General features: G+C 71.9%; 48 protein-coding genes and 2 tRNA genes (2 of these 50 running past the window's edge). 23 read left to right on the plus strand and 27 right to left on the minus strand.

Going from position 1 to position 57,341, the window contains the following annotated elements; genetic code table 11:
• Both QNO26_RS06375 and QNO26_RS06380 read left to right on the plus strand, forming a co-directional pair.
• Positions 1–979: the 3' portion of an ATP-dependent helicase gene (locus QNO26_RS06375; protein WP_257638324.1), read on the plus strand. 2,168 nt of this gene lie to the left of the window's left edge; the window shows 979 of its 3,147 coding nt (coding positions 2,169–3,147); the start codon falls outside the window, past its left edge; it ends in the stop codon at positions 977–979.
• Positions 976–4,263 (plus strand): ATP-dependent helicase, encoded by a 3,288-nt coding sequence (locus QNO26_RS06380; RefSeq protein WP_257638325.1) that lies wholly within the window; start codon positions 976–978, stop codon positions 4,261–4,263. The genes QNO26_RS06375 and QNO26_RS06380 overlap by 4 nt, the downstream gene beginning before the upstream one ends.
• Positions 4,264–4,306: 43 nt before the next feature.
• Here QNO26_RS06380 and QNO26_RS06385 read toward each other — a convergent pair whose 3' ends face one another.
• Complete coding sequence (locus QNO26_RS06385) at positions 4,307–5,587, minus strand: phosphotransferase (protein ID WP_257531282.1); 1,281 nt, start codon at positions 5,585–5,587, stop codon at positions 4,307–4,309.
• Positions 5,588–5,652: 65 nt separating this feature from the next.
• Between QNO26_RS06385 and nudC the strand changes: the two genes are divergently transcribed.
• Together nudC and QNO26_RS06395 are read left to right on the plus strand one after the other, a co-directional pair.
• Positions 5,653–6,567, plus strand: coding sequence for an NAD(+) diphosphatase (gene nudC, locus QNO26_RS06390; RefSeq protein WP_257531280.1), 915 nt, complete (start codon positions 5,653–5,655; stop codon positions 6,565–6,567).
• Positions 6,564–8,321, plus strand: coding sequence for an ATP-dependent helicase (locus QNO26_RS06395; RefSeq protein ID WP_257531278.1), 1,758 nt, complete (start codon positions 6,564–6,566; stop codon positions 8,319–8,321). Before nudC ends, QNO26_RS06395 begins: the two co-directional genes overlap by 4 nt.
• Positions 8,322–9,091: 770 nt before the next feature.
• Here the strand turns inward: QNO26_RS06395 and QNO26_RS06400 are convergent.
• Complete coding sequence (locus QNO26_RS06400) at positions 9,092–10,546, minus strand: zinc-dependent metalloprotease (protein WP_257531276.1); 1,455 nt, start codon at positions 10,544–10,546, stop codon at positions 9,092–9,094.
• Positions 10,547–10,677: 131 nt separating this feature from the next.
• Here QNO26_RS06400 and QNO26_RS06405 point away from each other — a divergent pair, with 131 nt between their 5' ends.
• Together QNO26_RS06405 and QNO26_RS06410 are read left to right on the plus strand one after the other, a co-directional pair.
• A complete protein-coding gene (locus tag QNO26_RS06405) occupies positions 10,678–11,805 on the plus strand; it encodes a YlbL family protein (RefSeq protein ID WP_257531274.1) in 1,128 nt (375 codons plus the stop codon).
• Between the two features lie 57 nt (positions 11,806–11,862).
• Entirely contained in the window at positions 11,863–14,805 is a 2,943-nt protein-coding gene (locus QNO26_RS06410; protein ID WP_257531272.1) for a UPF0182 family membrane protein, read from the plus strand.
• A gap of 75 nt (positions 14,806–14,880) precedes the next feature.
• On the opposite strand, the gene QNO26_RS06415 is transcribed toward QNO26_RS06410, so the two are convergent.
• From QNO26_RS06415 to idi, 7 genes are read right to left on the minus strand one after another with little or no spacing between them, the layout of a single operon-like run.
• Complete coding sequence (locus tag QNO26_RS06415) at positions 14,881–15,747, minus strand: prenyltransferase (protein WP_257531270.1); 867 nt, start codon at positions 15,745–15,747, stop codon at positions 14,881–14,883.
• Entirely contained in the window at positions 15,744–16,049 is a 306-nt protein-coding gene (locus QNO26_RS06420) for a lycopene cyclase domain-containing protein (RefSeq protein ID WP_257531268.1), read from the minus strand. The genes QNO26_RS06415 and QNO26_RS06420 overlap by 4 nt, the downstream gene beginning before the upstream one ends.
• Positions 16,046–16,381: a lycopene cyclase domain-containing protein gene (locus QNO26_RS06425; RefSeq protein WP_257638326.1), complete on the minus strand. Its 336-nt coding sequence runs from the start codon at positions 16,379–16,381 to the stop codon at positions 16,046–16,048. The genes QNO26_RS06420 and QNO26_RS06425 overlap by 4 nt, the downstream gene beginning before the upstream one ends.
• Complete coding sequence (gene crtI, locus QNO26_RS06430; RefSeq protein WP_257531263.1) at positions 16,381–17,940, minus strand: phytoene desaturase family protein; 1,560 nt, start codon at positions 17,938–17,940, stop codon at positions 16,381–16,383. Before crtI ends, QNO26_RS06425 begins: the two co-directional genes overlap by 1 nt.
• Positions 17,937–18,803 carry a phytoene/squalene synthase family protein gene (locus QNO26_RS06435; protein WP_257531261.1) on the minus strand — a complete coding sequence of 289 codons (867 nt, stop codon included), beginning with the start codon at positions 18,801–18,803 and terminating at the stop codon, positions 17,937–17,939. The genes crtI and QNO26_RS06435 overlap by 4 nt, the downstream gene beginning before the upstream one ends.
• Positions 18,800–19,858, minus strand: a complete 1,059-nt coding sequence (locus tag QNO26_RS06440) for a polyprenyl synthetase family protein (RefSeq protein ID WP_257531259.1) — start codon at positions 19,856–19,858, stop codon at positions 18,800–18,802. The genes QNO26_RS06435 and QNO26_RS06440 overlap by 4 nt, the downstream gene beginning before the upstream one ends.
• A complete protein-coding gene (idi, locus tag QNO26_RS06445) occupies positions 19,855–20,409 on the minus strand; it encodes an isopentenyl-diphosphate Delta-isomerase (protein ID WP_257638327.1) in 555 nt (184 codons plus the stop codon). The genes QNO26_RS06440 and idi overlap by 4 nt, the downstream gene beginning before the upstream one ends.
• 70 nt (positions 20,410–20,479) lie before the next feature.
• Here idi and QNO26_RS06450 point away from each other — a divergent pair, with 70 nt between their 5' ends.
• Positions 20,480–20,956, plus strand: coding sequence for a MarR family winged helix-turn-helix transcriptional regulator (locus QNO26_RS06450; RefSeq protein WP_257531255.1), 477 nt, complete (start codon positions 20,480–20,482; stop codon positions 20,954–20,956).
• 90 nt (positions 20,957–21,046) lie between these two features.
• Here QNO26_RS06450 and QNO26_RS06455 read toward each other — a convergent pair.
• Positions 21,047–21,120, minus strand: a tRNA-Met gene (locus tag QNO26_RS06455).
• 125 nt (positions 21,121–21,245) lie between these two features.
• Here QNO26_RS06455 and QNO26_RS06460 point away from each other — a divergent pair.
• Together QNO26_RS06460 and QNO26_RS06465 are read left to right on the plus strand one after the other, a co-directional pair.
• Positions 21,246–21,755 carry a DUF6328 family protein gene (locus QNO26_RS06460; RefSeq protein ID WP_257531253.1) on the plus strand — a complete coding sequence of 170 codons (510 nt, stop codon included), beginning with the start codon at positions 21,246–21,248 and terminating at the stop codon, positions 21,753–21,755.
• Positions 21,752–22,561 carry a carbon-nitrogen hydrolase family protein gene (locus QNO26_RS06465; protein WP_257531251.1) on the plus strand — a complete coding sequence of 270 codons (810 nt, stop codon included), beginning with the start codon at positions 21,752–21,754 and terminating at the stop codon, positions 22,559–22,561. Before QNO26_RS06460 ends, QNO26_RS06465 begins: the two co-directional genes overlap by 4 nt.
• Positions 22,562–22,574: 13 nt before the next feature.
• Here the strand turns inward: QNO26_RS06465 and QNO26_RS06470 are convergent, their stop codons facing one another.
• Complete coding sequence (locus QNO26_RS06470; protein WP_257531249.1) at positions 22,575–23,777, minus strand: pyridoxal phosphate-dependent aminotransferase; 1,203 nt, start codon at positions 23,775–23,777, stop codon at positions 22,575–22,577.
• Positions 23,778–23,874: 97 nt separating this feature from the next.
• Between QNO26_RS06470 and QNO26_RS06475 the strand changes: the two genes are divergently transcribed.
• The 3 genes from QNO26_RS06475 to QNO26_RS06485 are packed head-to-tail and all read left to right on the plus strand — an operon-like array spanning position 23,875 to position 28,103.
• A complete protein-coding gene (locus tag QNO26_RS06475) occupies positions 23,875–25,350 on the plus strand; it encodes a S1C family serine protease (RefSeq protein ID WP_257531247.1) in 1,476 nt (491 codons plus the stop codon).
• 42 nt (positions 25,351–25,392) lie between these two features.
• The gene (locus tag QNO26_RS06480; protein WP_257531245.1) at positions 25,393–26,652 is read left to right on the plus strand and encodes a CDP-glycerol glycerophosphotransferase family protein; all 1,260 of its coding nucleotides are present in this window, start codon (positions 25,393–25,395) and stop codon (positions 26,650–26,652) included.
• On the plus strand, positions 26,649–28,103 hold the full coding sequence (locus tag QNO26_RS06485; RefSeq protein WP_257531243.1) for a CDP-glycerol glycerophosphotransferase family protein: 1,455 nt from the start codon (positions 26,649–26,651) through the stop codon (positions 28,101–28,103). Before QNO26_RS06480 ends, QNO26_RS06485 begins: the two co-directional genes overlap by 4 nt.
• A gap of 23 nt (positions 28,104–28,126) precedes the next feature.
• On the opposite strand, the gene QNO26_RS06490 is transcribed toward QNO26_RS06485, so the two are convergent.
• Positions 28,127–29,227, minus strand: a complete 1,101-nt coding sequence (locus QNO26_RS06490) for a glycosyltransferase family 2 protein (protein ID WP_257638328.1) — start codon at positions 29,225–29,227, stop codon at positions 28,127–28,129.
• Between the two features lie 39 nt (positions 29,228–29,266).
• Between QNO26_RS06490 and QNO26_RS06495 the strand changes: the two genes are divergently transcribed.
• The gene (locus tag QNO26_RS06495; RefSeq protein ID WP_257531240.1) at positions 29,267–30,544 is read left to right on the plus strand and encodes a CDP-glycerol glycerophosphotransferase family protein; all 1,278 of its coding nucleotides are present in this window, start codon (positions 29,267–29,269) and stop codon (positions 30,542–30,544) included.
• A 1-nt stretch (position 30,545) separates the two neighbouring features.
• Here the strand turns inward: QNO26_RS06495 and QNO26_RS06500 are convergent, their stop codons facing one another.
• From QNO26_RS06500 to QNO26_RS06515, 4 genes are read right to left on the minus strand one after another with little or no spacing between them, the layout of a single operon-like run.
• Positions 30,546–31,928 (minus strand): maltokinase N-terminal cap-like domain-containing protein, encoded by a 1,383-nt coding sequence (locus QNO26_RS06500; protein WP_257531238.1) that lies wholly within the window; start codon positions 31,926–31,928, stop codon positions 30,546–30,548.
• Positions 31,929–31,984: 56 nt separating this feature from the next.
• The gene (locus QNO26_RS06505; RefSeq protein WP_257531236.1) at positions 31,985–32,206 is read right to left on the minus strand and encodes a hypothetical protein; all 222 of its coding nucleotides are present in this window, start codon (positions 32,204–32,206) and stop codon (positions 31,985–31,987) included.
• Between the two features lie 33 nt (positions 32,207–32,239).
• Positions 32,240–33,214 (minus strand): hypothetical protein, encoded by a 975-nt coding sequence (locus QNO26_RS06510; protein ID WP_257531234.1) that lies wholly within the window; start codon positions 33,212–33,214, stop codon positions 32,240–32,242.
• A 50-nt stretch (positions 33,215–33,264) separates the two neighbouring features.
• On the minus strand, positions 33,265–33,957 hold the full coding sequence (locus QNO26_RS06515; protein ID WP_257531232.1) for a phosphocholine cytidylyltransferase family protein: 693 nt from the start codon (positions 33,955–33,957) through the stop codon (positions 33,265–33,267).
• Positions 33,958–34,154: 197 nt separating this feature from the next.
• On the opposite strand from QNO26_RS06515, the gene QNO26_RS06520 reads away from it, so the two are divergent.
• From QNO26_RS06520 to QNO26_RS06530, 3 genes are read left to right on the plus strand one after another with little or no spacing between them, the layout of a single operon-like run.
• Complete coding sequence (locus tag QNO26_RS06520) at positions 34,155–35,498, plus strand: ABC transporter ATP-binding protein (RefSeq protein WP_308495331.1); 1,344 nt, start codon at positions 34,155–34,157, stop codon at positions 35,496–35,498.
• Positions 35,474–37,036: a hypothetical protein gene (locus QNO26_RS06525; protein ID WP_257531230.1), complete on the plus strand. Its 1,563-nt coding sequence runs from the start codon at positions 35,474–35,476 to the stop codon at positions 37,034–37,036. The genes QNO26_RS06520 and QNO26_RS06525 overlap by 25 nt, the downstream gene beginning before the upstream one ends.
• 39 nt (positions 37,037–37,075) lie before the next feature.
• Positions 37,076–37,342, plus strand: a complete 267-nt coding sequence (locus tag QNO26_RS06530; protein ID WP_257531228.1) for a DUF3039 domain-containing protein — start codon at positions 37,076–37,078, stop codon at positions 37,340–37,342.
• Between the two features lie 13 nt (positions 37,343–37,355).
• On the opposite strand, the gene QNO26_RS06535 is transcribed toward QNO26_RS06530, so the two are convergent.
• Entirely contained in the window at positions 37,356–38,690 is a 1,335-nt protein-coding gene (locus QNO26_RS06535; protein WP_257531227.1) for a nicotinate phosphoribosyltransferase, read from the minus strand.
• Positions 38,691–38,729: 39 nt separating this feature from the next.
• Here QNO26_RS06535 and murI point away from each other — a divergent pair, with 39 nt between their 5' ends.
• From murI to QNO26_RS06555, 4 genes are all read left to right on the plus strand, one after another.
• Positions 38,730–39,548, plus strand: coding sequence for a glutamate racemase (gene murI, locus QNO26_RS06540; RefSeq protein WP_257638329.1), 819 nt, complete (start codon positions 38,730–38,732; stop codon positions 39,546–39,548).
• A gap of 30 nt (positions 39,549–39,578) precedes the next feature.
• Positions 39,579–40,322, plus strand: coding sequence for a ribonuclease PH (rph, locus tag QNO26_RS06545; protein ID WP_257531223.1), 744 nt, complete (start codon positions 39,579–39,581; stop codon positions 40,320–40,322).
• On the plus strand, positions 40,319–40,945 hold the full coding sequence (rdgB, locus tag QNO26_RS06550) for an RdgB/HAM1 family non-canonical purine NTP pyrophosphatase (RefSeq protein WP_374679363.1): 627 nt from the start codon (positions 40,319–40,321) through the stop codon (positions 40,943–40,945). The genes rph and rdgB overlap by 4 nt, the downstream gene beginning before the upstream one ends.
• A 68-nt stretch (positions 40,946–41,013) precedes the next feature.
• The gene (locus QNO26_RS06555; protein WP_257531221.1) at positions 41,014–41,928 is read left to right on the plus strand and encodes a cation diffusion facilitator family transporter; all 915 of its coding nucleotides are present in this window, start codon (positions 41,014–41,016) and stop codon (positions 41,926–41,928) included.
• An 18-nt stretch (positions 41,929–41,946) separates the two neighbouring features.
• On the opposite strand, the gene ligD is transcribed toward QNO26_RS06555, so the two are convergent.
• Complete coding sequence (gene ligD, locus QNO26_RS06560) at positions 41,947–44,736, minus strand: non-homologous end-joining DNA ligase (RefSeq protein WP_257638330.1); 2,790 nt, start codon at positions 44,734–44,736, stop codon at positions 41,947–41,949.
• 60 nt (positions 44,737–44,796) lie between these two features.
• Here ligD and ku point away from each other — a divergent pair, with 60 nt between their 5' ends.
• On the plus strand, positions 44,797–45,783 hold the full coding sequence (gene ku / locus QNO26_RS06565; protein WP_257531217.1) for a non-homologous end joining protein Ku: 987 nt from the start codon (positions 44,797–44,799) through the stop codon (positions 45,781–45,783).
• On the opposite strand, the gene QNO26_RS06570 is transcribed toward ku, so the two are convergent.
• The 9 genes from QNO26_RS06570 to QNO26_RS06610 all read right to left on the minus strand — a co-directional run bounded on the left by QNO26_RS06570 (position 45,780) and on the right by QNO26_RS06610 (position 54,609).
• Positions 45,780–46,580 (minus strand): DedA family protein, encoded by an 801-nt coding sequence (locus tag QNO26_RS06570; RefSeq protein WP_374679364.1) that lies wholly within the window; start codon positions 46,578–46,580, stop codon positions 45,780–45,782. The genes ku and QNO26_RS06570 overlap by 4 nt on opposite strands.
• Before the next feature lie 59 nt (positions 46,581–46,639).
• Positions 46,640–46,721, minus strand: a tRNA-Leu gene (locus tag QNO26_RS06575).
• A 14-nt stretch (positions 46,722–46,735) separates the two neighbouring features.
• A complete protein-coding gene (locus QNO26_RS06580; protein ID WP_257531215.1) occupies positions 46,736–47,581 on the minus strand; it encodes a formate/nitrite transporter family protein in 846 nt (281 codons plus the stop codon).
• A gap of 106 nt (positions 47,582–47,687) precedes the next feature.
• Positions 47,688–48,380 (minus strand): glycosyltransferase family protein, encoded by a 693-nt coding sequence (locus QNO26_RS06585; protein WP_257638331.1) that lies wholly within the window; start codon positions 48,378–48,380, stop codon positions 47,688–47,690.
• A 79-nt stretch (positions 48,381–48,459) separates the two neighbouring features.
• Positions 48,460–49,380 carry a hypothetical protein gene (locus tag QNO26_RS06590; protein ID WP_257531211.1) on the minus strand — a complete coding sequence of 307 codons (921 nt, stop codon included), beginning with the start codon at positions 49,378–49,380 and terminating at the stop codon, positions 48,460–48,462.
• 59 nt (positions 49,381–49,439) lie between these two features.
• Positions 49,440–49,601 carry a hypothetical protein gene (locus QNO26_RS06595; RefSeq protein WP_257531209.1) on the minus strand — a complete coding sequence of 54 codons (162 nt, stop codon included), beginning with the start codon at positions 49,599–49,601 and terminating at the stop codon, positions 49,440–49,442.
• Between the two features lie 33 nt (positions 49,602–49,634).
• Positions 49,635–50,765 carry a glycosyltransferase family 2 protein gene (locus QNO26_RS06600; RefSeq protein ID WP_257531208.1) on the minus strand — a complete coding sequence of 377 codons (1,131 nt, stop codon included), beginning with the start codon at positions 50,763–50,765 and terminating at the stop codon, positions 49,635–49,637.
• A gap of 250 nt (positions 50,766–51,015) precedes the next feature.
• Positions 51,016–53,631: a helix-turn-helix transcriptional regulator gene (locus QNO26_RS06605; RefSeq protein WP_257638332.1), complete on the minus strand. Its 2,616-nt coding sequence runs from the start codon at positions 53,629–53,631 to the stop codon at positions 51,016–51,018.
• Positions 53,632–53,679: 48 nt separating this feature from the next.
• Positions 53,680–54,609 (minus strand): COX15/CtaA family protein, encoded by a 930-nt coding sequence (locus QNO26_RS06610; protein ID WP_257531204.1) that lies wholly within the window; start codon positions 54,607–54,609, stop codon positions 53,680–53,682.
• 252 nt (positions 54,610–54,861) lie between these two features.
• Here QNO26_RS06610 and sufB point away from each other — a divergent pair, with 252 nt between their 5' ends.
• Positions 54,862–56,280, plus strand: a complete 1,419-nt coding sequence (sufB, locus tag QNO26_RS06615) for a Fe-S cluster assembly protein SufB (RefSeq protein WP_257531202.1) — start codon at positions 54,862–54,864, stop codon at positions 56,278–56,280.
• Positions 56,280–57,341: the 5' portion of a Fe-S cluster assembly protein SufD gene (sufD, locus tag QNO26_RS06620; protein ID WP_257531201.1), read on the plus strand. Its footprint extends 129 nt past the window's final position; the window shows 1,062 of its 1,191 coding nt (coding positions 1–1,062); it begins with the start codon at positions 56,280–56,282; its stop codon lies beyond the right edge, outside the window. Before sufB ends, sufD begins: the two co-directional genes overlap by 1 nt.

A 57,341-nucleotide genomic window follows, 5' to 3' on the forward strand; every position in this document is an offset into this window, starting at 1 on the left:
TCCGCTCACCCTGCGTGGGCTCGTGGCGCTGCACCGTCGAGCGCTCACCGATGTCGCCGCACCGGCTGCGGCACGCGCGGCCGCCCCGGGCCAGCTGGCCCTGCTCGCCGACGCGGGCGTCGCCGGAGCCGATCCGGCACAGTGGTACGGCGTCGCCGGGCCCACCTCCACCGCGCCGCTGCGGGACCTCGAGAAGGAAGACGTGCGCGTCTCGCCGTCGCGGCTGCAGGCGCTGGAGGAGTGCCAGCTCAGCTGGGTCATCGGCGACCTGGGAGGCGACCCGGGGGGCTCGGTCGCCGGCCTCGGAACCCTGATCCACGCCGCGCTCGAGCACGGGGCGGGTCTGGACGAAGAGGGGCTGTGGGACATCGTGGCGCAGCGCTGGGGCGAACTCGAGTTCGACGCCGTGTGGCGCGCGCGCGCCGAGCAGACCCGCGCCCGCGACCTCGTCCGCCGGCTCCACCGCTACCTGCGCGACGCCGAGCGCGACGGGGTGCGTCTGGTCAGCGCGGAACCGCACTTCGAGGTGCCGATCGCGCTTCCCGATGCCGCAGAGCACGGCGCCCTGCTCAGCGGCTACATCGACCGCGTCGAGATCGGCCCCGACGGTCAGGTGGTCATCGTCGATCTCAAGACAGGCAAGACCGAGCCGCAGACCGACAAGGCCGTCGCCGACAACCCGCAGCTGGCGGCCTATCAGCTGGCGTTCGAGACCGGAGCCGTGCCCGCGCCGGAAGGCGCCCGCCCCGGCGGCGCCAAGCTTCTCGTGCTGCGCCCGTCCGCGGCATCCAAGGACTACGTGACACCCCGGCAGCTGCCGTTCGACGACGAATCCCGTGCCGCGTTCGTCTCCCGCGTCGTCGCCGCCGTCGAGGTCATGCGCGGCGACGCGTTCGTCGCCCCCTACGAGGAGCACTGCCGTGATGAGCATTCCTACGGCCTGTGCCGCATCCACACGATCGGAGCGGTGAGCTCGTGAGCACCGTCATCCCCGCCCACGTCATCGCCGCAGCGCTCGGGCAGTTCCCGCCGACGCCCGAGCAGGCCGCCGTCATCGAATCATCGCTGCAGCCCGGCCTCGTCGTCGCCGGGGCCGGCAGCGGCAAGACCGAGACGATGGCCGGACGCGTCGTGTGGCTCGTGGCCAACGGGCTCGTCCGGCGCGACCAGGTGCTCGGCCTCACCTTCACGCGCAAAGCGGCGGGCGAACTCGCCGAGCGCATCCAGCGCCGGCTGCAGCGCCTCGCCGAGTTCGAGCGGCGTGGTCTCGTGCCCCACCTGCCGCGGCTGCACGCGGAGGGCCGGCTCGACGTCTTCGCCGCCGCGACGACGGACGCCGAGCGCCGGGCCGCCCTGGCGGCACTGACGGCGCACACCGGCGCCGTCGCCCCCGGCGGTGACGACGAATCGCTCCTCCTGCGGCCCACCGTCGCGACCTACAACAGCTTCGCCGACGCCATCGTGCGCGAGCACGCCGTGCGCATCGGGCGCGACGGCGAGGCGGCCGTGCTCAGCGACTCCGCCGCCTGGCTGCTGATGCGGCGGGTCGTGCTCTCCTCCGACGATCCGCGGCTCGAGGAGCGCGGCGAATCGGTGCGCACCCTCATCGATGCGGCGCTGCGCATCGCCCGCGACAGCGTCGACAACCTCGTTCCGCTGCCCGACCTCGCCGCGTTCCCCGCCCGCTTCGCCGACGTGCTGGAGCGGCCATCGGAGAATCGTCGCACCGTCGTGTACGCCGATGTGGCGCGGGCGGCCGACAAAGTGGACGCGCTGTCGCTGCTGGCGGACCTCGCCGCCGAGTACGGGCGGCAGAAGGCGCGGCTGGGCGTCATCGACTTCTCCGACCAGGTCGCCGGCGCACTCGAAGTGGTCGGCAGCCACCCGGCCGTCGCCGACGAGCTGCGCGACCGTTACCGGGTGGTGCTGCTGGACGAGTACCAGGACACCTCGGTCGTGCAGACCGACCTGCTGGCGACGCTCTTCCGCGGCACCGGGGTGATGGCGGTGGGCGACCCCCACCAGTCGATCTACGGCTGGCGCGGCGCCAGCGCCGGCAACCTGGGGGACTTCGCGCGGGCGTTCGCCGACGGCGGCGCCAGCGGACGGTTCGCGCTGCGCACGAGCTGGCGCAACAGCCGGCAGGTGCTCACGGCCGCGAACGCCGTGCTCGAACCGCTGTCGGCGGGCGCCCCCGTGCCGGTGGACGAGCTGCTCGCCCGCCCCGGAGCCCCGGACGGCGACGTGCGGATCGCGTTCGAGGACGACCTGGATGCCGAGACCGATCGCGTGGCGGCGTGGTTCGAGGACGTCCGTCGTCAGCGCGCCCGGGCGGGCAGGCCGACGACCGGGGCGATCCTCTTCCGCAGCAAGAAGCACATGGTGCGCTTCGCCGACGCCCTCGGTCGCCGCGGCATCCCTCACCGCATCCTGGGACTCGGCGGCCTGCTGTCGACGCCGGAGGTCGTGGACGTCGTCTCCGCGCTGCGGGTCATCGCTGATCCGACGGCCGGTTCCTCGCTCATCCGGCTGCTGTCGGGTCCCCGGTGGGCGATCGGCCTGGCGGACCTCCGCGCCCTGGCGCAACTGGCGCGCCGCATCGTGCGGCACGACCACGCGCTGCAGCCGCTGGACCCCGATGTCGCCGAGCGGCTGCGCGGTTCGGCGGGCGAGGACCAGGGTTCGCTCATCGACGCCCTCGACTTCGTGCTGCGCCACCCCGCCGACCACGGCTGGCTGGCGGGATTCACCCCCGCCGCCCGCGAGCGGCTGCGGGAGGCGGGCGCGGTCTTCGCCGGCCTGCGCCGGGCGGCGCGACTGCCCATCCCCGAACTCGTGCGGCTGATCGAGCTGGAGCTGCGGCTGGACGTGGAGCTCGCGGCGAACGAGGCCCGGGGCCCTGCCCGCATCGCGAACGAGCAGCTGCGCGCGTTCGTGGACGAGCTGCACGGCTTCCTCGCCGCCGACGAGACCGGGTCGCTCTCGAGCCTGCTGGCATGGCTCGACCACGCCGAGAAGCTCGACGAGTTCGCTCCGCGCACCGAGCCGCCCGAGGACGACGTGGTGCAGCTGCTCACCATCCACGGCTCGAAGGGGCTCGAGTGGGATGCCGTCGCCGTGGTGCGCCTGGTCACCGACGAGCTGCCCACCGCGGCGAAGGACACCAAGGGGTGGCTCGGCTTCGGCGTGCTGCCCTACGAGTTCCGCGGCGACGCGCCGTGGCTGCCGCGCCTGCAGTGGTCGAGGCAGGACGCGCCCACCCAGCAGGCGCTCAAGGCATCACTCGAGCAGTTCGTCGCCGATCAACGCGCCCGCCAGCTCGAGGAGGACAGGCGCTTGGCCTACGTCGCCGTGACGCGCGCCCGCGATCACCTGCTGCTGTCCGGGTCGAGCTGGTCGGGGACGCGCAGCGCCCGGGAACCCAGCGTGTTCCTGCGGGAGATGGCCGAGGCCCTGCACCTCGAGCCGCCGGCGCCGGAGGCCGGCGAGAACCCCTACCTCGGCGAGCGGCGGCTGCTGAGCTGGCCGATCGACCCGCTGGGTGCTCGGCGCCCCGCCGTGCAGGCCGCTGCGACGGCGGTCGCGCGGGCGAGGAAAGCCGAGCCGGTCGAGCCGCAGCCCGAGCTGGAACTGCTGCTGGCCGAGCGGGCGGCACGCGCCGCCGACCGGGTGCGCTCCGCGCCGACGCGCATTCCGGCGTCGCGCTACAAGGACTTCATCGCCGATTTCGCCGGCACCGTCGCCGCCATCGCGCGGCCGCTGCCCGAGCGTCCCTACCGCCAGACCCGGCTGGGCACCCTCTTCCACGCGTGGGTCGAGCACCGGTCCGGGCTGGTGGGTGCGGGCTCCTCCGCCGACGACGCCCTGTGGGAGCTCGACGACGAGGCGGCCGACGGGGGCGTGGGGCTGTCGGCTGACGACGCCGAGGCGATGGCCGCGCTGAAGGACGCCTTCGCGGCCACGGAGTGGGCGCCCCTGCGGCCCATCGCCGTGGAAACCGAGATCGACTTCACCATGCCCGGCCCCGATGGGCGCGAGCACGTCATCATCTGCAAGCTCGACGCCGTCTACCGGCGCGCCGATCGCATCGAGATCGTCGACTGGAAGACCGGGCGTCCGCCGCGCAACGACGACGAGCGCCGTGAACGCATGGTGCAGCTGGAGCTGTACCGGCAGGCGTATCACGCCAAGCACGGGGTGCCGCTGGAAGACATCGACGTGGCGCTGGTGTACGTCGCCGACGGCGTGGTGCTGCGCGGCTGACCCGGGGCACGGCCGGGACCGCGGGAGCGCCGGAGCGCGGGAGCTACTCGGCGGCGCGCCAGCGGCGCAGCGCGTTGCGCGCGGACTCGTCCCGCTCCTGCTCGTGCGCCGAGCCGGGATCCTCGGAAGGCAGCGCATCGTCCATGCCGTGGTCCGTGCCCGCCGAGCGCGGCGCCGGGGAACCGGCGTCATCGTCGGAGAACAGTGAGAGTTCGAGGGGCTGGGTGACCTGCGCGGCCGGGTCGCCGTCGTCGGCGGCGGTGTCCTGCGCGAACATCGACAGCGTCGAGGGGTCGTAGGCATCGGTCTGCATCGAGGTGTCGACGATCTCGCCGGTCGCGTCGGACATGCGGCCGACGCTCGCGAGGGCGTCGTCGACGTCGACGGCGTCGGTGGACACCAGGGGCGTCTCGCCGACCCCCTCGGCCAGCGACTCCAGCAGCGCGACGGCGTCGGCCACCACGCTCTCGCTGCCCGCGGCGTGGCCGTGAACGAGCCACTTGGCGAACTCCAGCTCGGCGTGGAGCCGGGCGCGGTCGCGCAGGCGGGCATCCGGTGCCCGGTGCGCGCGCGTCAGGTAGCCGCCGTAGACGTCCTCCGCTGCGGTGGGAGCGCTCGCGAGCCACTTCAGGTCGGCGGCGGGGTCTCCGACGCTGAGGCCGTGCCAGTCGAGCAGGCCGGTCACGGTGGGGATGTCGTCGACGTCTTCGAGGAGGAACGCCGTGGGCTCGACGCCGCCGAGGGTGACGGCGGCCTCGAAGCGCCAGAGCGCGTCTGCCGCCAGCGCCGTGCTCCACCGGCGCAGCAGGGCGAAGGGCAGCAGCCCGGTCGCCTCGGCGCGGTCCAGCATCCGCTCGGCTTCGTCGCGCACCTGAGCCGGCGTGCGCGAGGGCAGTCCGGCGTCGCGGACGACCGACGTCGGCAGCGCGTGCACATCGGCGATCGCCGCTCCGAGCGACTCGGCCACACCGCGCCCGGGCGGCACGTGGGCGGCCTCGACCCGGTAGCCCGGCAGCAGGTCGCACACCACGACACGGGATGCGCCCAGGCCAGCCTCGCCCAGCACCTCGGGGGCTCGGAAGGGCAGCACGCCGCGGACGCCGGCGGACAGGGCCCGCAGCACACGCACCTGCGCGGCCAGTTCGTCGGCGGCGTCGGCGGAGGTGGGGACGCGCACGACGACGCGGCGACCGTCATCGAGGTCCGCGACCGCCGCGTCGAAGCGGCCGGCGGCGCCTTCGGTCAACTCACCCACTCCGACGACGACCGCCCGGGGGAGGGCCGACGTGACCGACGCGGCTAGAGTGAAGGGTGAGCGTGCCATGCCCACCAGGGTAGGTTGCGCGCGCTCCGATCACCCCCGCGCCACGCCCGCAAGGAAGGTCCTGGATGACGGTGCCCGACAGCCCGCAGCCCCTGTGGCCGCTTGCCTCCGGGCTCGACCGCGCCGCGGAGGAACGCGCCGACGAGGGACTCATCGACCGTCTGCGCGCCGATGCCGGCACCCGTGTCCTGGTGCTGCACGGCGACCGCGTGCCGCTGGCATCCGACGCCGCCATCGCCTGGGTGACGCCCGCTCAGCCGGAGGGCCCGGCGGTGCACTGGGCGTTCCTCGGACGCGACGCCGATGGTGCGGCGCTGCTGCTGGCCGCCGTCGCCGCAGACGCCCCCGTGCCCCACCGGTGGGAGCGCTGGGGTGCGCTGCGGACCGTCGGGGGCGATCTCGCCGGGGTCGACGCGCCCGCGTTCGCGACGGGGCTGAGCCTGGGGCGGTGGCTCGTCGACGCGCCGTTCTGTCCCGCGTGCGGGTCGGCCACTCGCGTGCACTCCTCGGGCTGGGCGCGCACGTGCACCGGCTGCGGGCGTCAGCACTTCCCGCGCACCGATCCCGCCGTCATCGTCGCCGTCAGCAGCCCCGACCGGAAGCGCCTGCTGCTGGGGTCGAACGCGCTGTGGGCGCAGCAGAACCGGTACTCCACGTTCGCGGGCTTCGTCGAGGCGGGCGAGTCGCTGGAGTCGGCGGTGGCCCGCGAGGTGCACGAGGAGGCGGGCGTGCGGCTGTCGCAGGTGCGGTACGGGGGGTCCCAGGCCTGGCCGTATCCGCGCTCCCTCATGCTGGGCTTCCACGCCGTCGCCGACGACGAGCATGCCGCGCGGGCCGACGGCGAGGAGATCGTCGCGGTGCGCTGGTTCGACCGCGCCGAGATCGGTGCGGCCCTGGGCGGTGGGGGAGAGGTCCTTCTCCCCGGCCCTGCGTCCATCGCCCGTCGCCTGATCACCCAGTGGCACGCGGAGGCACGGTGAGCATCGATCCCCTCGCCGGGCTCGACGAGACGCAGTTGACCGCGGCGACCGCGCTGCGCGGGCCGGTGTGCGTTCTTGCCGGTGCGGGCACCGGCAAGACCCGCGTCATCACGCACCGCATCGCCCACGGTGTCGACACCGGGGCGTACTCGCCCGGTCGGGTCATGGCCGTGACGTTCACGACCAAGGCAGCGGGCGAACTGCGCGGACGGCTGCGGGCGCTCGGGGTGCCCGGCGTCTCCGCCCGCACGTTCCACGCCGCCGCCCTGGCACAGCTGAACTTCTTCTGGCCGCAGCTGGCCGGCGGCAGCGCCCCGTCGATCGTCAACGGCAAAGTGCGCATGCTCGCGCATGCCTCCGACGCGCTGGGCTTCGATCCCGGACCGGCCGCCCTCCGTGACGTCGCCGCCGAGATCGAGTGGCGGAAGGTCACGATGCGCAGCATCGAGGAGTACGCCCTCGCCCGCCCGCGGGGAGTGGCCGGACTCGACGTGTCCCAGGTGGTCGATCTGCAGCGCTCCTACGAGAAGCTGAAGGACGAGCGCCACCAGCTGGACTTCGAGGACGTGCTGCTGGCCTGCGCGGGCATGATCGAGACCGAGCCGCACGTGGCGGCCGCCGTGCGCGAACAGTACCGCCACTTCACGGTGGACGAGTTCCAGGACGTCTCTCCGGTGCAGTATCGCCTGCTCGAACTGTGGCTCGGCGAGCGGCGCGACCTGTGCGTCGTCGGCGATGCCAGCCAGACCGTGTACTCCTTCGCCGGCGCCGATCCGCAGTACCTGCTGGGCTTCGCCGAGCGGCATCCCGACGCCCGGGTGGTGCGGCTCGAGCGCAACTACCGGTCGGATGCCGCGGTCCTCGCCGTGGCCAACGACCTCATGCGGGACCGTCCCGGCGCCCTCTCGCTCGTCGCCGCCTCGGGGGAGGAGCCGGGACCCACCCCGACGGTGACGAGCTATCCCGACGACGCGGCCGAAGCCGCGGGCGTCGCCCGTGCCGTGGCGGCCCAGATCGCCGCCGGCACCGATCCGGACGACATCGCCGTGCTGTACCGCGCGAACGCACAGTCCGCGTCGATCCTCGCCGCCCTGGCCGAGCGGCAGATCGCGGCGACGGTGCTCGGCGGCAAGCGGTTCTTCGATCTGCCCGAAGTGCGTCAGGCGATCCTCGAGCTGCGCGGCGCGACGGTCGCGCCGCTGGACACCGCCTTCCTGCCGACGGTGCGCGACATCCTGCGTCGGGCCGGGCTCACCGACGAGCCTCCGCCGGCCGGCGGTGCGGTGCGCGACTCGTGGGAGGCGCGGGCGGCGATCCTGCGGCTGGCCGAGGAGGCGCCGGCAGGAACCACGCTGCGCACCTTCACCGACGACCTCATCGCCCGCGCGAAGGATCAGCACGAGCCGTCGCTGCGCACGGTCACGCTGGCCACCCTGCACGCTGCGAAGGGCCTGGAGTGGAAGCACGTGCACCTGATCGGCATGGCCGAGGGGCTGCTGCCGATCTCCTACGCCACGACGCTCGAGACCATCGACGAGGAGCGGCGCCTCGCCTATGTCGGAATCACGCGCGCCGCGCAGACCCTCTCGCTGTCGTGGGCGCGGGGAACGGGACAACGGGAGCGAGCGGTGTCGCGCTTCGTGCGGGAGATCGGCACAGGCAGTCTGCGTGCGGCAGATGCGCGTGCCACGTCGGGCGGGCGTGGCGGGCGTGGATCGTCGCCGACCGGCTCGCGCGGCCCGGTCTCGCGCTGACGAGCCGGCGGGCGATGACCGCCGCGTCGTAGAGGATGCTCCGGGGTGTCGCCGGGACGGGCAGCGCCAGGGCCTGGGCGGCGACGGCGGGCCAGGCCGGATCGGTGTCACGCCGGTGCGCGTGGAGGCAAGACAGGCAGGCGGTGCGGCCGGGGTGGACGACGGGCCCGACGTGCACCCGGTCGGAGCCGAGCAGCAGCGGCAGGTGCGCGATGTCGTCCCGCATGAACCGCGTCACGCGCCGGGGGTCGAGGAGGTAGGCCCCGACGGCCACAACCGGCGGTCCCGCATCGACCGCACGTGCGGGCAGCTCCCACCACGGGGCGAGCTCGGCCGCGGCGCCCGTCTCGGCGAAGGCGTCGACGATGGCGTCGGCGAGGTCGCCCGGGAAGTCGTGGGGCAGCTCCACCCGCACCGCCGGCGGTGGCGGCTCGTCGCGCCCGCCCAGCACCGGTTCGAGCGCCCGGCGCAGCCGCAGCGCGGCGCTCCGGTCCGCACCGAAGGCACGCGCGCACGCGTCGTACGCCGCAGTCGGGATGCCGCCGGCGAGGACGGCGATCATCCGCTCCTCCCACGGGGCGAGGTCGTCGAGCACGACGACGGCGTCGACGCCGAACTGCAGGCTGGTCTCGCTGCGCCAGAGCGGGGGATGCCGGGGGTCCAGTCGGAGCATGAGCCGATTGTGCGTCGCTGACCGCGCCCGCCGGGGCGGCTGTCCACAGCGTCCCCACCCCGCCGGGTGCGCGCCCCGCTGGGGAGGAGGCGCTGGGTCAGACCGGGCGGGGCCCGGCGGCGTCACCGTCGGGGTCGTCCTCGGCCGCCCCGTCCGTGTCGCCCGCTCCGTCCTCGGTTCCGCCATCCGCCGGTGCCCCGGCGCCGCCGCCTGCGGCATCCGCCTGAGCATCGTTCAGCAGCGCTTCGAGTGCTTCGTCCATCGCGTCGCGTTCGGGTTCGTCGCCCCGGGCGTGCGCCTGCATGCGGGCGACGAGCGCTGCGGGGTCGTCGATGTCGGCGGCGCCGGGCATGAGGTCGGGGTAGTCCCACAGCGAGTCGCGGCCGGCGATGCCCACGGCGTCGGTCACGGAGCGCCACATCGCGGCGGCTTCGCGCAGGCGCCGCGGTCGCACCTCCAGCCCCACGAGCGATCCGAGCGCCTGCTCGGCAGGCCCGCCCACGGCGCGACGGCGACGCACGACCTCGGCGATGCGGTAGGCCTCGGGCAGACGCGCCGTGGCGTCGTCGGTGACGACGTCGACCCAGCCCTCGATGAGCGCCAGAAGGGTCTCCAAGCGACCGAGCGCGGCGGTCTGCGCCTCGGTGCGCTGGGGGAGGAGGGCGCCGCTTTCGAGAGCCTGACGCAGCTCCTCGGGCTGCGAGGGGTCGAAGCGCGCCGCGAGGTCCTCCAGCGCCGAGGTGTCCACACGGATGCCGCGGGCGAACTCGGTCACCTGGGTGATGACGTGCAGGCGCAGCCATTTGGCGTGGCGGAACAGGCGCGCGTGGGCGAGCTCACGGGTCGCGAGGTAGAGGGCCAGCTGGTCGTCGGCGATGCCGAGGTCGCGGCCGAAGTCGGCGAAATTCTGCGGCAGGATCGCCGCCTCGCCGGCGGGCATGACCGGAAGGCCCACATCGCCGCCGCTGACCACCTCGGTCGACAGTCGCCCCACGACGGCGCCCAGCTGAGCGGCGAAGAGCGACCCGCCGACGGTGCGCATCAGCTTGCCTGCGCCCTGCACGACCGCGCGCATCTCCTCGGGCACCTGCTCGTCCAGTGCGTCCGTGAGCGCATCGGCGATGCTCAGCGCCACCGGTTCGGCAAGCTCCTGCCACACCGGCAGGGTCGCCTCCACCCAGCCACCGCGCGTGAGGGTGCGGGCGGGGGCGGAGAGCTCGGAGATGGTGGTGGCCTCGCTCAGCCAGAGCGTCGCCAGGGTGAATGCCTCACCCAGGTCGGCGCGCTCGGTGTTGCTGATGCCCAGGCCGCCCTGGTTGGCGATGTGCAGCGCCTGACGTTTGGCCATGTCCCAGGGAATCCCGTCCGCGGGCGCCTGCGCGAACATGCCGCGCAGGTTCTGCATGACCGTCGCCATCATGGCGGGGTCGATGCCCATTCCCGACAGTCTCGCGAGCTGATCGGGATCCAGCGCCCCCGGCTGCCCGCCGAACAGCTGACGCATCAGTTCCTGGAACTCGTCCTCGGGGGAGCGGTCTTCGCCGTCGGCCATGTCGGGCGCCTTTCAGCAGGTGGGGGATGTCCCGTTCTACGCTAGTGGCACGCTCCCCTCGCACCACCCGGCAGGTTTTCGCCGGTCGCGAACGACCGGTCGCGAACGACCCGGCACAGGAAGGCCTGCCAGTGGCCCTTTTCGATGAGAACGTCACGATCGTCCCCGCCCCGCGGCGGCGGCCCTCCCGGGGGACCATCGCCGGCATCTGGGCCCTGGTGGTCGCACTCGTGGTGCTGCTCGTGCTCACCTTCCTGCCGACGGCGTATGTGATCCAGCAGCCCGGCCCCGTGTACGACACCCTCGGCACCGCGCGCACCGCCGACGGCACCGACGTGCCGCTGATCTCGGTGGAGGGCGCCGAGACCTACCCGACGGCCGGCACGCTGGATCTGCTGACGGTGCAGGTCGAGGGCAACCGCGAGCGTCCGCCGTCGTGGTTCGAACTCGCACTGGCCTGGTTCGATCGCACGCGCGCCGTCGTCCCCATCGATGAGGTGTTCCCGCGGGGCCAGACCAGCGAGGAGCGCAGCGAGGAGAGTTCGGCGATGATGGTCGACTCGCAGCAGGAGGCCACCGCCGCGGCGCTGGGCGAGCTGGGGTACGACGTCGGCGCCGAGCTGACGGTGCATTCCCTCACCGATGACTCCGCGGCACGGGATCTGCTGGAGGAGGGCGACGTGATCGTGGCGGTCGACGGCCGCGACGTCGCCGATGCCGCGGCCGTCCGGGCCGTCGTCGCCGAGGCCGCCGGTGCGCCGGTCACCCTCACCGTGCGCCGCGACGGCGAGACCCGCGACGTGTCGGTCACGCCGACCGAGCAGGAGGTGGACGGCGAGACGCTGTGGCTGCTGGGCGTGACGCTCATGCAGTCGTACGACTTCCCGATCGACGTCACCATCCAGCTCGACAACGTCGGCGGGCCGAGCGCGGGCATGATGTTCGCCCTCGGCATCATCGACCTGCTCACGCCGGGCGAACTCAACGGCGGCGCCGACGTGGCGGGAACGGGCACCATCGTCGGCACGGGCGAGGTGGGACCCATCGGCGGCATCCGTCAGAAGCTCTGGGGCGCGCAGGATGCCGGAGCGGAGATCTTCCTCGCGCCGACGGCGAACTGCGGCGAGGTCGTCGGCCATGTCCCCGACGGGCTGCAGGTGTTCGCGGTCGAGACGCTCGACGACGCGCTCGAGGTGCTCGAGACGGTGCGGGACGAGGGCGACCTGGCGGCCCTACCCACCTGTGAACCTGCCCGCTGATCGTTTCTCGGCGTCTGCTCGGCATCCCGGCGGAACGGAGCCGCCTAGGATTGAGGGGTGACCACGACCTCAGCGCCGAACCAGGCCACGCCCAGCACCTCCCGCAGAGCCATCACGATCACCCTCGCGATCATCGCGCTGCTGGTGATCGCGTTCTTCGCGTTCTCCAACCTGTACGCCGACTGGCTCTGGTACGAGCAGCTCGGCTTCGACAGCGTGCTGGTGACGCAGTGGACCGCGCGGGTGACCATGTTCGCCATCGGCTTCTTCGCCATGGCGGTGCCGGTGTGGATCGCCATCCAGCTCGCCTATCGCCTGCGACCGGTGTACGCGCGTCTCAGCTCGCAGCTGGACCGCTACCAGGAGGTCGTGGAGCCCCTGCGCCGCCTGGCGATGTGGGGCATCCCGGTCTTCTTCGGCTTCTTCGCCGGCTTCGCCGCGTCGTCGCAGTGGGAGACCACGTGGCTGTGGCTCAACGGCGTGGCCACCGATGTGGCCGACCCCGAGTTCGGCCTCGACACCGGCTTCTACCTGTTCGCGATGCCGTTCTACACCGCCGTGCTCGGCTTCGTCTCGGCCGTGCTGCTGATCTGCCTGCTGGTCACCGCCGTCGTGTCCTACCTCTACGGGTCGGTGCGCGTGGGTCAGCGCGAGCTGCGCATCTCGAAGTCCGCCCGCATCCAGCTGGCTGTGCTCGCCGGTCTCTACCTGCTCGTGCAGGCCGCGAGCCTGTGGCTCGACCGCTACCGCAGCCTCGTGCAGGACAGCGACCGCATCACCGGCGCCAGCTACATCGACGTCAACGCGATCATCCCCGGACAGGCGATCCTCGCCGTCATCGCCGCCCTGGTCGCGGTGCTCTTCTTCGTCACCGCGATCATCGGCCGCTGGCGCTACCCCCTCATCGCGACCGCGCTGCTGATCGTGTCGTCGCTCGTGGTGGGTGTGGCCTACCCGTGGTTCGTCTTCAACGTGCAGGTGCGACCCAACCAGCAGACGCTGGAGATGCCGTTCTTCGAGCGCAACCTGGAGGCGACCAAGTCCGCCTACGGCATCGACACGCTCGAGCGCACCGACTTCGAGGCGGTCACCGACGTCGAGCCCGGCCAGCTGCGCGAGGACGCCGAGACCACGGCATCCATCCGCATCATGGACCCGGCGATCATCAACCCCACGGTGCGTCAGATCGAGCAGTACCGGTCGTACTACCAGTTCACCGACCCGCTCGACGTCGACCGCTACGACATCGACGGCCAGTCGCAGGACACCGTCGTGTCGGTGCGCGAGCTCAACCTCGCCCAGCTCGGCAACGCGGCATCGTGGTACAACACGACCCTCGTGTACACCCACGGGTACGGTCTCGTGGCCGCCAAGGGCAACGAGCGCACCGCCGACGGCAACCCGGTGTTCATCGAGCGAGGCATCCCCGTCACCGGCGAGCTCTCCGCCATCGGCGACGGCTTCGAGCCGCGGGTGTACTTCGGCGAATACTCGCCGATGTACTCGATCGTCGGCGCCCCTGCCGACCGTTCCCCCATCGAGCTGGACTACCCCAGCGGCGAGGACGGCGCGAACGAGACGAAGACGACCTTCGAGGGCGACGGCGGCCCGAGCATCGGCAACATGTTCAACCGCCTCATCTACGCGCTGAAGTTCCAGGCGACCGACATCCTCTTCTCCGACGCCATCAACGACGACTCGCAGATCCTCTACGACCGCGACCCGCTGAGCCGGGTGCAGAAGGCCGCGCCCTACCTGGAGCTCGACAACGACCCGTACCCGAGCGTCGTCGACGGGCGCATCGTGTGGATCGTCGACGGCTACACGCTGAGCGCGAACTACCCGTACTCCAGCACGGTGAGCCTGAGCGACGCGATCTCGGATTCGACCAACCCCACTCCGACGGTGGCGCTGGACAACATCAACTACATCCGCAACTCGGTCAAGGCCACGGTGGACGCCTACGACGGCTCGGTCACGCTGTACGCCTGGGACACCGAGGACCCGCTGCTGCAGGCGTGGCAGAACGTCTATCCGTCGACGCTCGAGCCCATCTCGGAGATGTCGGGCGAGCTGATGAGCCACGTGCGCTACCCGACCGACCTGTTCAAGGTGCAGCGGGCCATGCTCGGCAACTACCACGTCGAGGACGCGCAGTCGCTGTACCAGCGCGACAACGCGTGGAAGACGCCGAACGACCCGCAGGAGGACACGCAGCTGCAGCCGCCGTACTACCTGACGATGCAGATGCCCGGCCAGGAGAACCCGGCGTACTCCATGTTCACCACCTTCATCCCGGGCGGTGAGGACACGCGCAACGTGCTCATGGGCTACCTCGCGGTCGATTCCGACGCCGGCGCCGAAGACGGCGTGAAAGCCGAGGACTACGGCAAGCTGCGCATGCTCATCGTCGATGCCGAGACGCCCGTGCCCGGTCCCGGACAGGTGCAGAACACCTTCAACGCCGACCCCGGCGTGTCGTCGTTCGTGAACATCCTGCAGCAGGGTCAGTCGCAGGTGCTCAACGGCAACCTGCTGACGCTCCCGGTCGGCGGCGGCCTGCTCTACGTGCAGCCGGTGTTCGTGCAGTCCTCCGGGGCCACGAAGCTGCCGACCCTGCAGAAGGTGCTGGTCGGCTTCGGCGACGAGGTCGCCTTCGAGGACACGCTGCAGGATGCGCTGGACGTGCTGTTCGGCGGCGACTCCGGGGCCGTGACCGGTGACGAGGGCGTGACGCCCACCGATCCGATCGATCCGGACGCGCCGGTGGATCCGAACGCGCCGGTCATCCCCGTCGACGAGTACGAGGGCGCCCTTGAGGCCGCCCGCCAGGCGATGGTCGACCGCCAGACGGCGCTGCAGGCCGGCGACCTGGCCGGGTTCGCCGAGGCGGACGAGCGGCTCACCGCCGCTGTCGAGACGCTGCTCGAGCTGAGCGAGCAGGGGACCAACGGCACCACCGGCGGGACGGGCGACGAGGGCTCGACCGACGGGGAGTGACCCCGCGCTCCGCTGAGGCGTGAACCGAACGAAGGCCCCCGGGACACCCGGGGGCCTTCGTCGTGGGCGTACGGCTCAGGGGTGCAGGACCACCCACCAGATCAGCAGCATCGTGACGCCGAAGCCGGCGAACTGGTTGAGCCACAGGAAGCGGCGCCAGCCGCGCGTGGCCTCCGCTGCGGTGTCGTCGGTGATCGAGCGGTGGGGCCAGAGCGTGGCGAGATACGGCAGCACCAGCAGGGCGGCGAGCGGTCCCGGCCATGCGGTGAACAGCATGACGATGCCGGCGGCCGCATAGCAGGCCAGCGCGAAGCGCACCGTCCACCGGGCGCCGCGGGCGGTCGCGATCGACGAGATGCCCGCTTCGCGGTCGGCGACGACGTCCTGCACGGCGCCGAAGGCGTGGGAGGCGATGCCCCAGAGCCCGAAGGCCACGATGACGAGCACCAGCTGCCACGTCCACGCGGCATCCGCCAGCACGAGCGCGTAGACGGCCGGGGAGAAGAAGTGGATCGAGCTGGTGATCGAGTCGGCGAAGGGGCGTTCCTTCAGCCGCAGCGGCGGGGCGCTGTAGAAGACGACGAAGAACAGGCTCGCCGCCAGCACCGCCCAGGATGCGGGGGAGCCGACCACGACGAGGTACACCACGAACGGCAGGCATGACAGCCCGGCCGCCCACAGCGTCGGGGCGTGCAGGCTGCGGTCGAGCACGGCGCCGTGCGCGCCTCCCTTGCGGGGGTTGCGCAGGTCGGACTCGTAGTCGAAGACGTCGTTGATGCCGTACATCGCCAGGTTGTACGGCACGAGGAAGAACAGGGTCCCCACGATGAGCACCGTGTCGATCTCGCGGGTGGTCAGCAGGTACGCCGCCGCGAACGGGAACGCGGTGTTGATCCAGCTCACCGGGCGCGACGAGACCAGCAGCTGCGTCGCGGCGTTCATGCGCGGCTCCGCGGGGTGAGCAGCGTCCACACCGCGGGGACGAGGAACGCCGCGCAGAGCGGGTAGGAGAAGTCTTCGATGGGCGCGAGGCCGATGCGGATGCCGCTGATGTTGTGCTCCGGGTAGGTGAAGAGGTCCACGGCGATCATGATGTTGTCGAAGACGGCCGTGAGGATCAACAGCACCACCGCAGCGACGGCCGACGCCGCCATGCGACGCCCGAAGTCGGGCCGGGTGGCACTGGCGAGGGTGGTGATCAGGGTGACCAGTGCGAACGGGACGATGATGAGGGCGTAGGTCACGCGGTCTCCTCCTGCGACCGCCGCGGCCCTTGCAGGCGCTGTGCGCCGCGGAAGCAGACCAGCGCCAGGTACGACAGGAAGGCCAGGAACACCGGCTCCTCCAGCGGCAGGTGCGGCGCGAGATCGATTCCGAGCAGCAGCGGGCTGTCGCCCTTGACGAACACCCCCTGGACGATGGCGACGGCGTCCCACGCGAGGAAGAACGCCGCCCCGATCGCGACCGCTGCCGCGGTGCGCCCCGGCGCGTGCCACCAGGCGAGGCGGAAGCGCGCATCGAGCGCGGCGATCCCGGCGGCGGACAGCAGGATCGCCAGCAGGTACAGCCCCGGCATCACGCCCCCGTGGTCGCCGGGACGGGAAGGGGGCCGGCGGTGCGGTCGCCGCGCAGGCGCTTGAGGACGAGCTCGGCGGAGATGAGACACATCGGCAGGCCGATTCCGGGCAGCGCGGACGTGCCCGCGTAGTAGAGGCCGTCCACCTTCTTCGAGGCGTTTCCCGGCCGGAACATGGCGCTCTGGAACAGCGTGTGCGCCAAACCCAGAGAGTTGCCGCGCCACGCGTTGAGGTCGGCAGCGAAGTCGCCCGGTGCGACGGTGCGGCGCACCCGGATGCGCTCGGCGAGGTCGGGGATGCCGGTCCATTGCGCGATCTGGGCGATAGCCGTATCGGCTGCGCGCTCGATGAGGGCGTCGCCGTCGCCGTCGATCCCGCCGCGGCCGAGGCTCGGGTCGGCCGGGATCGGCACCAGCACGAAGAGGTTCTCGCTGCCCTCGGGCGCGACCGACGGGTCGGTCGCGCTGGGGCGGCACACGTACAGCGACGCCGGCTCCGGGATGCGGGTGTCGCGGCCGAAGATGACCGAGAAGTTCTCCCGCCAGTCGCGGGCGAACAGCAGGGTGTGGTGCGCGAGCTGCGGCAGCTCGCCCTCGACGCCCAGCATCAGCAGCAGCGCGCCGGGGCTCGGGATGCGCGAGCGCCACCACTTCTCCGGGCGCTCCCGCTGGTGCTCCGGGAGCAGCGCGGTCTCGGTGTGGTGCAGGTCGGCGGTGGAGACCACCACGTCGGCGTCGATGCGGGTGCCGTCGGCGAGGTCCACGCCGGTCGCGTCGCGACCTGCGGTGCGGATGCCGGTGACCGGCGTGCCGGTGCGCACCTCCACGCCGCGGGCGCGGGCGAGCCGCTCGATCGCGGCGATCACGGTGGTGAAGCCGCCCTGCGGGTAGAGCACCCCCTCGTCGAGGTCGAGGTGGCTCATCAGGTGGTACAGGCTCGGCACGCCGTACGGCGAGCCGCCGAGGAAGACCGCGGGGTACCCGAGCACCTGGCGCAGCAGCGGGTCCTGGAATCGGCTTTCCACCAGCGTGGACAGTCGCCGTGCGAGCAGCGGGGCCAGCTGCGGCAGACGTTTGAGCAGCTCGGGGTCGCGCAGTCCCGCGGTGGTCTCGTAGGTGTCGTAGAGGAAGCGGGTGACGGCCAGGTCGTAGGCGTCGCCGGCGGAGTCGAGGTACTGCGTGAGACGCGCACCGGCGCCCGGCTCGCGCTGCTCGAACAGCGCGACCGCTTCGGCCCGCCCCGAGACGATGTCGAGCGGGTCCGCGGCTGTGCCCGGCTCCGGCTGGCCGTATACGCGGTACGCGGGGGTCAACGGCACGAGGTCGAGCTCCGCCGCCGCGCTCGTGCCGAGCAGGGCGAAGAAGTGGTCGAAGACCTCGGGCATGAGGTACCAGCTCGGGCCGGTGTCGAACCGGAACCCGTCGCGCTCCCACGATCCGGCGCGGCCGCCCAGCTCGTCTCTGCCCTCGACGAGCGTGACGTCGTGCCCTTCTTCGGCCAGCAGCGCGGCCGTGGCCAGTCCCGCGATTCCGCCGCCGATCACGACCGTGCGCGTCATGTGCGCGCTCCCTTCGGGCCGAAGCCCAGCATTGCCCTCGCTGCGAGCGTAGCCTTCACCGGGTCGGGCACCCGCACGCGGGTGTCGGTTCCCTCGCCGCCGGCGGCGCGCAGACGCGCCGCCAGGCTCGCGAAGAGATCGTGGGCCGCCGTCACGGCGCGGCGGCTGTCGGCGGGGAGCAGCGGCACGACCGCCGCCGCAGCGGCGAGGTCGGCGTCGATGCGGTCGAGCACCTCGGCGCGGGTCGCGCCGCCCGCGCGCACGCCGAGGTAGTCACGTCCCAGTGCCCCGGAATCGTGCGAGAGGTCGCGCAGGAAATTGACGTCTTGGAAGGCCGCTCCGAGTCGTCGCGCGCCGTCGACCAGCGCGGGGGAGGGCGTGGTGGGAGCCGGCGCGCCGGCGTTGACGAACACCTGCAGGCACATCAGTCCCACGACTTCGGCGGAGCCGTACACGTAGGCGTCGTGGCTGGAGGCATCGTGCGCGGCGACGTCGAGGTCGGTGCGCATCGATGCGAAGAACGGCCGCACCAGGTCGGCGCCGATGCCGGTCTCGCGCGCGGTGCGGCAGAACGCGTGCACGATGAGGTTCGCCGAGAACCCTCTGGTGAGGGCGGTCAGCGTCTCGGCCTCGAGTTCGTCGAGCACCCGGCGCAGCGTCTCGGGTGCGAGCCCCGCCTCGGCCCCCGGGCCGTCGACGATCTCGTCGGCCACCCGCACCAGCGCGTACACATTGCGGACGTGCCCGCGCACCCGCGCGCCGAGCAGTCGCGTCGCGAGCGAGAACGACGTCGAGTAGGCCGAGATGATGGTGGCGGCGGCGTCGCGCGCCGCCCTGTCGTAGAGGTCCAGACCCGTACTCACGGGATGCGTGCTCCGATCGCGTCGCAGAGTTGCGCCAGCAGCAGCGTCGCAGGCGACGGCAGTGCATCGTCGGCGGCGGCGACCCTGGCTTCGGCGAGCGTACCCTGCACGAGCTCGACCAGGCGGGTGCGCGCGCCGCTGGCATCCAGCGCGCGCTGCGCGTCGCGCACCGCGACGGGGCCGGTCCACGCCAGCGCGATCGCATCGTCGACCTGTGTCCAGGCCGCGCTCTCCCGGGCGAGGGAGACCAGCGGCGTCCGCTTCGCGGCACGGAGGTCCGCGCCCTCCGCCCGTCCGGCCTGCGCGGCGGGGGAGAAAGCCCCGATGAGGTCGTCGACGAGCTGGAACGCGAGGCCCGCCAGAGCGCCGGATCGGCCGAGCGCGGCGTCGGTGGCAGCCGGTGCGCCGGCCAGCGCCGCGCCCGCTCGCAGCGGAGCGGCGAAGGAGTACACGGCGGTCTTGTCGTGCGTCGTCACCAGCAGCTCCGCGGTGTCGGGGCAGTCCTGCCGCACTGCGTTCGACACGTCCGAGAGCTCACCCGCCGCCGAGACGAGAACAGCGTCGTCGAGCAGGTCGAGCAGGGCGGCGCGCGCGGCGGAGGGCAGCTCGGCGAGGGCGATCATGCGGGTCGCCTCGTGCAGCAGCACGTCTCCGGCGAGGATGCCTGCCGTCTCTCCCAGCAGGTTCGCTCCCGTGTCCGGCACGCCCTGCGCTCGGGCGCGGGCGGCGAACTCCCCGGCGACGTTGGGCTCCCCCCGACGCTCGGTGTCGCGATCGATCACATCGTCGTGGACGACGAACGCGGTGTGGAGCAGCTCGAACGCGGCGGCGACCTGGAACACCGGGTCGCCGGGCGCCTCACCGCCGCAGGCGCGGTAGGCGGCCACGACCAGTGCGGGGCGGAATCTCTTGCCGCCGGCTGCTGCGCGGCGCATCGCCCCGGCGAGGGGGCGCATGTCGCCCGTGAGGGACTCGAGCCGACTGTCGAGGCGATCGAACGCGGCGTCGATGGCGCCGTCGATGCAGGCGCGGTCCTGCGCCGAGAGGGGGATCACGGCGCACCGCGTCCGGAGTGCGTCAGCGCATCGAACACCCGCATCTGCTCGGCCTGCAGCACCAGCCACGGGCTGAACGCCCACGGCGTGGCCGTCAGCGCCTTGGCGAGGTCTGCCGGGTCGACCCAGCGGGCTTCCGCCACCTCCCGCGGGTTGAGCACCGGCTCGCCGCTCGCGCGTGCGGTGTAGACGGGGCAGATCTCGTGCTCGACGATGCCCGACGCGTCGACGGCGCGGTAGCGGAACAACGGCAGGGTGACCTCGATGTCGGTCAGATGCAGGCCGACTTCGTAGTCGGCACGGCGCCGCACGGCGGCGAGCAGCGTCTCGGCGGGTCGGGGATGACCGCAGAAGGAGTTGCTCCACACGCCGGGCCATGTCTTCTTGTCCAGGGCGCGACGGGTGACGAGCACTTGGCCCTCGTCGTTGAGCACGTGGCAGGAGAAAGCGAGATGCAGGGCGGTGTCGGTGCCGTGCACGCTCGCCTTCGGGGCGGTGCCGATCTCGCGTCCGTCGTCGTCGAGGAGGACGACCAGCTCTTCATCATTCATTAGCACTCCTGGTTGCTAGTTTATCTAGCGATCTGGCACGATGATACCGATGGTGAGCGGGGGTGTCCACATGACTTCGGAGCACCGGCAGTCCACAGGACACGACCGGGCTGTGCGATCAGCGCTGCAGGCGGTGCGGTCGTTCAGCGACTCCGTCGACCGCATGCACAGCGGCATGAAGGACGAGATGGAGATGAACGCCACGGATGTGGCGGCGCTGCGCATGCTCATCATGCGCGAGCAGCGGGGAGTCTCGGTGAGCCCGCACGACGTCTCCCGCCACCTGCGGATCTCCACCGCGTCGACGACGAAGCTCCTCGACCGTTTGAGCGAATCCGGCCACATCGTGCGCCGCCGGCATCCGTCGGATCGCCGCGCCCTCATCGTCGCGCTGACCGACCGCACCCGCCAGGACTTCCATCACCACTTCGGCCGTCGGCTGCAGGACATGCGCGCGGTGGCCGACCACTACACCGACGAGCAGCTGGCGACGGTGACGCGCTTCCTCGAGGACATGGGGAAGGTGCTCGACCCCGACCAGCAGTGATCGATCGCGGATGCCGTGGTGGGACCGGTGGCGCAACCGCTCCGGGAAACAGAAGAAGGCCCCCGCGTTGCGGGGGCCTTCTTCATCTTGTTGCGGGGGCAGGATTTGAACCTACGACCTCTGGGTTATGAGCCCAGCGAGCTACCGAACTGCTCCACCCCGCGGCACGAGATATAGCCTAACACGCTCTCGGAGTGCTCGATGACACCGGCCGGCAACGGCGTCCGCTCGACGCCCCCGCTCGACGCCCCCGCTTGCCGCTCCGCGGCGGCGTCGCCAGGATGATCGCATGTCCGACACCCCGATGGACGCGCGGCCGACCGCGCCCGACGGCCGCGATGAGTCACCCGCCGAGCGCGCGGACCGCAACTGGAGCGAAGTGCTGCAGGAGCTGCGCGTGCTGCAGACAGGAACACAGATCCTCACGGGGTTCCTGCTGGCTCTCGCCTTCCAGCCCGCGTTCGGCGACCTCGACACCGGGCAGCGCAGCTTCTACCTCGTGCTCATCGCGCTGTCGGCGCTGAGCGCGATCGTCGCCCTGGCGCCCGTGGCGCTGCACAGGTTCCTCTTCCGGCAGCGCGCGAAGGGCACCGTGGTCGCCTACGGGCACCTTGCGCTGCTGACCTCTCTGCTGACGGTGTCGCTCCTGCTGGTGGGCGTGGTCACCTTCGTCTTCGACGTCGTGCTCGGTCAGGCGGCATCATGGATCGTGGGCCTCGCGCTGGGCGGGGTGATCGTGATGCTGTGGATCGTGGTGCCACTGGTGGTGCGGGTGCGCAGGGAAGGACGGAGTCGATGAGCGAGGTGTCGATCGGCGTCGCCGTCGCGCAGTTCGGACCGACTGCCGATCCCGCAGCGAACCTCGCCCAGATCGATCGGCTCGCCGCCCGTGCGCGTGAGCGCGGGGCCGGGCTCGTGCTGTTCCCGGAGTACTCGTCGTACTTCGTCGACCCCTTCGACGATTCGCTGGCCGCTCACGCCGAGGAGGTGGACGGTGCGTTCACCTCGGCGCTGAGCGCCATCGCCGCGCGGCACGGCCTCACGGTGGCGGCAGGCATGCTCGAGAAGGCCGACGGCGGGCGACGCGTGCACAACACCGTCGTCGCGGTGGATGCCGATGGGGTGCGCGCGCGGTACCGCAAGCTGCACCTGTACGACGCGTTCGGCCAGCGGGAGTCGGATTGGGTGGCGCCGGGGGAGCAGGGCGAACCGCAGACGTTCACCGTCGACGGCATGCGCTTCGCCCTCATGACCTGTTACGACCTGCGGTTCCCCGAAGTGGCGCGCCTGCTGGTGGATGCCGGCGCCGACGCCATCCTGGTGGCGGCGGAGTGGGTGCGCGGCCCGCTCAAAGAGCACCACTGGCGCACGCTGCTGACAGCCCGCGCCATCGAGAACACCGTGTTCGTCGCCGCCGCCGACCACCCGCCGCCCCTCGGTGTCGGTCACTCGATCGTCATCGACCCGCAGGGCGTGCAGATCGCCGGTGTCGGCACGGGCACCGATGTCGCGGTGGCGCACGTGGAGCAGGCGATGGTCGCCCGGGTGCGCAGGGTCAACCCGGCGCTGGCGCTGCGGCGCTTCCGGGTCGTCCCTCGGGACTGACGGTCGGGCCGAGTCAGCGCGCCAGCGCCGCCAGGCGGGCGACGGCGTCGTCGAGCACTTCGGTGCGCTTGCAGGCGGCGAAGCGCACGAGCGTGGCGTAGTCGGCCCGGTGCCCGGGCGTCACGAAGGCGGTGAGCGGAATGGCGACGACGCCCGCGCGCTCGGGCAGCTCCCGGCAGAACGTCGCCGCGTCCGCGGCACCCAGCGGCGCGGCATCCGCCACCGTGAAGTAGGAGCCGTGCGGCGTCGAGACGGCGAAGCCCGCGGTCCGAAGCCCGGCGCCGAGCAGATCCCGCTTCGCCCGCATCGTCGCCGCGGCTCCGGCGAAGAAGGCGTCGGGCAGCCGCAGCCCCGTCGCGATCGCGGGCTGGAAGGGTGCGCCGTTGACGTAGGTGAGGAACTGCTTGACGGCCAGCACGGCGTCGACGAGGTCGGCGGGACCGGAGATCCAACCGATCTTCCACCCCGTGGTGGCGAAGGTCTTCCCTGCCGACGAGATCGTGAGGGTGCGCTCCCACGCACCGGGAAGCGTCGCGATCGGGACGTGGACGGCATCGAAGACCAGGTGCTCGTAGACCTCGTCGGTGAGGATGAGGGCGTCATGACGCTCGGCCAGGCGCACCACCTCGTCCAGCGTGTCGCGGCCGAACACCGCCCCGGTGGGGTTGTGCGGATCGTTGACGAGGATGACCCGGGTGCGGTCGGTGACGGCGCGGCGGAGGTCCTCGGGGTCGGGCTGGAAGTCGGGCCAGCGCAGCGGCACCGTCACCAGCTTCGCTCCGGCCAGAGCCACGCACGCGGCGTAGCTGTCGTAGAAGGGCTCGAAGACGACCACCTCGTCGTCGGGTCCGTCGATGAGGGCCAGCAGCGCCGCGGCGAGCGCCTCGGTGGCGCCGGCGGTGACGAGCACGTCGCGCTCGGCGTCCAGCCGCAGGCCGTAGAAACGCTGCTGGTGCTCGGCGATCGCTTCGCGCAGCTCCGGCGTGCCGCGACCCGGCGGGTACTGGTTCACGCCCTGGGCGATGGCCTCGCGGGCGGCGTCCAGCACCTCGGCGGGGCCGTCTTCGTCCGGGAACCCCTGACCGAGGTTCACGGCGCCGGTATGGGTTGCCAGCGCGCTCATCTCGGCGAAGATGGTGGGAACGGCCGTGCCGTCGTCGGTCAGAAGTCCCGCGCCTCGCGCGGCACGGCGCCAGGCACCGGGAATCTCTCGCACCCCGCACACGCTACACGCATAGGGTCATCCCAACCGGGGCATACCCTACACACAGCAACGGACGCCATCCTTGTTCTGCACGTCAGAAGGAGTTCCCATGAGCGACACCCAGGGCATCCGCCCCGACGAGACCCCCGCCGGCAGCCAGCCGGCCTCCCCGCTTCCCCCCGTTCCCACCCAGCCCGCGGCACAGGCCGCGCAGCAGGCGCCGACCTATCCGGCCGACCCCGGTCGCGCCGGGCACCCCGGCAACCCCGGCGCGCCGTCCGGGTACGGCGTCCCGCCGTTCGGCCCCGCCGCCTCCGCGCAGCAGCCGTACGGCGCCGCTCCGCAGTCATCGGCCACCTACGGTGCGCCCGGTGCGCCGGCTCCGGCGTCGAACAAGACCCGCATGGGCGCCGGCTCCGTCGCCGCGCTGATGGTCGCCGCCGCCCTCGTCGGCGGCACCGCCGGGCTCGGCGGCGCCTACGCCGGCGTGAACATCTGGAACGCCTCGCAGCCCGTGACCGCCACCGGCCCCGCGTCGGTCACCGTCAACGACCCGGGCGGCGTCAACCAGACCACCGCGATCGCCGCAAAGGTGGTGCCGAGCGTCGTGACCATCTCCGCGAACTCGGACTCGTCCGGCGGCACCGGCTCGGGCGTCGTGCTGAGCGAGGACGGCTACGTCGTGACCAACACCCACGTGGTCACCCTCGACGGCGCCACCTCCGACGCCGCCCTGTCGGTCACGACCGCTGACGGCCGCGTGTACGACGCCGAGATCGTCGGGCTCGACCCGATGTACGACCTCGCCGTGATCAAGCTGCAGGATGCCTCCGGGCTCACCCCGATCGAGTTCGCCGACTCCGCCAAGCTCAACGTCGGCGACGAGGCAGTGGCCGTCGGCGCCCCGCTGGGCCTGTCGAACACCGTGACCACCGGCATCGTGAGCGCGCTGAACCGCTCCATCTCCATCGCCTCGTCGGCCGCGCCCGAGACCCCGGGCGATGGCACCGAGCAGGCGCCGGACGACCAGGAAGGCCCGTTCTACTTCGACTTCGGTCAGGGCGCGCCGCAGCAGGCGACCTCGACGATCTCGATCTCGGTGCTGCAGACGGATGCCGCCATCAACCCCGGAAACTCCGGCGGCGCGCTGGTCGACTCCGAGGGCAAGCTGATCGGCATCAACGTCGCCATCGCGACCGCCGGCTCCAGCAGCGAGTCGGGCTCGATCGGCGTCGGCTTCGCGATCCCGTCCGACATCGTCGAGCGCATCACCGACGAGATCATCGAGAACGGTGCCGCCACGCACGGCCTGCTGGGCGCCATGGTCGCCCCGGCCGCGAGCATCGAGGGCGCCACCACCACCGGCGCGTACATCGATGAGGTCACCGAAGGCGGCGCGGCCGCAGAGGCCGGCCTGCGCTCGGGAGACATCGTCACCGGGTTCGACGGCCTCCCGATCACGGACGCCACCGACCTCACCGCCCAGGTGCGCGGTGTCGCCGGCGGCAGCACGGTGGATCTCACGTACATCCGCGACGGTGAGACCCGCACCACCGAGGTCACGCTGGGCGAACTCACCGACTGAGCTGACCGGTCTTCGGACGCCACCCCGCGATAGGCTCGCGGGGTGGCGTCCTTCTCGTTCGGCGCGGGCAACGCCGGCAAGCTCGCCCGCCTCCCGGTATACGCGGCGGGGCGACTTTTCACGCTGATGATCCCTCGCACGCGCGATCGCTGGGTGTTCGGTTCCGCCGCGGGCCTCGCCGACGGGGGCTGGGCGCTCTGGCAGGAGGCCGTGGACCGCCACGGCGCCGACGCCACCTGGCTGACCGGCACGCCCGCCGAGGCCGACCAGGCGCGCGCCCTCGGCATCCGCTTCGCCCCGAAGCACTCGCTGCGCGGCTTCCTCCTCACCGCCAGAGCACGGGTCATCGTGGTCACGCACGGCTTCGGCGACGTCAACCGCTACGCCGTGGCGGGCGGGTTCGTGGTGCAGCTGTGGCATGGCATCCCGCTCAAGCGCATCGGGCTGGATTCACCCGAGACGCTGCGCAGCCGGTTCCTGCCCCGCTCGCGCGCCGTCCGGGCGGTGCTGCGCATCATGTACCGGCGGGCGGCGGCGGGGATCCGCGTGCTGCCCGCGGCATCCGAGCTCGTGCGCGGGCGTCTGGAGTCGGCCTTCGCGCTGCCCGACGGCCGCGTCGTGGTCACCGGCGAGCCCCGCGTCGACGTGCTCTCCGCGGGAACGGCCGCCGTGCGGAGGGAGAACGGCCGCCGCCTCATCGCGGCGGCGACCGGCCCGCTCGGCGCCGTCTCCCGATGCGTGCTGTATGCCCCCACGTGGCGCGATGGCGACGCGGATCCCTCCATCCCGCGGCCCGAGGAGTGGCGTCGGATCGTCGACGTCCTCGAGCAGCACGACGCCGTGCTGCTGGTGCGGCCCCACCATCTCGGCGCCGGACGCTACACGCCGCCGGCGGACTCCGACCGGGTGCGGATGATGGGGGTGGACCGGATGCCGGACGTCACACCGGCCCTTCCCGGCCTGGACGTGCTCATCACGGACTACTCCTCGCTCGCCTACGACGCCGGCCTCGTTCCGCTGCCGGTGCTCTTCCTCGCACCCGACGAAGCGGCCTACGCCGCCCGGCGCGGGTTCTACGGCACCTATGCCGACGTCGCCGGACCCGATCCCGCCGAGGGCTGGGACGCCGTGTGTCGCCAGCTGGCCGCCGTGCTGGCGGATCCGGCGGCGCGCGCCGAGCGGATCGCGCGCTCCGAGCGGCTGAGCGCGCGCGTACACGCCTACCACGACGGCGGCAACACCGCACGGGTCCACCGGGTCATCCGGGCGGCGCTGTCGTCACGATCGAAAGGACCGGCATGATCCGAGCACGCCTCTTCGCCCAGGACGGCGCGACCCTCGAGCTGAGCGGCACGGGCGCGCGCCCGCAGCGGGCCGAGCTGATCGGGCCGCGGGCGCGGGTCACCGCCCGGCTCACCGGGCGCGGAACCACCTGGCGCGCGGTCTTCGCGCTGCAGGCGGCGCGCTGGGGCGGTCCGGAGCTGCCGCTTCCGTCGGGGCTGTACGACGTGGTCGTGACGGGGCCGGACGGCGAGAGGCTGGATGCCACCGCGGCGGTGCCGCTGACCATGCTCGGCACGCTCCGCGCGGAGCTCGACGCAGCGGTGCTGCGGGTGGGGCCTCCCGTGGATCCCGCCTACGACTCCGGTGAGGGCCAGGCCGCGCTGGAGCGTCGCTACGTCACGCGGCCGGGGGACGACCTCGAGAACGCGGTGTTCTTCGAGAGCTTCTACGGCCGCAACGCCAGCTGCAATCCGCTGGCGATCGACCGGGAGCTGGCGCGGGTCGCTCCCGGGGTGACGCGGTACTGGAGCGTCGTGGACCTGTCGGTGGTGGTTCCCGAGGGGGCCGTCGCCGTCGTGGAGGGCTCGCCCCAGTGGTGGCGCGCCCGGGGTGCGTCGCGCCTGCTGGTGGTCAACGACTGGCTGCGCCGCCGGTACGTGCGCCGCCGCGGTCAGCGGGTGCTGCAGACCTGGCACGGCACGCCGCTGAAGCGCCTGGCACTGCATCGACCGGGGTTCGACCCGCGTCGTGCCGTCGCGGTCGTGCGCGAGTCCCGACGGTGGGACGTGCTGCTGGCGCAGAACCCGTATGCCGCGCGCATCATGACCAAGGCCTACGCGTTCCTCACCCGCCCGGTGTGGGTGGAGGGCTATCCGCGCAACGACATGCTCGTCACCGGCGACGGCGCCGAGACCCGGCGCACGCTGGGGATCTCGCCGGGTGAGCGGGTGCTGCTGTACGCCCCCACCTGGCGTGACGACCGGGAGCAGATGGTCGACTTCGTCGACCCGGCTCAGCTGGCCGCGGGATCCGACGCCGTCGTGCTGGTGCGCGGACATTCCCGCACCCTGCTGCCCGGGCGCGACGCGACCGGTCCGCGTGTCATCGACGTCACCGCGTTCCCCGACACCGCGCAGCTGCTGCTGGCCGCGGACGCGCTCATCACCGACTACTCGTCGGTGATGTTCGACTTCAGCGTCACGGGCAAGCCCATGTACTTCCTGGTGCCCGACCTGGAGTACTACCGCGGCGAACTGCGCGGCTTCTACTTCGACCTGGTCGCCCATGCGCCCGGCCCCGTCGTGCGCACCGCGGATGAGCTCGTGGCCGCCCTCGCCGATGAGGGGGCGACCGAGCGCCACGCCGAGGCCTACGCCGCCTGGCGAGCCCGGTTCAACCCCCGCGACGACGGTCACGCGGCGGAGCGGGTGGTCGCCCGGCTGCTGGACCAGGGGTTCATCGACCGCTGACGGGCGGAGCGCGCCGGCGTCGGTCAGGGCAGCGGGGTGTTCCGGGTGCCCAGGCGCGAGGTGTCGACGGTGTCCTTGGCGCCGCGCAGCACGCCGCGGATGAAGCCTGCGCCCCAGGCGAGGTGCATCGTGGGGAGCACCGCGAGCGTCCACAGCTTGTCGCGCCAGCCCGTGCCCCCTCCGGACCCCGCGGCGACGGCGATGACGAGCGCGGCATAGGCCGCCAGCGGCAGGTAGAGCACCGAGGCCACCAGCGACACCCAGCCGGTGACCACGCCGGTCAGCTGCAGCACGGCCAGGACGGCGTCGTGGGTGGTGAGCACGACCAGCACGGGCGGGGCGAAGTAGCGCAGCGAGTTGCGGCGGCCGTAACGGCGCACGAGTTCGCCGCGCCACGTGCCCGTCGCGAAGAACTGCCGCACCAGGCGCGTCCAGCTCTCGCGCGGCCAGTAGGTCACCGCCAGCTCGGGATCGAACCACACGCGGTAGCCCGCGTTGCGGATGCGCAGATTCAGTTCCCAGTCCTCGCCGCGGCGGATGCTCTCATCGAACATCCCCACTTCCTCCAGCACCGCCCGGCGCATGACGCCGAGGTACGCCGACTCGGCGGGGCCCTCGTCGCCGCCACTGTGGTACGCGCCGCCGCCCAGGCCGATGGGGGAGTTGTAGGCGCGTGCGACCGCGCGCTGAAAGGGGGTGCGCCCGTCGGCGCGCATGATGCCGCCGACGTTGGCGGCGCGCACCCGGTCGAGCGTCGCCAGCGCGCGCCGGGTGTAGCCGGGGGTGAGCTCGGAGTGGGCGTCGACCCGCACGATGGTGGGATGGTGCCCGGCTCGGATGGCCAGATTCAGCCCGACCGGGATGTCGGCGGCGGGGTTGTCGACCAGCACGATGCGCGGGTCGGCGGCCGCCAGCTGCCGTGCGAGCTCGGTGGTGCCGTCGGTGGAGGGCCCCAGCGCGAGCACCAGTTCCACGGGCCGCCCGTCGACGTCCTGATCGAGCACCGTGCGCGTCGCGCGCTCGAGGTACGCCCGCTCGTTGAGCACCGGCATCACGAACGTGACGCCTGCGTCCGCGGCGACCGCAGGGGCGTCCTTTCCGCTGCGGGTGGCGTCGACGTGCATCAGTCGATCATGTCATGCGCCGCGACGTAGGCTGGAGACGTGGGTGTCGTGACGGATGGACGGAAGGCCGTGGCTCTGCTGCGCCGGGCGCTGGAGAACCGATCGGCGGCGATCGCGGCGCGCCGTGAGCTGGCTGCCCGCGGACGGCATCCGTCGATGCACTACCGCGTCGCCGTGTACTTCGCCGACGGTGCGGTCAACATGTACCAGATGCGGCAGTGGTACAAGCCGCTGGCCGAGCTGTCGGCGCACTGGCCCGTCGTGGTGCTCAGTCGGGCCGCCACCGGCGCGCAGGCGCTGCTGGCCGACGGCGCGCTGCCGGTCGCGTTCGTGCCGACGGTGCGGGACCTCGAGCGCGTCATCGCCGACCAGGACATCCGCGTCGTGCTGTACGTGAACCAGAACACCCGGAACTTCCAGATGTTCCGTTACGGGCGGCGCTGGCATGTGTTCATCAACCACGGCGAGTCCGACAAGATGTACATGACCACCAACCAGTTCAAGGCCTACGACTACGCGCTCGTGGCCGGTGACGCCGCGCGGGAGCGTCTGGCGCGGGTGCTGTGGGACTACGACATCGAACGCCGCACGATCGAGATCGGCCGCCCGCAGGCCGACCACTACTCGGGGACGCTGCCGTACACGCCCGACGACCGCACGGTCGTGCTGTACGCCCCGACGTGGGAGGGCGACCGGCCATCGGCCCACTACGGCTCGATCGCGACGCACGGCGAGGCCCTCACGCAGGCGGTGCTCGCCAGCCCCGCCCATCGGCTGATCTACCGCCCGCATCCCCGCTCGGGTGTGGTCGACCACGAGTACGGTGCGGCGAACGCGCGCATCATCGCCGCCATCGCCGCCGCCAATGCCGCCGACCCCACCGCTGCGCACGTGTACGACGACGGACCCGATCTCGGCTGGCAGCTCGCCGCGGCGGATGTCGCCGTCGTGGACATCTCCGCCATGGTGTACGACCGGCTCGCCGCCGACCGCCCCCTGCTGGTGACGCGCCCGGCGGACCCTCGGGCGAGCATCGACACCCACGGCTATCTCTCTGCCTGCGAGTGGCTGGATGCCGCATCGGCCGGCCGTATCGTCTCGGAAGCCGACCGGGTGCTCTCCGATCCCGACGCCGCCGCGCGACTGCGGGAGTGGGTGCGGCACTATTTCGGCGACACGACACCGGGCGCGGCGACCGAGCGGTTCCATGCAGCGATCCGGCAGCTGATGGACGAATGGGACCGGTGGCACGCGCTGACCGCCGGCGACCCGGTGGACGACGATCAGGACGACGCCGAACTCGACGACGGCGTGTGAGTCAGCGCGCGGACGATGCGGTGACGAGCCGTTCGACCGCGCGCAGCGGGATCGTGAGCCAGGTGGGCCGCGAGCGGGATTCGTACACCGCCTCGTAGACGGCCTTGTCCAGTTCGAGGGCGTTCAGCAGCGCACCCGTGATCTTCGCCCGCGGGCGGGCGCGGTCGGCGTAGCCGGCGAGGAACCCGTCCCGGGCGTTGTCCGCCCAGTCCCGGAGTGCGGCGGTCTGGTCGGGGTGTTCGATGCGCACCGACCCGGCGACGTACTCGAACGAGCGGAGCATGCCGGCGACGTCGCGCAGTGCCAGGTCGGGTGCGGTGCGCTCTGCCATGGCGCGCATGGGTTCGCCCTCGAAATCCAGCAGCACCCAGCCGCGGTCGGGCACGGCCAGCACCTGACCGAGGTGGTAATCGCCGTGGATGCGCTGCAGGGGCGGCCACTCGACGTCGAGCGCGCGGTCGTACACGGCTTCGATCGCGCGGCGCGCGTCGACCAGTGCCGGAACCTCGGCGATCGCCGTCGACAGGCGTCGCTGCCAGGCATCCCGCATGGCGGCGCGGTCGAGCGCCGTGGCGGGAGCCGTGGGGAAGAGGTGCGCGAGCGAGCGATGCACATCGGCGGTGGCGGCGCCCAGGTCGAAGGCGGGCCGGGAGAAGTCGCCGCTCTCCGCCGCAGAGCGCAGCGCCAGCCGCCACGCGTCCTCCACGTCGGGGAGGAACTCCTGAGCGAACGCCAGTGAGCCGGTGAGCCGGCTCGGGGCGCCGGCGTCGGTCCACGAGCACTCCAGCCATCCGACCGCGCGCGGGACATGGGGGGAGCGTGCGTCGCTGAGCGCGTTGTTCAGTTCGATGTCGGGATTGGTGCCCGATTGCAGCTGCCGGTAGATCTTGCAGATGATCGGCGGTGCGCCGTCGGCGAAGCGGAAGCAGACCGACGTGTTGGACTGCTCCCCGGTGAGCACAGCGGCACGGTGCGCCTCCAGAGCCGCACCGAGGTGCGGGGAGGATGCCGACGGGTGCCCGACCGCGACGGTGCGGCCCGCCCGCACCGTGCCGCCGCGGGTGATCAGCTGCAGCAGCGCCGACGAATATGCGGGGTCATGCGGAGCATCGATCAGCGTGGTCCCGGGCTCGGGGTGGCCGATCACGTGCGCGGCCTGGCCATGGGGCACGGTCTCCGTGGGGCGGGAGACGACGGGCACCTGGTACGAGATCGCCGGCAGCGTGCCCTCGTCGGTGAGGATGAGCGTGCGCGCGCGCACGCCCGGCTCGTCGCCGGGCATCTCCCACGAAGCGACGTGGCGAAGGTGCGGCGTGCGGCCTTTGGCGGCGTACCAGCGCTGACGCGGCATCCAGGCAGCGAGGCTCGCCAGCGTGCTGTCCATGCCCGCGAGCGTATTGGGGTGTCCCGATGCTGTCGAGAGGCGCGCCCGGCCGGGGATCAGTCGCCGTCGCCGCCCGAGTCGGAGCCGCCGGCGATGTCCCACAGGCGTGGATCGACCGGGATCTCCACCGAGGCGACGGCGCCGCCTTCGACGAGGGCGAGCGCATCGGGCAGCTCATCCGCGTCGACCGAGGTGCTCGGCGCGGTGGGCACCAGGGGCTCGCCGGGGAGCCCCGCCCACTCGGTGGGTTCCTCCGGGCGCTGCATGAACATTCCCATGGTTCCATTGTGCGCCCGACCGGGCGCGACGGGTCAGTCCGCGTCGAGCGCGGCTGCTGCCCCCGCGGGGTCGTCGCCGGTGTCCGAGCGGCGCTCGATCGCGCGTCGGCCGGGACGGACAACGCCGCCCACGCGCCGAGCCGCCCACTGCACGCCGTGCGCGGCACCGCTGCCGGCGGCGGCGAGGGCGCCGCCGGCGCGGCGAGCACCCCTCAGGGCCGCGTGCTCCAGCCGGATGGCACCCTCCTTGGGTTCCAGCTCCGGGGGGTACGTCGCCGGCGGTGCGCCGAAGCCGCGGCGGGCATTGGCGAGCACCCGGCGGCCGAGGATGTGGTTGCCGGTGCCGCCCACAGCCGCTCCGATGCCGAACGGAAGAGCTTTCCCGAGCACCGAGGCTCCGCCTTTCGCGGCGAACTGGCGCACGAACGTGGATTTCAGCCGGTCCACCAGAGGGCCGACGGCGGCGCGGGGGAGCGTCTTGGTGATCATCTCGCCCCAGTACTTGTCGCGCGTGACCCCCTTGCCCGCGGCCTGCCCGGCCAATTGGGAGACCAGATCGATGCCCTCGCGCCCCAGCATGAGGGTGAGGACGAGCGCACGGGCGCGGTCCGGGTCGTCCACAGGGATGCCGTGGAGCTCGGACATCGATTGGGCGTACAGCGCCGTGGCCTCGAGGAACCCGAGCGTCTCGACGCCTCCGAGTGCGAGGGTGACCCCGGTGCCGATGCCGGGAACGACGGCGGTCGCGCCCACGGTCGCGCCGCCCCCGGTGACCGCGGCGAGGTAGCGCCGCTCCAGGATGCGGGCGATCTCCGCTGTCCCGGCATCCGGATGCCGAAGCCGGATGCTGCGCAGGTGCGCCACCACCGCGGGACGCTGGATCGCCAGCACCCGGTCGAGCATCCGCACGAGCAGGGGGTTGTCGACGGTGGCCGTGGGGAGCGAACCTGCCGCCCACGGCGCATCGTCGGCGAGCGTGTGGATGCGATGCACCTTCTCGTCGGCCATGCGCAGAATCCTATGCACGCCGCCTGGAGGGACGCACCGGCTTGCGAAGGTCAGACGAAGAGGTTCGCGCGCTCCAGGTCTTCGGCGAAGTCCACCTCGACGGCGTAGAGATCGGAGATGTCCAGCGGCTGCAGGCGCACGCCGTCCTCGGCGATGGCCAGCTCCAGGCCCCGCTCGAAGTAGTCCTGGTCATCGACGCGGGCGAGCTGGCGCATGAACGCCCGCTTGTCGCCGGCGGAGATGTAGTTGATCCCCACGGCCTCGCCGATGCCGCCGGTCACCGTCTTGGACAGCCCGGCGATGTAGCCGGCGGCGTCGACGGTGTACTTGACCTCTTCGTCGCTGACCTTGGCGGTGTTGACGGTGACGAACGAACGGTCGGCCTCGATCAGGGCGATCGCGCGGCCGAGCACACGCGGGTCGAACACCACGTCGCCGTTCATCCACAGCACGCCGCCCTTGCCGGTGGCGGCCAGCGCCCGCATCAGCGACTTCGACGTGTTGGTCTGGTCGTAGCGGTCGTTGTACACGTAGTCGACGTCGGGGAAGGCTTCGACGATCGTCTCGGCGCGGTAGCCGACGACGGTGGTGATGCGAGCGGTCTTGCCGAAGGCCGCCCGGATGTTGTCGTGCTGCTGCTGCATGATGCTGCGGCCGTCGCTGAGCTCGGTGAGCGGCTTGGGCAGGCTGCGTCCGAGTCGCGAGCCCATGCCGGCTGCGAGGATCACGGTCTGAAGAGTCACGGGGTTGCTCCTGAAGTCTGTGTTCACTGTCGGTTGACAGAGAGGACACCCCTTTGTGCCTGGTCAATGGTAGCGAGGGCACCTGAGAAGGGGCAGAATACCCGGCCGCCGTTGTCGTTTCGTGACAAATCGGACGAAGTATGACCGATCCGAGGCTCGACCGCGTCGAGGTCGGATCTGCTTGATACCGTGGTCGGGTGACAGCGTCGCTGCCCTTGCCCCACGACCCTGCTCCGGATGACGTTCCGGCGCAGAACGACGTGGAGCGTTCGGGAGGGCGGCCTGCGGCGAAGCCGCGCAAGCCCCGTCCGCGCGGCTCTGCAGCGAGCCGGAAGCCGGCAGCCGCCGCGGTCGCGCCGCTCGTCCCCGCCCCGCCGCCGCTGCCTCCGCGTCCGCCGTTGCCGCCCATCCCGGCGGCCGAAGCGGCCCGCGCGGCGGTGCCCGCCACGTTGCCACCCCGCCCTGCCGAATCGGCGGCCGCCGTTGCGGCTCGCATCGCCGAGCACCGCGCGGCCGTGTCATCGGTCGTCGCCCCCGCTCCCGCGGTGGAACCCGAGCCGATCGTCGAGCCCGCGCCGATCGTCGAGCCTGAGCCGGAGCCTGAGCCTGAGCCGATCGTGGAGCCTGAGCCCACCGCCGAGCCGGAGCCCGGCGCCGCCCCCGAGGCGGACGATGGCGCGCCGCTCGACGATCCGGAGGACACCTCCGTCGCCGGTGCCGACGCGGTCGAATCCGTCATGGCCTCCCTCGAGGGTGACGTGCGCGCCGACGCGGACGACGCCGTGCCCGCTCTGCGGTTGCGCGGCGTGACGAAGGTGTTCGGCGGTGTCGCGGTGGTCGACGGCATCGACCTCACCGTTCCGGCGGGCGCGTTCTACGGCCTCGTCGGTCCCAACGGCGCCGGCAAGACCACCACGCTGTCGATGATCGCGGGGCTCCTGCGTCCCGACCGCGGCAGCGTCAAGGTCAACGGCATCGACGCCGCAGCCGACCCCGTCGCCGCCAAGCGGCTGCTGGGCGTGCTTCCCGATCGGCTGCGCACCTTCGACCGGCTCACCGGCCGCCAGCTGCTGCATTACTACGGCCTGCTGCGGGGTCTTCCCGGTCCCGTCGCCGACAGCAGGGCAGCAGACCTGGCACGTGCGTTCGACCTCACCGACGCCCTCTCGCGGCCGGTGTCGGACTACTCCGGCGGTATGACGAAGAAGATCATGCTCGCGGGGGCGATGATCCACTCGCCTCGCGTGCTCGTGCTCGATGAGCCCTTCGAGGCGGTCGACCCGGTCTCCAGCGCCGTCATCCTCGACATCCTCGGCGCCTATGTCGCCCACGGCGGCACCGTGATCCTCTCCAGCCACGGCATGGAGCTCGTCGAGCGGGTCTGCACGCGCGTCGCCGTCATCGTGGCCGGACAGGTGCTGGCCGAAGGCACGGTCGACGAGGTGCGCGGCGAGCTCACCCTCGAACAGCGCTTCGTCGAGCTGGCAGGCGGGCTGAGCGATGTGGAAGGCCTGGAGTGGTTGCACACGTTCTCCGACTGAGGTTCGCGCTGCTGGTCGGAGCGCTGCGCGGCGACGCATCGCACCGCGCGCGCATGACGGGCGGGCTGATCCTCCTGGCGGCAGGCGTCGCCGCGGCGTGCGCCGCGCTGCTCACCCTGCGCGAGGCGCCCGACGCCGTGGCGACGACCATCACGGTGCTCGCCGGCTCGGCGATCACCCTCTCCTTCGCGCTGGGTCCCCTCGTCGCCGGCGGTGACGACCCGCTCGATCCCCGGCGGTTCGCCGTCCTGGCCACGCGACCGGGCCCGCTCGCTGCCGCCATCGCCCTCGCCGGGGCGGTGAGCCTGCCGGTCATCGCCCTATTGCCCATCGCGGCATGCGTCGTGGTCGTCTGGCACGCGCACGGCGTCGCGTGGGGCCTGGGAGTCGTCGCGGTGCTGCTGTGGCTCGCCACCACCGTGCTGCTCGCCCGCATCTCGTTCGCCGTCGCCGACGTCGTGCTCAACGAACGCCGCTCCCGAGAGCTCACCGGCATCCTGTTGCTGGCGCTGCTCGTCTTCGTCGTCCCTGCCGTGGTCTTCGTCGCCTCCCTCGATTGGGACGGACAGGTGCCGACGCCGCTGGCCGACGTCGTGCGCGGCCTGGCGCTGTCGCCGCTCGGCGCCGGCCTCGGCATCGCCGGCGCCGCGGCCGGCACGCCGGAGGACGTCGTCGCGCCCGTGCTCGTGGCGGTGGGCACGCTCGCGGTGCTCGCCGGATGCTGGTACCTGCTGGTCCGGCGCATGCTCACCACCACGCCCCGGCCGGCCACGGTGCGCGAGGGCGGGGGACTGGGCTGGTTCGCGATGACACCGCGCACGCCCGCCGGGGCCGTCGCCGCCCGGAGTCTCGTGTACTGGACCCGCGACCGCCGCTATCTCGTGAACGTCGCGGTCATCCCGGTGGCCGCAGCGCTGACGATCGTGCCGCTGGCGATCGTCGGCGTGCCGACGGAGGTCATCGCTCTGGTGCCGGTGCCCCTCATGGCGCTCTTCCTCGGCTGGCTGCCGCACAACGATCTCGCCTATGACTCCACGGCGGTGTGGATGCACATCGCCGGCGCGGTGCGCGGCGCCGCCGATCGGCTGGGGCGACTGGTCCCGGTGCTGCTGGTGGGCGTGCCGCTGCTGGCGGTCACCGTGCCGCTGGCGATCTGGGCCCACGGCGACGGAGCTGTCATGCCCGCACTCGCGGGTGTGTGCGCGGCGCTGTTCCTCTCCGGACTGGGACTGTCGAGCATCGCCTCCGCGGCGGCGCCGTACGCCGTCACCCGCCCGGGCGACAGCCCCTTCCAGCAGCCGCAGCGCACCGGCGGCTCCCTCTCGCAGGGCGTCGTCCTCGTCGGCGCGCTCGTCGCGGCCGCTCCCGCCCTGTGGTTCGGCTGGCTGGCGCTCACGGTGGACCCGGGGGAGGCGTGGCGCGCGCTGTGGGCCGGTGCGGGCGTCGGTGTGGTCATCCTCGTTGCCGGCGTGCTGCTGGGCGGCGCGATCTTCGACCGGCGCAGCAGCAGGCTGATGGAATTCGCCGAAGCGACCTGATCCGCCCCGCACCGGGCGCCCCGGATAGAATGGCTGACCATGAGCACGCCGATCGACAGCCCCGACCAGGGGGGTCTCGCGACCCTCGACCGTGAGCTCGAGGAGCTCATCCGAGAAGAGAACATCGAGCCCGGCGACCACGAGCGCTTCTCCCACTACGTCAAGAAGGAGAAGATCCTCGAATCCGCCCTCACCGGAAAGCCGGTGCGCGCGCTGTGCGGCAAGAAATGGACTCCGGGCCGCGACCCGGAGAAGTTCCCGGTCTGCCCCGCGTGCAAGGAGATCTACGAGTCCCTGAACACCTGACGCCGGCTGCGATTCACCCGACGTCGACGAATCGCGTCGGGAGGGCGGGGTCGGACCTGCTGAGCGCGAGGGCGCGCACCGGCAGCTCCTCCCGCACGGCGAAGTGATGTTCGCGGGCGGCGCCCACCCCGGCGGCGCCGAGGTAGGCGGCATCCACGTCTCCGCCGTCGACGAGCGTGACCTGCAGCGCCCGCGCCTCCGGGTGGTCGGCGGCGGTGGGGACCTCTTCGAAACCGTCGGCCACGGCGATCAGCTCGGCTGTGGCGACCCCGCGATCGAGGGTGCGGAACGCGGCCTTGCGGCCGCCCTTGGACCCCTTGTCGGTGGATGCCTTCGCCACCGCGACCCATGATCCGTCGGACCCCTGCCGCGCGGTGAGCTTGTAGACCATGCCCGCCGTCGGCGCGCCGGAGCCGGTGACGACGGACGTCCCCACCCCGTAGGAGTCGACGGGGGATGCCGCCAGCGCGGCGATCGCGAACTCGTCGAGATCGCTGGTCACGGTGATCTTCGTCTCGGTCGCGCCGAGCGCATCGAGCTGCGCGCGCACCTCGGCGGCGACGGTGGGAAGGTCGCCGGAGTCGATGCGCACGCCGCCGAGCCCGGTGCCCGCCACACGGATCGCCGTCTCGACGCCGCGGCGGATGTCGTAGGTGTCCACCAGCAGGGTGGTGTCGATGCCGAGTGCGTCGATCTGCGCACGGAAGGCATCCTCTTCGGAATCGTGCAGCAGCGTCCAGGAGTGCGCCGCCGTGCCCATCGTGGGGATACCCCAGGTGCGCCCGGCCTCGAGGTTGCTGGTCGCCCCGAATCCGACGATGTAGGCCGCGCGGGCGGCGGCGACGGCGGAGTTCTCGCCGGCACGGCGCGAGCCCATCTCGGCGAGCGGCCGGTCGCCCGCGGCGATGCTCATGCGCGCGGCGGCGTTGGCGACGGCGGAGTCGTGGTTGAGCACGCTGAGGGCGAGCGTCTCCAGCACGACGGCCTCGGCGAACGTTCCCTCGACGGTGAGCACCGGCGACCCGGGGAAGTACACCTCCCCCTCGCGGTAGCCGGTGATGGTGCCGCTGAACCGGTAGTCCTCCAGGAAGGCCACGGTGGCGGCATCCACGACTCTGTTGTCGCGCAGGTAGCGCAGTTCGTCGTCGCCGAAGTGGAAGTCCTGCAGCAGCGACAGCAGACGCCCGGTTCCCGCCACGACGCCGAACCGGCGCGCGCCCGGGAGGCGGCGGCCGAACAGCTCGAAGACGCAGCGGCGATCGGCCGACCCGTCGTGCAGCGCGGCGTCGAGCATCGTCAGCTCGTACCGGTCGGTCAACAGTGCGGTGCTGGGGGGCGCGACGCTCATGGGGTCAGCCTATCCAGGCGCTCGCGTAGGCTGGGGGACGTGAACGACGCCCCGATCGGAATCTTCGACTCCGGCGTCGGCGGACTCACCGTGGCGCGCGCCGTATCGGCGCTGCTGCCGCGGGAGTCGATCCTGTATCTCGGCGACACCGCCCACTCGCCGTACGGACCCAAGCCGATCGCCGACGTACGCCGCTACTCGCTGGAAGTGCTCGACACCCTGGTGGACGAGGGCGTCAAGATGCTCGTGATCGCCTGCAACACCGCCTCTGCGGCCGTGCTGCGCGACGCACGTGAGCGCTACGACGTCCCGGTGGTGGAGGTCATCGGCCCTGCCGTGCGCACCGCGATGTCCACCACCCGCAACGGCCGCATCGGCGTGATCGGCACGGAGGGCACCATCGGCTCCCGCGCCTACCAGGACATGCTCGAGGTCAACGAGAGGCTCGCGGTCTCCGCCCGTGCGTGTCCGCGCTTCGTGGACTTCGTCGAGGCCGGCATCACCGACACTCCCGAGGTGCTGGAGGTCGCCGAGGAGTACCTCGCGCCGCTGCGTCACGCGGCGGTCGACACCCTCGTGCTCGGGTGCACGCACTACCCGTTCCTCGAGGGCGCCATCAGCTACGTGATGGGACCGGAGGTGTCGCTGGTCTCCAGCGACACCGAGACCGCGAAGGACGTCTACCGTCAGCTGGTCTCGCGCGACCTGCTCGCCTCGACGACCGCCATCGCGCAACACGACTACCAGGCCACCGGCACCTCGGCCGACGACTTCCTGCGTCTCGCGCACCGACTCATGGGGCGCGAAGTCAGCTCCGTGCGCCTGGTGCAGACCGGCGCCATCGACCTGCCCCGCTGACCCCCGGGTCCGCCCACCCCCTGGAGAGATATGAGCGACATCATCCGAGCCGACGGCCGCGCCGTCGACGACCTGCGTCCCGTCACCATCGAGCGCGGCTGGAGCGCCCATGCCGAGGGATCGGCGTTGATCTCCTTCGGTGGCACCAAGGTGCTGTGCACGGCGTCCTTCACCAACGGGGTGCCACGCTGGCTCACCGGCAAGGGCAAGGGCTGGGTCACCGCCGAGTACGCGATGCTCCCGCGGGCCACGAACTCGCGCAATGACCGCGAGTCGATCAAGGGCCGTGTGGGCGGTCGCACCCACGAGATCTCACGCCTCATCGGTCGCGCGCTGCGCGCCGTCGTGGACACGAAGGCGCTGGGCGAGAACACGATCGTGATCGACTGCGACGTGCTGCAGGCCGACGGCGGCACCCGCACCGCGGCGATCACCGGCGCATACGTCGCGCTGGCGGACGCGATCGAGTGGGGCCGGGAGAAGAAGTTCATCGCGCAGCGGTCGCAGGTGCTGGTTGACTCGGTGGCGGCGGTGTCGGTCGGCATCATCGACGGGGAGCCCATGCTCGACCTGGCGTACGTCGAGGACGTGCGCGCCGAGACCGACATGAACCTCGTCGTCACCGGCCGTGGACTGTTCGTCGAGGTGCAGGGCACCGCCGAGGGTGCACCGTTCGACAAGCGCGAGCTCGATGCGCTGCTCGAACTGGGTGTGGCCGGCTGCGCCGACCTGCGCGACCTGCAGGCGGCCGCGCTGGAAGCGCCGGCGCAGTGAGCGCCGGCAGCGCCCTGCCCGGCGGCCGCGTCGTGCTGGCCACCCACAACCCGCACAAGATCGAGGAGTTCCAGTCGATCGTGCGGGCGACCCGCCCCGACCTCGAGGTCGTCGGCTACGACGGCCCCGAGCCGGTCGAGGACGGCGTCACGTTCGCCCAGAACGCCCTCATCAAGGCGCGGGCCGCCGCTGCGCACACCGGCCTGCCCGCCCTCGCCGACGACTCCGGGCTGTGCGTGGACGTGCTCGGGGGCTCGCCCGGCGTCTTCTCCGCGTACTGGGCGGGACACGCGAAGGATGCCACGGCGAACCTCGAACTGCTGCTGGACCAGCTGAGCGACATCGCCGACCCGCACCGCACCGCGCACTTCGTCTCGACGATCGCGCTGGTGCTCCCCGGGGGCGCGGAGCACGTCGTCGAGGGCGTCTGGGACGGTCGCCTGGCGACGGCTCCCGCCGGTGACGGAGGGTTCGGGTACGACCCGATCTTCATCCCCGCCGACCAGCCCGAAAACGAGGAGCGCACGGTCGGCGAGTGGTCGGCGGGGGAGAAGAACGCCGCCTCGCACCGCGCGCGCGCGTTCGCCGCGCTCACGCCGCTGCTGGCGGACCTCGAGGCCTGAGAACGGGTCTCATTCCCGACAGCGCTGATGGGGGTCCGGCGGCGTCGTCGCGGACGTAGCGTGGAGGCATGCACGACCACGCACCCGTCCGCGGCATCCGCGGCGCCGGCAATCGGCGCCTGCTCGCGATGTCGCTGGCGCTGACCGCGGTCGTGCTGGTCGTGCAGGTGGTCGGCGCCCTGCTGTCGGGGTCGCTGGCGCTGCTGGCCGACGCCGGACACATGTTCACCGATGCGGCCGCGCTGGTCATCGCGCTCATCGCGAGCACGGTCGCCGCGCGCCCCGCGAACGAGCGTGCCACCTTCGGCTACCAGCGCGCGGAGGTCTTCGGGGCCCTCATCAATGCCGTCATCCTGCTGGCGCTGGCGGTGGGGATCACGGTCGAGGCGGTGCGCAGGCTGCTGGATCCCGCCGGAGCCGAGGTCGCCGGCGGTCTCATGCTCTTCGTCGCCGTGGTCGGCCTCATCGCCAACGCCATCTCGCTGTGGCTGCTGGGCGCGGCGCAGAAGCGCAGCATCAACGTGCGCGGCGCGTATCTGGAGGTGCTGGGCGACCTGCTGGGGTCGGCGGCGGTGATCGTGGCCGCCGTCGTGATCGTCTTCACGGGGTGGACGCGGGCGGATGCGCTGGTGTCGCTGCTCATCGCCGTACTCATCGTGCCGCGGGCGGTGACCCTCCTCCGGGAGGTCGCAGCGGTGCTGGGGGAGAGCGCGCCCGCGGGCGTGCAGGTCGCGCAGATCCGGCAGCACATCCTCGATACGCCCGGCGTCGTCGACGTGCATGACGTGCACGTGTGGCAGCTCACCCGCGGCGCTCCGGTGTTCATGGCGCACGTCGTGGTGGACGATGCCTACCTGGCCCGCGAACCGGCGACCGAGATCCTGACCCGGCTGCAGTCCTGTCTGTCGGACCATTTCGACGTGGCGCACTCGACGTTCCAGCTCGAGCCCGCCGGGCACGTCGAGCATGACGCGCATGCGTGAGACGTGGGCGGTGCGCCCTCATTCCTCCCGCGTCACTTCGTCCGGCGTCTTGTCGGGACGCAGGCCGCGCCAGCGCGCGTGACGGAGCGTGCCGCCCGGGGTGAACTCGGCGTACTCGACTTCCGCGACGGTCACGGGGCGCACCCAGAGCGCGTCGGAGGCGTCGGCGCGGGGGATGCCGACGAACGGGTCGGCGTCGGTGCGCAGCGGGGTCAGAGTCTCGTCGAGCCGCGCCAACGTGCGGTCGCTGAACCCCGAGCCGACGCGGCCGACGTACTGCAGGCCGTCGGGGCCGGGGATGCCGAGCAGCAGGGAGCCGATCGACCCGGTGCGGCCGCCCTTGCCCGGCCGGATGGCCCCGATGACGACCTCCTGCGTGTGCGTGATCTTGACCTTCAGCCAGTGCTCTGAGCGCTGCCCGCGCCGGTAGGTCGAGGCGGGGTCCTTGACCACGAGACCCTCGAGACGGTGTCGACGCGCGGTGGCCAGGGCGGTGTCGACGTCATCGAGCACCGGCGGGACGTCGATCCGCGGCGGGGCGGTGGGAAGGGTGTCAAGCAGTCTGCGCCGATCGCGCAACGGGAGGGTCGTCACGTCGCGTCCGTCGTGGGCGAGGACGTCGAAGAGGTACCAGGCGGTCGGGGTGCGAGCCGCCTCACGGGCGATGTCCCGGCTGCCGGTGAGGTGCATTCGGTTCTGCAGCAGGGAGAAGCTCGGCCGCCCCGTCTCGTCGAGGGCCACGATCTCGCCGTCGACGACGACGGGCGTCGGGCCGAACGCGGCGGCCGCGGCTTCGGTCAGCTCCGGATACCGGGCGGTGATGTCGGTTCCGTTGCGGCCGCGCAGGTGCAGGGTCGTGCCGTCCCAGGCGCCGAGCGACCGGATGCCGTCCCATTTCAGCTCCGCCCACGCCCCGCCGCCGTTCCACCGGCCGGCGGCCTCCTTTGCACGCGCCGCGGTCGATGCTGTCGCCAGCATCGGTCGAAGGTCGTCGTCGTGGCGAGCCGTGGTGCGCGCAAGGCCATCGTCATCCTCGCCCGACCCGCGAGATTTCCGTTGTCCTCTCGATTCGTCATGTGAGTTCCCGCTCACACGGTGGCCGGGCGCGGTGTGTTTCGGGCCCGCGCCCCCCTCCACGGCACCGGTCAATTCGTCATGTGACTTCCCGCTCACACGATCACCGGGTGAGCCCTCGCTCACACCCTCGCCGAGCGGGTCGTCGGTCTGATTCCCGCCGGGTGACTTCCCGCTCACACGGTCGGCGTCGGCCGGGGGGCGGTGCGCGGTGGCGTCGGCCGTGGGGCGATGCGCGGAGGTGTGGTGTGAGCCGGAACTCACATGACGAATCAAGAGTGTCGGAGATTTTGAGGCGCCGGACGGGGCGCCGGCATGCGGGGGGCGCGCGGCGGCGACAGCGCCCCCGGCCGCGGTGGGCTTCATCCGGTGCATCAGCCAAGTCGACTTCTCGCCGGCTCCGTCGGTGCGGATGAGCGCCAGCCGCACGTCGCCGAGTGGCCCGCCCGGCCTCCCGTGAACGGTGAGGATGATCTCGTCGTCCCGCCACTTCTCGAGATCGTAGACGCCCTCGTCCCAGATCGTGACCGTGCCCCCGCCGTACTCGCCGCGCGGGATCTCCCCCTCGAACGCGGCGTACTCCAGCGGGTGATCCTCGGTCATCACGGCGAGGTGATTGCGGTCCGGTGATTCGGGCACGCCCTTGGGCACCGCCCAGCTGACCAGCACGCCGTCGCGCTCCAGCCGGAAGTCCCAGTGCAGCCGTGAGGCGTGATGCTCCTGGATCACGAAGCGGGGCAGGCCGTCTCCGGCCGCACGGCCGCCGAGCGCGTTGGCCGGGACGGGCTCGGGGGTGGCTCCCGCCGTGCGCTTGGCGATGTAGGTGGCCAGCGGCCCCGCCGTCGATGCCCGGGCGCCCGCCGCGAACCCCAGCGGGGCGATCGGGTCCTCTCCCGCCTCCACACGGGCGAGCACCTCGCCCAGCAGGAGGTGTCGCAGATCGGGGTCGTCGAGCTCCGCCCACGTGCGCGGCGCCGCCACCGTGGGCTGTTCGCGACCGCGCAGGGAGTAGGGCGCGATCGTGGTCTTCGAGCCGTTGTTCTGGCTCCAGTCGATGAACACCCGCCCGGTGCGCTGCGCCTTGGCCATCTGGCTCACGACGAGGTCGGGATGGTCCGCCTCCACGGCTCTGGCCAGTTCCCGCGCCACGATCGTGATCTGCTCGCTCGTCTGCGTCCCCGGCAGCGCCGCATAGAGGTGGATCCCCTTGCTGCCGCTGGTCACCGGGTACGGTTCGAGACCCATGTCCGTCAAGATCGCGCGGAGCAGCCGCGCGACCTCCGCGCACTCCGCCAAGCCCATTCCCGGGCCCGGGTCGAGGTCGAGCACGATCCGGTCGGCGGCAGCGCGGCCGCCATCGGGGGCGAACCGCCACTGGGGGACGTGCAACTCCAGGCTCGCCACCTGAGCCAGGTACACGAGCGTCGCGCGATCCTCGACCAGCGGATAGTCCTTCGCGCCGGTCGAGTGCGCGATCGGCATCCGCTTCACCCAGTCGGGCGCGCCCGGTTCGAGATCCTTCGCGAAGAAAGACGGGGCATCGACACCCTCGGGCCACCGTTTGCGGGTGACCGGTCGCCCCGTGATCTGCGGGATCATCGCCGGAGCGACCCGGGTGACGTAGTCGATCACCTCGCCCTTGGTGGTGCCGGTGGCGGGGTAGAGGACCTTGTCCAGGTTCGTCAGACGCAGCCGGCGACCGTCGATGCGCACGAGCTGACCCTCACCTGCCATGTCAGCAGGCTAGTGCGCAAGCTCTAGGCGTGACGGGTGGGGCAGGTGTTCACTGGGATCATGAGGGCGATCTGGAAGGGCGCGCTGACCTTCGGACTGGTGAACGTGCCGGTGAAGGTCTACTCCGCGACGGAAGACCACGACCTGCCGCTGCACCAGGTGCACGCCGCCGACGGCGGACGCATCCGGTACCAGCGGATCTGCGAGATCGACGGCGAGGTCGTTCCCTACGCCGACATCGACAAGGCCTACGACGACGGCGACCGCACGGTCGTGCTCACGAAGGAGGACATCGCGTCGCTGCCGGCCGAACGCAGCCGCGAGATCGATGTCGTCGAGTTTGTCCCGAGCGAGCAGGTGGACCTGCTCACCCTCGACAAGGCCTACTACCTCGAACCGGACTCCGCCTCACCCAAGGCGTACGTGCTGCTGCGCAGGACACTCGAGCAGACCGACCGCACCGCGATCGTGCGGTTCTCGCTGCGGCAGAAGACACGCCTGGCTGCGCTGCGCGTGCGCGGAGACGTGCTGGTGCTGCAGACGCTGCTGTGGGCGGACGAAGTGCGCGAGGCGTCTTTCCCGTCGCTGGACGAGTCGGTGCGCATCTCGGCCAAGGAGCTCGAGCTGTCCGCCAGCCTCGTCGAGAGCTTCGCCTCCGACTTCGACCCCGAAGACTTCGCCGACGAATACCAGCAGGAACTGCGTACACTCATCGACGCGAAGCTGGAGCAGGGCGATGCTCTGGACACCTCCCAGACCTTCGGCGAGACGGAGGAGCCGGAGTCCGGCGGCGAGGTCATCGATCTGATGGCAGCGCTGCGTGCCAGCGTCGAGCGCTCGCGGGCGGCGCGGGGCAACGCGCCGTCCACGAGCGACGAGCCGGCGGAGACCCCGGCTCCGAAGAAGGCCGCGGTGTCGACCGCCAAGAAGGCGTCCGGGAAGAAGTCGCCTGCGAAGGAGGCGCCTGCCAAGAGCGCCCCCGCCAAGAAGGCGCCCGCGAAGAGCGCGCCCGCCAAGAAGGCGACGGCGAAGAAGAAGGCCAGCTAGCCGCGCGCCGCGGCGGAACCGTCGGGATCGTCGATGTCGTCGTCGAAGACGTCCTGGTCGAGGACCAGCTCCTCGGCCTCGGCGGCATCCGTCACGGCGTCGTCGCCGGCGGCGGCCTCGCGCGCGACCTTGCGTCGCTCGGCGAAGTAGTGCCACACGACGAAGACGAGCGTGCCGGCGACGGCGGCCAGGAGGATGACGTCGATGTACTCCGACACGAAGTCGCCGACGAAGGGGATGAACCCGATGCCGTACCCGATCATCGTCAGGCCGAAGCCCCAGAGGACGGCGCCGATGAAGTTGTACAGCGAGTAGCGCCGCCAGGGCATGTGGCCCACACCGGCCGCGACCGGCGCGAACGTGCGCACGATCGGGACGAACCGGGCGAGGATGATCGTCAGCCCTCCGTAGCGCTCGAAGAACGCGTTGGTGCGCTCGACGTTGCGACGGCTGAAGATGCCGGATTCCTTGCGCTCGAACACCGCCGGCCCGCCCTTGTGGCCGATCAGGTAGCCGGCTTCGCCGCCGACGAACGCCGAGAGGCCGATCAGCAGAGCCACCCACCACGCGCTGAGGCCGAAGACGCCATGGGGCGCGACCTCGGTGGAGTGCGACAGCAGTCCGGCCATGATGAGCAGGGTGTCGCCCGGCAGCAGGAACCCGACCAGCAGGCCCGTCTCGGCGAAGACGATGAAGCACACCACCAGCAGCGCCCACGGCTGCGAGTTCGTGATGATCGTCGCGGGATCCAGCCAAGGGATCAGCGCGGTCGGTGCGTGCAGTGCGGTTTCAAGCACGAAGTCCCCGTCGGTCGGATGCGGCGGTCAGTCTCGACGGATGCCGAAGCATCCGTCCGTGCGGAAGGTGGGACTCGAACCCACACGCCCGAAGGCACAGGAACCTAAATCCTGCGTGTCTACCGATTCCACCACTCCCGCGGGTGCCCCACAGTCTAGTGGGGGGAGAGGGAGTCATCCGCAGCGGAGACCCCCGCCGCCTGCGCGCGGGCGTCGCCGGCGCGCACGCGCGGCGAGCCGCCGATGAACCAGTAGGCCGCGCCCACGATGAGCGCGCCGCCGACGAGGTTGCCGAAGCCGACCCACAGCATGTTCGCGCCGAAGGCCGCCCACGTCGCGTCATGCACGCCGGTCAGCATGCCGAGGGCGTACGTGGTCATGTTCGCCACGACGTGCTCGAAGCCGGACGCCACGAACGCCAGGATCGCGAGGAGGATGACGGCGATCTTCGGGCCGTCGGTGGTCAGGCGCGCGCACATCCAGATCGCGAGGCACACCAGCACGTTGCACAGCACGCCGCGGAGGAACAGCTCGTGGGGCAGCTCACCGGCCTTGGCAGCGAGCAGCTCGGCGAGCATGGCCTCGGCGGCGGGCGCGGCATGCAGGATGCCGGCGCCGGCCACGACGATGGAGAAGACCACCGCCCCGGCGAGGTTGGCCACGAACGTGACCGCGAGGGCGGCTGCCGCGCGCCCCGCTCCGACTGCGCGCATGAGCGCGCCCTGGGTGAGGGTCATCATCGACGAGGTGGCCAGCTCGCCGCCGGCGAAGACGACGAGGGTGAGCGCGGCGGCGAACACCAGTCCGCTGACCAGGCGCCCCGCGCCCGAGCCTGCGGCGCTCAGGGGACCCGCGGTGCTGATCATGAGCACCACGCCGATACCGAGATAGGCGCCGGCGAGCATCCCCGAGACGGCGAACCGAGCGGGAGCGCGCAGGCCCTGCACCTTGTGACGCGCAGCCTCGCGCTGCACCTCGAGTGCCTGTGCGACGGTCAGCATGTCGTGCGGCAACGGCGAAGCGGTCGGGTCATGAGGACATCCTGCCGTGCACGGCGCGGTCTGCGCGCGGGAATCGGCCGGTGAAAACCCACCCCGTGCCGCCCGATCAGGCGCCCGCGGGCACCGGGGTGAGCGACTCCAGAACAGCCGCGCGCAGGCGGGCGGGCGCGCGGTCACCGCCGGCGCGATGCGTGACGCGACCGGGCAGCATCGCCGCCGCCGACGGAGCGGACGACCCCCACCCGCACAGCTGCACGGCGAGGGCGAGCTCGGCGCCGTCCGTCGCGGGCGCGGAACGGCACACCTTGCCCGGGTGACCGGGAAGGATGAGCCCGCGGGCGGCGGCGACATCGTGCAGCGCCGCGGTGCGGAACATCGTGGCGCTCCCCGTGATCACGCTCGCCTTCCCGCTGACGACGCCGAGGTCGTCGTCGCGCGCGAACTCCCGCAGCGCAGTGGCGATGAACTCCGCCGGCATCCGCGTCTCGGCCGTGAGGATGAGCACGAACGTCGGCGCATGGCCCTCCCCCTGCGCCAGCGCCTCGTCGACGGCGGCGGCCGTGTCTGCCGTGGTGATCACCCGGGCTCCGTGGGCGACGGCGGCGTCGATGGCCTCCTCGGCGTCCGGCCTCGTGAGAACGGTGACGCGGCGTGGGACGACCGTCTGCAGCGCCATCGCATCCAGGACGGACAGCACGCCCGACGGGTCGTCGTGGGCGGCGACGAGCACCGCGAGGTGAGACCCTCCGATCCGCCGGTGCGGTCGCCGGGCGCGGAGGGGGTGCAGGGGGAAGGTCATGATCGGATCTCGCTTCTGGGTGATGCGGCCGACACTCGGGCCCCGGGGCGCGCGGGGCGTCCCCGGGGCCCGAGGCCGGTCAGCTGCGGGCGGCGCGCCGCCCTGCGACGAGCGCCAGCCCGAGGCCGAGCGCGCCGGCACCGGCGAGTGCGACGGGCACTGCGGTGCCGGAACCACCCGTGTACGCCAGCGTGGCCGGGGCGGCGCACTCGACGGCGGGGTGGTGCACCTCCCTGGTCACGGCAGGGACAGCGGGGGTGCCGGGGACGCCGGGAACGGCGGGCTGGAACTCCTGGTCCACGACGGTGACCTCCTCAGTCACCGCCGGGTGCTCCACGGTGTGGGTCTCGGCCGGGTGCTCCACGGTGTGGGTCTCGGCCGGGTGCTCCACGGTGTGGGTCTCGGCCGGGTGCTCCACGGTGTGGGTCTCGGCCGGGTGGTGCACCGTCGTGGTCACGGCTTCGAGGTAGAACCAGTCGCCGTTGCCTGAGCCGCCGTGGGAGCGGTAGTACGCGCCCTCGTGGCCCACGCCGTGGGGGTCGCCCTTCACATTGGGCTGCCAGTCGGCGCCCGGGAAGGCCGGCGGGTCGTCGGAGAGGTGCGGGCCGCCGGTCCACGAGTAGCGCTGCCAGTGGTCGAACACCTCCTCGTCCCAGGCCTCCCTGTCGACGACGGTCTCGGTCCAGGCCTCCTTGTCGACGACGGTTTCGGTCCAGGCCTCCTTGTCGACGACGGTTTCGGTCCAGGCCTCCTTGTCGACGACGGTCTCGGTCCAGGCCTCCTGGATGACGCGGGTCTCCAGGTGGCTCACCTCGGGGACCTCCGGCACGCCGGGGATCTCGGCGACGGCGGGCACCGCGGGGGTCACGAGGACCGTCTCGGTCCAGGCAGCCCGCGGAACGCACGGGGCGTCCGCAGCCGGTGCCGCGGACGCGCCGAGCATCAGCGGGCTCGCAGCGATGACGAGCGCCGCAGTGGCGCTCGCGACCTGCTTTCTCACCGCAACTCCTTTCTGTCGTGATGGGTGGGTCAGCCCGCGGGCACTGCCCGCGGGACGCATCAGGGCTCGGTGCGCGCCTTGCGGCGCATCCGGACGACGCGGCCGACGGAGAGGGCCGCGAGCCCGGCGACGAAGAGGGTCCAGCCCGCCACCCAGGTGTGGGCGAGCGCGGCGCCGGTGGTGGCGAGCACCCCGGATGCGGTGCTGTTGAGCTGGTACATGGATGGGTTCTTCCGGAAGAGAGGGGGTCCCGCTCAGCTGGAGGGGACGAAGAGGGGTGACTCGTGTGCGGTGACGTGGTTCCAGGCGGTGTCGCGGCGCAGCAGCGCCAGCGCGACGGCGTGCACGAACGCCGCCTGCAGGGCGATGTCATAGGCGATCTCCGGCAGCACGGCGGCGGCGAGCATCCGGGCGCGTGGTCCGCCCGGCCACACGGTGATGACGCGCTCGACGATGAAGACGCCGCCCACGGCGAGCCAGAATCCGCTCACGGCGAAGGTGCCGGTGGCGACCGACAGCGCGGTCAGCAGCAGCAGCGTGGCGATCGTGAGGATGCCGACGAGGATCATCGCCTGCTGGCCGAAGTAGCGCAGCGTGACGCGGGAGACGCCGTACTCGCGCAGGTTGTCGAGCATGCCCTTGTACCAGCGCACGCGCTGGCGATGCAGATCGCCCCAGGTGGGCATGAGCTCGGTGGTGCAGACGCATTCCTCCGGCGCAACCATCCGCCAGCCGCACGTCTTGAGGGCGAGGGTCAGCTCGGAGTCCTCGGTGATGGCGCCGCGGTCGTAGACGTCGCCGCGGGTGCCCGGCAGGAGATCACCTCGGGCGGCGGCGACCTCGCGCAGCGCCGCGGTGCGGAACATCGACGCGGTGCCGGTGACGACGCTCACCCGTCCGGTGGCCCGGATCTGGGTCCCGTAGCGGACGTACTCGTTCGCCTGGAACTGCTGCAGCATGCTCATCGGCCGCTCGCCGACGAAGAGGCCGCTCACGGCGCCGAGTGCGTCGTCTGCGTTCAGCGCGGCCAGGGACACGTCGATGAACTGCGGGTCCAGGCGCGTGTCGGCATCGACGACGAGGATGAAGGGCGGCGCGTCGTCGCCCAGCGCTGCGAGCGCCTGATTGAGCGCACCGGCCTTGCGGTCCGTGTTGTCACGGGTCACCATGACGTCGGCCCCGTGGGCGGCAGCGACGTACCCCGTGGCGTCCGTGCAGTTGTCGGCGACGACCACCACGCGTCGGGGCACCGCCGTCTGCCGCGACAGGGCGTCGAGCGTCTCGGCGATGGCGTCGGCTTCGTTGTGCGCGGGGATGAGGACGGCGAGCTCGCTCGCGCGTACGACGCGCCGCGAGGACGGGAGGGGCCGTACCGTCGGGCTCATGGCGGGACCGCTCTTTCTCGCCGGCACCCCGGCGCTCGGGCGGGCCGTCAGGAGCGCGGGCGGCCACGCGGCGGCACCACGGCGGTCCCGCGGTCATCCAGTCCACTCGCGGGGTGCGGAGCACAGATGGGCGCGGAGGCGATCTGAGCATCGCGGTGCGCCCGATCGAGTACGTCAGGCGGCCATGCTGAGCACGCGGAGAACCCGTCTGAGTACTCGCTGTGGGGGCCGCAGCCGGCGCTGCGGCGGCTCAGACCAGCCCGATGAGGTCCTCGCGCGTCTTCACGCCGAGCTTGCGGAAGACGCGGTAGAGGTGGTTGTCGATCGTCCGCTCACTGACGACCAGCCGCTCGGCGACTTCCCGGTTGGTCAGGCCCGCGGCGATCAGATGGGCGACCTCGCGCTCGCGGGGTGTCAACACGGATTCCGGGTCGAGACGTGCCGACAGCACCAGCGAGAGGTCGTCGCCTGCGGCGTGCACGGCACGGCGCAGGTGGAGCGATTCCCGCGCAGCGGCGTCGGAGCGCCCTTCCTGACGCAGGTAGCGCACCGCCATCGCGTGTGCACGGGTGGCGTAGAGCACGAGGCCCGCATCGCGGAGGACGTCCGCCGCGGCGAGCAGCCGTTCGGGTGAGTGATCGCCCGCGCCCTCGAGGAAGGCGCCCATCGCCGGCATGATCGAGCCCTGACTGGCGAAGGCCACCTGTGCCGCGCGGGCCGTGCGTTCCCCGTCCACATGCAGCTCCAGCAGCCGCACCGATTCGAAGACGGCGGCCAGGAGGTGCCCGTCGTCGATGAGGGTGGTGACCTCCTCCCACGCACCGGCGGTCGCCTCGTCGGCGGGCACACCGCGGGCGAGGGCGAGCGCCGCGGCAGTGGCGGCGGGGCTCATGTACGGGAAGGGCCCCGCGCTGAGGCCCAGCGCGTCGAGCTGCACGACCATGTCGTGCGCGCTGTCGAAGGCGCCTTCCCACAGGGACAGACCGGCGCTGATGGAGAGCAGGCCGGCGCGGGCCTCAGGGGCGAGGACGGCAGGGGCGTTCACAGCGAACAGGCTCGTCAGATGGTCGCGCAGGGTGCCGAGCCGCCCCTGCAGGAAAAGTCCGAGCGCCACCACGTAGCCGTAGGGCTCGATTCGCGTGCGGTCGAGGGTGCCGCGGGCGAGGTCGAGCTGCCGCTGCGAGCTCTGTATGGCGCCGGCGATGTCGCCGTCGCAGAGCTGGGCGAGCGGTATCACCGAGTAGGGATCGCGGCGCAGCGGGTCGGCGGGGGAGAGGTCGGCGAAGTCGGCGACCGCGTCGCTCGTGCGCCCGCCACTGAGCAGCACCTCGCCGCGGACGAGCCGCACGATGTCGACGGCGTTCCAGCGCGGCAGCCCCGAGGTCTGCAACGGCCGGGCCAGCTGGCGCACCTGCTCGATCTCGGCCGGTCGCGGGTAGGCCGGCAGCTCAGCCGTTCCCAGTCCGGGCAGCATCAGGCGCAGATGCTGCTCGACGGCGGAGACGGCGGCGCCCGAACCGGGGATCTCGTGAGCCGTCTGCGTCAGCAGGTCCATCGCCTGGTGCGTTTCGCGGCGGCTGGTCGCGCGGTACACGACCTCCCACAGCCGCAGCCGCAGGGCGTCACGGTCCGCCGGCAGCTGCGCGGTGCGTGCGGCGGCGAGCACGTCGTCGATCTCGTGGTCGTCGGCGCCATCGTCGAGGAGCGCCTGGACGTAGGCGACCGCGGTGAGCGCCCCGGGTCGGGCCTCCCACTGCGCCCGGGACTGGGTCACGCGTCGTGCGGTCTCCTCGTGCAGCACCCGCCCGAGGATCGCGGCGGCCTCAGGCGACGAAGACCAGCGGTTCGGCGCGTGGAGGGGCGGTCGCGGGCTCTGACCGGGCAGGGCAGTGGACGCATCCGTCTGCGTGCGCGCTTCTGCGACGCGGTCGGCGGCGGCCCGCCCGCGAGCGGCCGGCGCGCGATGCCGCAGATAGTCCTCCAGAACCGGGGGGAACAACGCGGCCACGGGACCGCGATCGTCGTCGACGAAGCGGAGCAGGCCGCGGTCGTCGAGCGCGGTGAGGATCGACCACGGCAGCAAGCGCCGCACCGTCACCAGGTCGGTGGGGCCCAGCTCCGCCAGTACCCAGCATCCCTCGCGCTCGGCTTCGCTGAGTCCTTCGGTGAGTTTCACCAGGGTCGCCGCGAGCCCTCTGCTCCACAGGTCGCGCTCAGCCGACCAGCGCTGGCCGCGCTGCACCAGACCGCCCGCCTGCCGGGCGGTGAGGGTGATCGCGCGGGCGATGCCCGGCAGTCCCCCCGACAGGGCGTAGACGCGACCCGCGGCGTCGGCGTCGACGTCGCCGCCGAGGGTGTCCGACACGAGACGGTGGATCGCCTCGAACGACGCAGGCGGAATCCACAGTGCGGTGGCCTCGCGCCGCGCCAGGACGGTGTCGACGGCCGCTGCGCCGGGGTAGGGCGGCCGCACGGTGATGACGACGGTCACAGCGGGGTCGTCGGCTGCCGCAGCGAGCACGGTCGCCGAGGCTTCGTCCAGGCGATCGCCGTCCGAGACGAGCAGCAGCACCGGCGCGGACCCCGCACGCGACGACAGAGCCTGTGCGGCGCCGAGGGGGGTCAGCGCGCCGCTGTTGGGCGCGTGGATGCCGGACAGGGCGAGTGACTCGAGCGGGCGACCCGCCGCCCCGTGTCCCGTGAGGGACCGTACGGTCCATTCCTCGCCCGCCATGACGTCGCCCACGAGGCGGAGCGTCTCCCGCCGGCCGGCGCCGGGCAGCCCCACCACCACCACGCAGATGCCGGAGCGCACCGACTCCGCGATCGTGCTGACCAGCCCGGAGCGCGGAGACGGCGTCGCCATGCCCCCACTATGGTCGGCGGGGTGCGATCGCGCCAGCCTCGCGCGGGGTCAGCTGCGCGGGTGCGCCGGCCGCGTCAGGTTCAGCAGCAGCACGGTCATCGCGGCCGCGGAGAGGGCGGCGAGCACCATGTGCACGCCGACGGCGAGCTCGGGCAGGCCGTTGCGCGCCTGGTAGATCCCGACGGCGATCTGCACAAGAACCACACCGAGCAGTGTCGTCGCCCACCGCCGGGTGGGCAGGGTCCGAGCCCAGGCGGCCCCGGCCAGCACGAGGAGGGCGGCCAGCAGCACGTATCCCGGCCAGGCGTGCACGTGCTCGAGCACTTCGGCGTTGAAGCCGTTGCGGCCGGCCTCGACGTCTCCCGAATGGGGGCCCGCGCCGGTGGTCAGCACGCCGAAGGAGATGGTGACGGCAAGGGGGACGAGGGTCGCGTACGCGGTGCGGGCGTACCAGAGGGGCACCGCGCGGCGCCGCGGCCCCGGCACGGTGTGCATGCGCACGAGGAAGGCCGCGCAGACGCACACCAGCAGCAGCGAGGCGACGTAGTGGAAGCCGACGATGAAGGGGTTCAGACCGGTCAGCACCGTGATGCCGCCGACGATCGCCTGCGCGACGACGCCGCCGACGACGACGAGGGCGAGCATGAACAGGTCGCGGCGCTCCCGGCGCATCCGCCACAGGAGAACGACGACGATGAGGGCGAGGATGCCGACGAGGCCGGTCAGCGTGCGGTTGCCGAACTCGATCACCCCGTGAATGCCCATCTCGGGGGTGTTGACGAGCGACTCGGGGGTGCAGGTCGGCCATGTGGGGCACCCCAGACCCGACCCGGTCAGGCGTACCGCGCCGCCGGTGGCGATGATCAGCACCTCGGCGAGGAACGACAGCCAGGCGAAGACGCGGATGCGGCGGTCCACCGTGGCGGGGAGCCAGTCGTGGAACCGGGAAGGGGTGCGCGTCGCGACCGCCTGGGACATCTCGTCGCCTCCTGGGAATGCACATCGGATCGCGTCGGTTCGGGCCCGCGGGCCACGACCAGGCGCCGGCGTTGCCTGTAGACTCGTGCTTTGGGGATGCCGCGCACAAGCGCCGGTCATCCCTCCCAGTCTAGGTGTGATCTCACGCCCAGTTGAGCGGGCCCGGAAGCGGCATCACCACCCTCGGAACTCCACGAGGGGGCAGGAATGCCGGGACGGATGACACCGTTGTGGCCCAGAGGAGGAAACGTCATGTCGGATGTGCTGATCGACCGTCCCGAGCTCGATGGGCTGGGGGTGTACGAGTTCGGCTGGCACGACCCCGACGCCGCCGGCGCGACCGCCAGGCGCGGACTGAGCGAAGCGGTGGTGCGTGACATCTCCGCTCTCAAGGCCGAGCCCGAGTGGATGCTGAAGACCCGCCTGAAGGCCCTGCAGCTGTTCGGTCGCAAGCCGATGCCGACGTGGGGCGCCGACCTCAGCGACATCGACTTCGACAACATCAAGTACTTCGTGCGCTCCACGGAGAAGCAGGCCCAGACGTGGGAGGACCTCCCCGACGACATCAAGAACACGTACGAGCGCCTCGGCATCCCCGAGGCCGAGCGCCAGCGTCTGGTCGCCGGCGTCGCCGCCCAGTACGAGTCGGAGGTCGTGTACCACCAGATCCGCGAAGACCTCGAGGCGCAGGGTGTCATCTTCATGGACACCGACACCGCCCTGCGCGAGCACCCCGAGTTCTTCGAGGAGTACTTCGGCACGGTCATCCCGTCCGGTGACAACAAGTTCGCCGCGCTGAACACCGCGGTGTGGTCGGGCGGATCGTTCGTCTACGTCCCCAAGGGCGTGCACGTCGACATCCCGCTGCAGGCGTACTTCCGGATCAACACCGAGAACATGGGTCAGTTCGAGCGGACCCTGATCATCGCGGACGAAGACTCCTACGTGCACTACATCGAGGGCTGCACGGCCCCGATCTACCAGTCCGACTCGCTGCACTCCGCGGTCGTCGAGATCATCGTGAAGAAGAACGCCCGCGTGCGCTACACGACGATCCAGAACTGGTCCACGAACGTCTACAACCTCGTCACCAAGCGTGCCGTCGCACACGAGGGCGCCACGATGGAATGGGTCGACGGCAACATCGGCTCCAAGGTGACGATGAAGTACCCGTCGATCTTCCTGGTGGGCGAGCACGCCAAGGGCGAGACCCTGTCGGTGGCCTTCGCCGGTCCCGGCCAGCACCAGGACGCCGGCGCCAAGATGATCCACATGGCGCCGTACACGCAGTCGTCGATCATCTCGAAGTCGATCGCCCGCGGCGGCGGCCGTGCCGGCTACCGCGGCGAGGTGCGGGTGGATGCCAACGCGCACCACTCCGCCAACACGGTGCGCTGCGACGCGCTGCTGGTCGACACGAAGTCCCGCTCCGACACGTACCCCGCGATCGACATCCGCGTCGACGACGTGCAGCTCGGGCACGAGGCGACCGTGTCGAAGGTCAGCGAGGAGCAGCTGTTCTACCTGCAGTCCCGCGGCATGCCCGAGGACGAAGCCATGGCGATGATCGTCCGCGGCTTCATCGAGCCCATCGCCCGCGAGTTGCCCATGGAGTACGCCCTCGAGCTGAACAAGCTCATCGAGATGGGCATGGAAGGATCCGTCGGCTGATGACCAGCGTCACCCAGGCCCCCGCCACCCGCGGAGAGGGCCACATCGACCCTGCCGCCGCTTTCGTGCCGGTGCAGACCCGGTCGGAGCGTCCGACCTCGTTCGACCCGGCCGACTTCGGCGCGCCCACCGGCCGTGAGGTCAACTGGAAGCACACCCCGCTGACGCGGCTCGGTGCCGTGCTGACCGACGAGGAGCCCGACGCCACCGCCGTCGCGCACCGCATCACCGGTCCGGAAGGCCTCGTGATCGCGTCGACCGGCCACGATGCCCCGGCGCGCGGCGAGGTCTTCCGTCCCGAGGATCTGCCCGCGGCGATCGCATGGAAGCGCAGCCCCGACGCGGTGCACGTGCGCATCCCCGCCGGGGTCGAGCAGGACGACCTGCTGCGCATCGACCTCGCCGGGCGGGATGCCGGTGCCCACGGGGCCGACCACATCATCGTCGAGGCGATGCCGCAGTCCGCTGCCACGGTGCTGCTCTACCACTCCGGCACCGCTCAGTACGCGCAGAACGTGGAGATCATCGTGCGCGACGGCGCGCGGCTGAACCTCGTGACGGTGCAGCGCTGGGACGAGGACGCCGTGCACGTGGCATCCCACCAGGCGCGTGTGGACCGCGACGCGTCGCTCACGCATGTCGTGGTGAGCCTCGGGGGCGGCGTCGTGCGCGTGAACCCCTCGGTCGAGCTCTCCGGGGCCGGCTCCTCCTGCAAGCTGTACGGCGTGTCGTTCTCCGACTCCGGCCAGCACCTGGAGAGCCAGGTGTACATGCACCACAAGGGACCCCACACGAAGGGCGACGTGCTCTACAAGGGCGCCCTGCAGGGCGAGAGCGCGCGCAGCGTGTGGATCGGCGACGTGCTGATCGGCCCGGATGCCGCCGGCACGGATTCGTACGAGGCCAACCGCAACCTGGTGCTCACCGACGGCGCCCGCGCCGAGTCCATCCCGAACCTCGAGATCGAGACCGGTGACATCCAGGGCGCAGGCCACGCCAGCGCCACCGGACGCTTCGACGACGAGCAGCTGTTCTATCTGCAGGCCCGCGGCATCGGCGAA

Origin of the sequence: Microbacterium sp. zg-Y1090, from assembly GCF_030246945.1 — a bacterium.
GTDB lineage: Bacteria > Actinomycetota > Actinomycetes > Actinomycetales > Microbacteriaceae > Microbacterium > Microbacterium wangruii.

Coding starts and splice junctions, on each gene's coding strand:
- QNO26_RS06605 (WP_257638332.1), bottom strand. CDS start 53,631: ATGGCGACGCCGTCTCCGCGCTCCGGGCTGGTCAGCACGATCGCGGAG.
- QNO26_RS06500 (WP_257531238.1), bottom strand. CDS start 31,928: ATGGACAGCACGCTGGCGAGCCTCGCTGCCTGGATGCCGCGTCAGCGC.
- nudC (WP_257531280.1), top strand. CDS start 5,653: ATGACGGTGCCCGACAGCCCGCAGCCCCTGTGGCCGCTTGCCTCCGGG.
- QNO26_RS06600 (WP_257531208.1), bottom strand. CDS start 50,765: ATGAGCCCGACGGTACGGCCCCTCCCGTCCTCGCGGCGCGTCGTACGC.
- sufB (WP_257531202.1), top strand. CDS start 54,862: ATGTCGGATGTGCTGATCGACCGTCCCGAGCTCGATGGGCTGGGGGTG.
- rph (WP_257531223.1), top strand. CDS start 39,579: ATGAGCGACATCATCCGAGCCGACGGCCGCGCCGTCGACGACCTGCGT.
- QNO26_RS06400 (WP_257531276.1), bottom strand. CDS start 10,546: ATGGCCGACGGCGAAGACCGCTCCCCCGAGGACGAGTTCCAGGAACTG.
- crtI (WP_257531263.1), bottom strand. CDS start 17,940: ATGACGCGCACGGTCGTGATCGGCGGCGGAATCGCGGGACTGGCCACG.
- QNO26_RS06465 (WP_257531251.1), top strand. CDS start 21,752: ATGAGCGAGGTGTCGATCGGCGTCGCCGTCGCGCAGTTCGGACCGACT.
- QNO26_RS06535 (WP_257531227.1), bottom strand. CDS start 38,690: ATGAGCGTCGCGCCCCCCAGCACCGCACTGTTGACCGACCGGTACGAG.
- QNO26_RS06530 (WP_257531228.1), top strand. CDS start 37,076: ATGAGCACGCCGATCGACAGCCCCGACCAGGGGGGTCTCGCGACCCTC.
- QNO26_RS06490 (WP_257638328.1), bottom strand. CDS start 29,227: ATGCACGTCGACGCCACCCGCAGCGGAAAGGACGCCCCTGCGGTCGCC.
- QNO26_RS06580 (WP_257531215.1), bottom strand. CDS start 47,581: ATGCTGACCGTCGCACAGGCACTCGAGGTGCAGCGCGAGGCTGCGCGT.
- QNO26_RS06415 (WP_257531270.1), bottom strand. CDS start 15,747: ATGAACGCCGCGACGCAGCTGCTGGTCTCGTCGCGCCCGGTGAGCTGG.
- QNO26_RS06595 (WP_257531209.1), bottom strand. CDS start 49,601: ATGTACCAGCTCAACAGCACCGCATCCGGGGTGCTCGCCACCACCGGC.
- QNO26_RS06585 (WP_257638331.1), bottom strand. CDS start 48,380: ATGACCTTCCCCCTGCACCCCCTCCGCGCCCGGCGACCGCACCGGCGG.
- QNO26_RS06425 (WP_257638326.1), bottom strand. CDS start 16,381: ATGCCGGGGCTGTACCTGCTGGCGATCCTGCTGTCCGCCGCCGGGATC.
- ku (WP_257531217.1), top strand. CDS start 44,797: ATGAGGGCGATCTGGAAGGGCGCGCTGACCTTCGGACTGGTGAACGTG.
- idi (WP_257638327.1), bottom strand. CDS start 20,409: ATGAATGATGAAGAGCTGGTCGTCCTCCTCGACGACGACGGACGCGAG.
- QNO26_RS06385 (WP_257531282.1), bottom strand. CDS start 5,587: ATGGCACGCTCACCCTTCACTCTAGCCGCGTCGGTCACGTCGGCCCTC.
- QNO26_RS06555 (WP_257531221.1), top strand. CDS start 41,014: ATGCACGACCACGCACCCGTCCGCGGCATCCGCGGCGCCGGCAATCGG.
- QNO26_RS06450 (WP_257531255.1), top strand. CDS start 20,480: ATGACTTCGGAGCACCGGCAGTCCACAGGACACGACCGGGCTGTGCGA.
- QNO26_RS06485 (WP_257531243.1), top strand. CDS start 26,649: ATGATCCGAGCACGCCTCTTCGCCCAGGACGGCGCGACCCTCGAGCTG.
- QNO26_RS06610 (WP_257531204.1), bottom strand. CDS start 54,609: ATGTCCCAGGCGGTCGCGACGCGCACCCCTTCCCGGTTCCACGACTGG.
- QNO26_RS06510 (WP_257531234.1), bottom strand. CDS start 33,214: ATGGCCGACGAGAAGGTGCATCGCATCCACACGCTCGCCGACGATGCG.
- QNO26_RS06460 (WP_257531253.1), top strand. CDS start 21,246: ATGTCCGACACCCCGATGGACGCGCGGCCGACCGCGCCCGACGGCCGC.
- QNO26_RS06505 (WP_257531236.1), bottom strand. CDS start 32,206: ATGGGAATGTTCATGCAGCGCCCGGAGGAACCCACCGAGTGGGCGGGG.
- ligD (WP_257638330.1), bottom strand. CDS start 44,736: ATGGCAGGTGAGGGTCAGCTCGTGCGCATCGACGGTCGCCGGCTGCGT.
- QNO26_RS06475 (WP_257531247.1), top strand. CDS start 23,875: ATGAGCGACACCCAGGGCATCCGCCCCGACGAGACCCCCGCCGGCAGC.